The sequence below is a fragment of the Archaeoglobaceae archaeon genome (assembly GCA_038734275.1).
Taxonomy (GTDB): domain Archaea; phylum Halobacteriota; class Archaeoglobi; order Archaeoglobales; family Archaeoglobaceae; genus WYZ-LMO2.
Genome location: JAVYOO010000010.1, coordinates 1 through 56125, shown reverse-complemented (window position 1 = coordinate 56125; position 56125 = coordinate 1). Strand labels below are relative to the sequence as shown.

The following is a 56125-nucleotide window of genomic DNA, read 5'->3' as shown; positions in this document are numbered from 1 at the left end:
TTACGCACTCTTTAAAGGATGGCTGCTTCTAAGCCTACCTCCCCGCTGTCTTCGACCCGGGACTTCCTTTATCGTTCACACTTAGCCGACACTTGGGGGCCTTAACCTCGGTCTGGGTTGTCTCCCTCTCGGAGTAGGAGCTTAACCCCTACCCCTGACTCCACCCTTCTACGGCGGTAGCGGATTCGGAGTTTGACAGGAGGGCGAGGGTGTCACCCCCCGACTCCCCCAATCAGTGCTCTACCCCGCTACCAGCCTCCGGGCAGGTCATACTGCGGTATGTCTCGGAGGGAACCAGCTATCCCCGGTCTCGATTGGACTTTCACCCCTAGACGGGAGTCATGGGAGCGATTTGCACATCAACACCCCTGCGGGCCTCCACGAGCCTTTCGACTCGCTTCGCCCTGCCCCCGTCTAGATCGACCGGCTTCGGGTCGCATGCCAGTGACTCAGGCGAGCACACCCGACCCCTCGTTTCCTGCGGGTCTTCGGTTTCCCTTCGGCTTCGGGCTTAACACCCTTAGCCTCGCCACTGACATGCACTCCCTGGCCCGTTTTTCAAAACGTATGCAGTAACCCTGGCATGCTCCGGCTCGTACTCGTGCCTCGCGACACTTTCCTTCGCCGGAGTTACCTTTGGGGCTACTGCGCACTATCCCCGGCCGATTTCAGGCTCTTTTCACCCCCCTTCTCGGGGTTCTTTTCAGCTTTCGGTCACCCTACTATTGCGCTATCGGACTCGGGACGTATTTAGCCTTGGAGGTTGATGACCCCCAGCTTCCCGCGAGAATTCCAACCCGCGGTACTCAGGATACCCCACCTTGTAACCAGCAAGCTTACGCCTACGGGGCTTTCACCCTCTACGGCACCGCGTTCCAGCGGACTTCGGCTTCGCTTACTGGCATTAGGCAGGGTCCTGCAACCCCACATCCACCTTCTCTTGCGAGAAGGTGTTCGGTTTGGGCTATGCCGCTTTCGGTCGCCCCTACTAACGGCATCTCGTTTGATTTCTTTTCCTGCGGGTACTCAGATGCTTCCTTTCCCCGCGTTCCCGCTCCTTACGGAGCGTCCCCGAAGGGACAGGATTGCCCATTCGGGAATCCCGGGTTCTAAGGCTCCATGCGCCTCCCCCGGGCTTTTCGCAGCTTGGCACGCCCTTCTTCGGCGCCCGAGCCAAGCCATCCACCGGCCGGGATAACCGCCGGTAGTCAGTCCCAGTTTGCACCTACCCCTGCACGGTCTCACTTGCCCGAAGGCATTAACCCTTCCCCGACGACTTTCATCGCCGGGTGCATGAAAAGAGGCTTGTCAGCATTTAAGCCTGACAGGCAGGTGTTCGCTGGAGGTGATCCAGCCGCAGATTCCCCTACGGCTACCTTGTTACGACTTAGCCCCCCTCGCGGACCTTGGGCTCGAGGATGCCCTACGGACACCCCCTCGCCCCTAGCCCACTTGGGTGGCTTGACGGGCGGTGTGTGCAAGGAGCAGGGACGTATTCACCGCGTGATTTTGACACGCGATTACTACGGATTCCAGGTTCACGAGGGCGAGTTGCAGCCCTCGATCCCAGGTGAGACCGGGTTTAGGAGATTTCCTACCCCTTTCGGGGTCGGAACCCATTGTCCCGGCCATTGTAGCCCGCGTGTAGCCCGGGGGATTCGGGGCATACGGACCTGCCGTTGCCCGCACCTTCCTCCGGCTTAGCGCCGGCAGTCCCCCTAGTGTGCCCGGCTTCCCCGAGGGGAACCGCTGGCAACTAGGGGCGCGGGTCTCGCTCGTTGCCTGACTTAACAGGATGCTTCACAGTACGAACTGACGACGGCCATGCACCACCTCTCAGCTAGTCTGGTAGAGTCTTCAGCCCGACCTTCATCCCGCTGTCTCCCCCGGTAAGCTTCCCAGCGTTGAATCTAATTAAACCGCAGGCTCCACCCGTTGTGGTGCTCCCCCGCCAATTCCTTTAAGTTTCAGCCTTGCGGCCGTACTCCCCAGGCGGCGGACTTAACGGTTTCCCTCCGGCACCGGACAAGCTCATAGCTTGTCCGACACAAAGTCCGCATCGTTTACAGCCAGGACTACCCGGGTATCTAATCCGGTTTGCTCCCCTGGCCTTCGTCCCTCACCGTCGGACCCGTTCCAGCCGAGCGCCTTCGCCACAGGTGGTCCTCCCGGGATTATAGGATTTCACCCCTACTCCGGGAATACCCTCGGCCTCTCCCGGTCCCTAGACCAGCAGTATCCTCCGGAATTCTGACCGTTAAGCGGCCAGATTTCCCGGAGGACTTACTGGTCCGGCTACGGACGCTTTAAGCCCAATAAAAGTGGCCGCCACTCGGGCCGCCGGTATTACCGCGGCGGCTGCCACCGGCCTTGCCCGGCCCTTGCTATGGGGAGCTTTTTAGGCTCCCCGACAGCCGATGCAAGCATCGGCACTCCGGCTGACCCCGTCGCGGTTTCCCGCATTGCGGAGGTTTCGCGCCTGCTGCGCCCCGTAGGGCCTGGACCCTTGTCTCAGGGTCCATCTCCGGGCTCCCACTCCCATGGCCCGTACGGATCTTAGGCTTGGTGGGCCGTTACCCCACCAACTACCTAATCCGCCGCAGACCCATCCTCGGGCTCCTTGCGGACTTTCGGCGATGGAACATTCCAGTATCCATCACCTATGGGGGTTTAGCCCCAGTTTCCCGGGGTTATCCCCCTCCCGAGGGCAGGTTGTCCACGTGTTACTGAGCCGTCCGCCGGTGCTTACCTTGCGGTAAGCCCCTAGACTCGCATGGCTTAGTCCCAGCCGGATAGCAGCGGCCTCTGGCAGGATCAACCAGAATTGGCGGGGTTATAGTGAATACGTCCCCCTGCCTGCCAGTCTGCTCTGCTGACAAGCCCCACATCAGACCGCAACAATTTGCGGTCCTCCCTGCTATACCGCGGACGAGAACGCTACCCCTCACCCAGAGCTGTGCTCAGTCGGGGTCCTAGCTGGATCCGCGGTTATCTACTTTGAAGTTGTGGTGTAGTATACCATTACTCTTTTGGATTTATAAGACTTTTGCTTGAGAGTCTTCAAGCTTGCAACAGCTTCTATTTAAATATGAATGGCTGTCCATATTTCCGATAGAAAAAATAAAAATAACTCGCGATATAAACATTCTGCAATAGAATGACTAACCCAGATGCTTATTAAGAAACTCGAACTCTCTGTTCGAGCTCTCCTCAAAGAAGTCAATGTAAACACCAAAATGTCCACACTTCAAATTCATTACTTCAGCTTCCTTTGTTTTCTCGACTGCCTTAAATGCCGCACTCGCTGGTGTTACTGTGTCGTTCTCAGCGATTAAGTAAAATACTGGACAATTTATTTTACTAACTTTTTTTATCGGCCTATAGAAGGGAATCGAGAGGGCTATTCTGGCAAAAGTATAATTCTCCCAGGGTATGCTGGTTGAATAGCGTTTCTTATGCTCTTCAATTAGTCTTAGATAGTCCTCGGGTAGAAGACCTTTCTCTCCAGCTATTGCAACTTTGTAACCCCCAAAAGGTGAAAGAACCAAATCTATTATCCCAAGAATTGCAAATTTAACGCTTCTTAACCCCATTGCCCTGGCTACTGACAATCCATCCACAAAAGGAACCTGAGATACCACGGCGTCAACCTCATACTGTGAAGCAATTTCAAGGACGTGCCCACCGCTAAATGAGCTGCCCCAAATCGCCACTTTTTTGTATTTGCTTTTTGCATACTCCACCGCTTTTTTCCAGTCTTCAATCTGCTTTTTTATGCTTATTAGCTGTCTCGGCTCACCTTTGCTTCTTCCAAAATGTCGGTAATCAAAGATAACCAATGAAAAACGTTTTCCAAATTTCTCCGCATACGGCAAAAGCAAATCCTTAACTGCTCCGAAGCCATGAGCCATCACAATGCAATTCTCGCCATTTTCATGCTCCCAAGCATGGATGTTCCCAAGCCACACTTCTTTCATGCTACCCAAGAATCTTTCATCAACCATGATTGATAATTAGCTCATCAAATTTAATCTTTCTCCTCCGCAGAATTTTAAAATCTGCACGAAAGATTTTGTTATGGAAGTTGAGGCTAAGTTTAGACTTAAACCAGGAGTTGAAGAAAAAGTCAAGGAGATTGCGAACTTTTTAGAGGAGAAAGACGAATTCGACATCTACTTAAACCATCCCTGCAGAGATTTTGCCGAAACTGACGAAGCACTTCGTATACGGGTTGAGAAAAAAATCAAGTTAACCTATAAGGGTCCAAAGGTCGACTCTGAAACCAAAAGCAGGGAAGAGGTAAATCTTGAAGTCAATAGCTTTGATGATGCTTTAAAGCTTTTCGAGTTACTCGGATTTAAAAAATTTAGAACCGTCAGAAAGCGAAGAAAAATCTTCAAACTCGAAAAAGCAATAATCTGTATAGACTCCGTAGAGGGCCTGGGGGACTTTATTGAAATAGAAGTTGAGGGTGGATTGGAGAAAAAGGAAGAGATTTTTAAAATTGCCGAAACTCTCGGATATTCTCGAGCAGAAAGTATTCGGCTTTCTTATTTGGAAATGCTTGAAAAATTAGATCGGAAAGTATAGGGCCATAGTTGGACAAACTTTAATGCATGCCCCGCAGTGAATGCACTTCTCAGCTCGGATATCTATTTTTTTTTCTACATTTATATAAAAAACTTCGGTTGGACATATGCTTAAACATGCCCCGCAGTGAATGCATCTTTCGTTTCTGGCAATGCTTTTCGTTATTTCGTGAATTTCAACACCCATTTTCTTCAGCATTTCCAAGACTTCGACTGATTTTTCATCCGGAACCTCAACTATTACTTCTCCCTTTCTTGCACCAACATCTGCTTTAAGTATGTTTATCAACGCCCCGGTTTTTATCGCAGTTAATGAAATTATGGGCTCTCTGACCGTTCGGGCATCAAATCTCAAAAGAAATAGCATACCACTTCACCTCCCCAAAAGCTTGCTGAGAGTTTCGCTCGTGATAATCCCCAAAACCCTTTTCCTGCTATCTACTACTGGCAAAGCAGATATGTCGAATTTTTCGAGTTTACTCACTGCTATAGCTATTGGATCTTCTGGATATACAGTGATCACGTCTTTTGTCATTATCTCACTAACTTTTGAACTTCTCTTCACAACAGCTTTTGCAATATCCCATGATGTGACTATACCCTTCAAAGTGCCATCGCTGTCCACCACCGGTAGATGATTTACATTTTTCTCAATCAAAAGCTTTGCAGCGTCTTCTATGCTCCAATCTTCGCCAATCGTTATCGCTTTTGTCATTAGATCCTTTACAACTCTTATCTCCTTTTGCTTCATTGGTTTGAGGACTTCCTTTGGCTTTAACCTTTCCACAGGCATAGTCAGCAAAAACTCCCCTCTTTCAATCATTTTCTTAAGCTCCCTCATAACTTTCTCAGCCATGTAATAGCTTGAAAGTGGAGAAACACGTACTTCTTCGCCATTAATCTCAACCTTGCCACTCTTAAGCTCTTCATAGCTGACTTCTCTCACAACCGGCCTCTGTCGCCTCGCAACTCCGAAGTCGATGATTGTAGTTTTAATTTCACTGTCCCTGATGCTCAAGGCCTTTGCAATATTTTCGTCCAGCACCGGGATTGGAATTCCAATTCCAAGGTATATTGAGGGGGCGTATCCTGGAAAATAGCAAGCTTTAAGGAATTCGGGCTTCATCTCCTTCAGATTTCCCCTAACCATGAGCGTGCCAAATGGTGGAGAATGCTGTGTGCCTTCGCCAATGACGTAACCTTTAGCTCCGCACAAGAAAATCCTTGTCCCAACACCAATTGTCCGAAATTCTGGATCGTTATTCAGAGGTGAAATCTCTCCTGTGCCCGCAAACGTGACGTTTCCATAATTGGGAAGTAGAGTGCCCATGTACGTTCTCAAAATTTTGTCCGAGGAATTAGTTGCTGCTCTATACCGCTGGTATGCGTTTCTTGGATTTACCATTTCTGCCTGATTGACATCCTCAAGAGACATATTAGTTACAATTTCTCTGTTTGGATAACAGTCTGTTCCATAACCTATTGCCCTTAACTCAATATCCTTGCCAGAAACAAGTTCTTCGATCACATGAGCTCCGCCATATAGTTCTCTCGTTTCGGAAGGTTTAGTAGCACCAATGAATACATCAACCGCAGCCAAGCCAGCATAAGCTTCAACATCATTTAACCAAACCTTCTTAAATTTTATAGGCGGATCAGAGTGCCCAAAATTTATGAAGGCCCCTGTAGAGCACATCGCTCCAAAAGTCCCTGTTGTAACCACGTCTACTTCTTTTACAGCTTCTTCTGGAGTTAACTGGGACGTTATTTCCTTCATCTCAGTAGCAGTAACAACACAAACTTCACCACGGCGGATCTTCTCATTTATCTCCTCGATCGTTTTCATGGAATTCAAAACAAAGAACAGTATATAAACCTTTTGAAAATTTAGCTTAGGAATATTCCTATTGTTCATTTTCCGAAAAGAAAAAGCATAAATTTCCTTAGAGATATTGGATTTCATGTCAAAAATTTTGGATTTGGTAAAGGGGAGAGTGCTCTTCACTCTCGTGATAGGAAACACGAAAACTGCAGAGATCCCGGGAATTACGGTTGCAGGAGCAAATCCTGAGCTTATAAAATACACTCCACCCGCAGATGCTGAATTGCTCTATCACGGGAAGTGTTTAAGTATCGATTCAATCCCGGCAACACCCGATGGAAAACCGACACCCGCGCTAATCTCATACACTGCACTTAGGCTTACAAAAATACCTTTCTTGGTCGTAGATTCAGGCTTGATCGTTAAGCCAAAAATACCCCACATAACTTTAAATGCCCCTGTGGGGAAAAACATCGCAACTGAAAGGGCCATGAGCATCGAAGACACGAAAAAAGTTCTTGAAAACGGAAGAATACTTGGAGAACAACTTGCAAAGATTGTGGACTTATTAATCATAGGTGAAAGCATTCCTGCAGGCACCACCACAGCTGGAGCTGTGTTGAAAGCTCTCGGCTTCGAGCCTAAGGTTTCTTCGAGTATGCCTTCAAATCCACTCGAACTTAAGAGAAAAGTAATAGACGAGGCTGTTAAAAAAGTGAAAAGCAAGGACCCTGTCGAGATAATATCCGCAGTTGGCGATCCTGTGATTGCAGGCGTCGTTGGAATTCTAAGCGGTTGCAAGAGGGCGTTGCTTGCAGGTGGAACCCAGATGGTTGCGATTGCAAATGTGGCGAAGATGATCACGGACTGTGAAATTGCAATAGCAACAACAGAATTCGTTGCTAACGATAAAACCGCAGATCTATCCCTTGCACCATGTGAAGTTTTCGTTGCGAAGATTCCACTTGCAAATTCAAGGTATCCCGGACTAAGAGCATATGCCGAGGGTTTTGTTAAAGAGGGTGTGGGTGCCGGTGGGCTTGCATTCTTTGCCTATCGTCGTGGAATCACGGAAAGGGAACTGCTTGCAGAAATCGAAAAAGATTACGAAAAAATCGTCCTGAAGGGCTGAATTTTTTGAGTTGCGAAAAGCTCAAAATCTTTTTAAGCCCTATACTAAATTTTTATTATGTTGAGAATTGTTAATTTAAGCGTTGAGGTTGATGGAAAGAGGATACTCCACAACGTAAATCTCTACGTGAAAAAGGGGGAAACCTTTGCACTCTTCGGTCCAAACGGAAGTGGAAAGTCCACTCTTCTAAACGCAATAGTTGGAAATCCTGCATACAAGATCTCAGGTGGTAGAATAATTTTTAAGAAAGTTGACATAACGAATCTTCCGACCGATGAAAGAGTAAAGCTTGGACTTGGGATTTCCTTCCAAAATCCACCAAAAATAAGTGGTGTGAAACTGATCGATATTTTGAGACAATGTGCAAAGTTAGGCGGTAGAGAAGGTATGATCATGGAGCTTGCAGAAAAGCTCAGAATGAAAGATCATCTTTACAGATCGATAAACGTCGGATTTTCAGGTGGAGAAGTAAAGAGATCTGAAATTTTACAACTTTTATTGATGAATCCTGACTTTGTCTTGCTTGATGAGCCCGACAGTGGCGTAGACTTGGAGAACATAGCAATAGTGGGCTCTGCAATAAGTGAGCTTCTTGAAAGAGATAAAGCGGAAAGAGAGAAGGGCGGTATAATAATCACTCACCAAGGTCATATCCTTGACTACGTGTCTGCAGACTACGGAGTGATTTTATACAAGGGAAGAGTTGCATGCATCGGAGATCCCAAGGACATAATCACACAGATAAGGAAAAATGGCTACGAGGGGTGTGTTGCGCGATGCCTGAAGGATATGGAGTAGATACTGAAAAGTTAAAAGAAGTTGGGATTGAACTCGATCCCAAAAAACGCTCCGGAACGTTTTTACAGAAAGATCAGGAAGTCAAGACTTTTGCGTCTTTCTATGAAGGTGTGGAAGTCATGAGTATAAGATCAGCAATGGAAAAATACGATTGGGTCAAAGACTACTTCTGGAAGCTTCTTCGCAGGGATCAGGATGAATTTACAAAAGAAGCGGATAGCGAAGAAGCAAATGGGTATTTTATAAGAGCTTTGCCAAACGCCAAAGTAGAGATCCCAGTTGAAGCATGTCTTTATCTCCACAAAGCAGGGAAGCAAAAGGTTCATAACATAATTATAGCTGAAGAGAATTCCGAAATAAATATTATAACCGGATGCACATCCCATCCAACCGCAATCGGAATGCACATCGGCGTTTCAGAGTTTTTTATAAAAAAAGGAGCAAAGTTAACTTTCACAATGATTCACAGCTGGCAAAACAATATCGAAGTCCGTCCAAGAAGTGCAGCGGTAATCGAAGAAGGAGCAACTTTCATCAGCAATTACATTCTCTTAAATCCAGTAAAGCTCGTCCAAATGTATCCCACCGCATACGTTGGAAAAAATGCAAGGGCGGTTTTTAGCAATGTTATCGTTGCACTGGAAGGTTGCACCATCGATTCAGGTTCGAGAGCAATTTTAACTGGAAGTGGGGCGGTTGCAGAAATAGTTTCGAGAAGTATAAGCAGAGGAGGAAGGGTTTTCGCCCGGGGACAAATCGTTGGCGAGGCTGAGGGGGTTAGAGGTCATCTTGAGTGTAAAGGGTTGATTTTATCAGAAAAAGGGGAGATTGTCGCCATTCCCGAATTGATAGCAAGACATCCCAACGTTGAACTTAGTCATGAAGCTGCGATAGGAAAAATTGCTGAAGAAGAGATCTTCTACTTAATGTCGAGAGGATTAAGTAGAGACGAGGCCGTTTCTGCCATAGTCCGTGGCTTTATGGAGATCGAGATACGGGGACTTCCAGATGTTCTTAAGGCTACGATTGACAGAGCAATAGAAGACATGAAAAGAGCGTTATGAAAGCTTACATTGAGATTGACGCCAATGGAGATTTGATTAAAGCTCTAAAGCCAGAGGAGAGTAATGCTATAAGCGAGGCAAAGATTTATCAATCCGAAGAGAAGTTGAAAATCGAGATCTTTGCAGAATCGATCTCAGCTCTGAGAGCCTCAATCAATTCATGGTTGAGGCTTATAAATATGTGTTTGGAAATAGAGGTGTTGGTATGAGCGAATTACCCCCACAGGTTCAGAATTTAGTGGCGCAACTACAGCAAATCCAACAGCAATTGCAAATCGTTGTAACGCAGAAAGCACAGGTTGAAGCTATGCTTGAGGAGGCTAAGCAGGCCTTGGAAGAGTTGCAGAAGGTGGGCGAAGACGTAACAATCTATAAAGCTGTGGGAAGCATTCTCGTTAGAGAAGCAAAGACCAAAGTTGTCCAAGAACTAACAGAGAGAAAAGAGAGCCTGGAAATCAGAATTAAAACCCTCGAGAGGCAAGAAGAGAGATTGAGAGAGAGATTCGCCGAACTTCAAAAGAAGCTCCAAGGACTTTTAGGTCAACAAGCTGGTTAATTTTCCTCATTTTTCGATCTTAAACGCAGAATTAAGGCTTCAAAGACGGCTGCAAGATCTCTATCAATTCTAAAAAACTCAACAGCATTTATTATAACTTCTTTGCCTATTTCGGCCTCTTCTTTGAACGATTCCGGGAGCACAAGTTCCCCGTTGCTCGTCATCTCGTATGAATCCATCTGTTCTTCGATTCCAACAACCAGAAACCTTTTTCTGAAAAAGTACGGCTTGGCTTTCTTATCAAGAAATCTCAGTGTCACAAAAGTTTCATTCGGAATTAAAGATGTTTTCAACTCGATAGCTTTATGATTTATACCTACCTCTCTCTCACTTAGCTCATAGCTGAACCCACCAACCCTGCTAAGATATATGTCCGAGATAACCTCAATCGGATACCTATACATCAATATAGATGTTGGAATAGGGCTATAAATCTATTTTGCTCGAAAAGACCTCATCATGCTGAATATTGGCTAAATTTGAGATCGTTTCAGGGGCTTTATCTTTTAAAAAGCTCCGAGAGCTCTTTTGCTATTTTCAAACCCTCTTCCCTATCCTTGGCAGTAGTAATAATGTGAATTTCCTGATTTGAGGAGCCATACGAAAGGATTGCTCTAATATTGCCTCTTTCATCAACCCTTGTGATCTTGAACCTCAGCCCGTGTCCAGTTCTTGCCCCTTTGTTTTCTATTCTGCCGAAAATTACTCTCTTTACACCACTATGTGACAGTATTTCTCCAATTAGCTTTAATCCTTCCCTGTCTCCAATTACAGTCTTGTGTCTTCCACTGAATACCACAATAAAAGTTTTGAGCAAGATTTTAATTTTTAACTCAAATTTGAGTCCCCTTTTCTATTAAAGGGGGAAGATAGTTCGTCCAAAGTAAACCCTATTTCTATTAACGTGTTTCTAAGTTCTCTTTCGAGTTCCTCGAGCTTTTTCCAATCTCTTTCGACTTCGATAAGGTAATTAACTATTCTTTCTACCTGCACCTTTACCCTATCCCCAATCTTTCCAAGAGAGTCTTCGAGTTCTGCAAGACTATAAATTACTGCAAGAGGATTTCTGATTCGATCAACAAGAAAAGAAACATGATTTATCGACTCCTTCACCAGATCCAGCGTTGCAAATGTAGATCTCGACAGCAATTTAAAAGTAAAACTTTCACCGATTTCATAAGCAATCGTGTCAAAAAGTCCAAGAATTTCATCATCTAAGATGAACCATTCTGGAAGTTTGAAACATAAGGAGCCCAAAGGAGTTCCCGAAGAGTTGAGAGGAACTGAAAAGAAGTTAATACCAGGATCTCTCTTTGATACAACCTCTATTTTAACATCTTCAAAATAATTTTTCAAAACATCAACCACTTTTTCTATTTTTCCACTTGGAAGGAGTTTAAGAGTTTCTATGGTCGCTTTAAGTGCAATATTTAGGCTTTTTTCTTTCGAAATGTCTCTAAGTTGTAGAATGATTTGTTTATTGCACATATTTGCAAATAAATCTACCAAGATCGGTCTCTCTCGCGCATTAAAGAGGGACTCGAATCTTAACTCGCCAACTGTTCCACTTTGCAGTATTTTTAACTTCTCTTCAACGTCTACACTTCTGAAAAATGACAAAATGTTTTTACCAACAAGATCTGAATTAGGATATCCAAAAACATTATCGGGAATTGCAGATACTATCTCGAAGCCATCAAGAAATATTATTGCCTCTTTTCTGTATTTTAATGCCTGCAAAAGAAAGTCAGAATTGGGTCGCATAGATTAAAGAAGACTAAAGTATATATATCGCTTGGCCTTTTGACTTCGACATGATCTTAAAAGCCCTAAACCACCAATCTTAAATACTTAAGAACTGAAATTGCATAATACGTGTCCTCAAGAGTTGAAATTCCTCCGTAAACACTTCTCCTGAAACCGCCATTGTAATTTTGAAGATTTTCAACGAATTCTGCGGTTTCTTCCAAGTATAGAGGATAGCTTCCGGGAATTTTTGAGAAACCACCACCTTCGCATCTAAACTCAAGTATAAACCTCCTCGTCTTTTTATCAAGAGACTGCAGAACGTAAACGCAGTAGAAGGTATCCTGAAGGTTTGCGAACTTCTTTCCAAATCTTTTCCTTTTCTGTATCGCTCTAAAAAATCTTTTTGAACCTCAAATTCTCTTCCAATCGCTTTCAGGCAATTTATAGCCATTTAAAGCTCACGAAGCTCGTTTGGAGATTCAAAGGAATAAGTGGCGGTTATGCCTCGATCAGCTCTAAAAAACCCGCTATCGTCTCTTTCAGCAAAATTTTGAATTCTTATTAGGTAATCGCTGTAGTGTGGAACTTCAACTCCCAAATCATTAAGAGAGTTTAAAGCAAAGTATAGAGAATGCAAAGGGTAAAGGCTTGCAGATCGTAAAGCCCCCCATCTTCATTGTGTCTGCTTAGCACGAATTCAATTACCTTATCGAGATCCACAATTTCGGCCTGCGGTATTTATGATTGCTCAAGGCTCAGCAAAAAATTTAAGCTTAATGCCAATTAAAATCTGATGGAAACGATAAATTCCAAGGACATGCGAATTCTCGATCTGAATTGCGAATACTTCGGCTTGAGCAGGCTTCAGTTGATGGAAAATGCGGGAAAAGCGGTTGCTGAAGAGATCATGAAGAGAGTTAAAGGTGGAAAAGTTGCAATTTTTGCGGGCAGTGGCAACAACGGTGGAGATGGATTTGTAACAGCAAGGCATCTCAAGGGCTTTGAAGTCGAGATCTACTTAGCGGGAGAGCCAAAGACAGAGATTGCGATGAAGAACTTTGAAATTCTCCAGAAAGCAAACTACAAAATCCAAAGGATCTCTGAATGCGACGCTGAGATCGTTGTCGATGCATTGCTTGGCACAGGAATTGCGGGAAAGCCAAGAGGGGAGTATGCAAAGGCTATTGAGCTCATAAACAGCATGGAAGCTTTTAAAGTTGCTGTAGATGTTCCGAGCGGGCTAAATGCGGACACTGGCGAGTATGAACTTGCGGTAAAGGCTGATCTCACGGTGACTTTTCACAAAATGAAGCCGGGCATTTTAAAGGCGAAGGAGATCTGCGGAGAAGTCGTGGTTAAAGACATTGGAATCCCTGAGCAATTTGAAAAGCTATGCGGAGTCGGAGATCTTGTTGCAACTTACAAAAGATTTGAAGACGCGCATAAAGGAATGCATGGAAGGGTTGCAGTGATTGGTGGAGGCGATTACACTGGAGCAGTGGCATTTGCAAGTCTCTCCGCATATCATGCGGGAGCGGACATAGTGATAACCGCTGTTCCCGAGAGCATAAAAGGCGTGGTTGCAAGCTTCAGCCCTAATCTGATCGTCAGGGGATTAAGAGGAGATAAAATAACTCCGAAAAATCTGAAAGAAGCTGAGGAGATTGTTAAGAGATGTGATGTAGTGGTAATTGGAATGGGAGTCGGTGAGAATCCTGAATTCAAAGAATTCGTTGAAGAGCTATTAAAGAGCTGTAAAAAGGCGGTTCTTGATGCTGAAGGAATTACGGGGAATATTCCCGAAGGGGTTGAGTGCATATTAACTCCGCACAGAGGAGAGCTGAAAAAGAACTTCAACGCAGAGCCAAAGGATGTTCAGAAGGTTGCAAAAGAAATAGGAGCGGTTGTTCTGCTGAAAGGAAAGGAAGACGTTATCACGGATGGCTATCGCACAAAGGTGAACAGAACAGGAAATGCAGGGATGACCGTTGGTGGCACTGGAGACGTGCTTGCTGGAATTTGCGGTGCACTGCTTTGCCTTGACGACGCTTTTCATTCTGCATGTGCTGGAGCATTCATAAACGGCTTCGCTGGGGATCTATGCCTCGAGAAGTTCGGATACAATTACACTTCCATGCACCTGATTGAAATGCTCCCAGAAGCTTTCAGGAGGTGTCTCAGCTGGAAATAGACGAGGTTGAGCTCACAAAAGAGCTGATAAAGATCGACACAAGAAATCCGCCGGGAGATACTTCTCAGGCGGTTGATTTTCTTGAGAAGCTTTTTTCTTCATTTAAAACCAAAAGCTACACACATGAAGGAAAAGAGAGCCTATTAGTTGAGATTTCCAAAGGAGAAAAGACTCTAATGCTATCTTCCCATTTGGACACAGTTCCGTGTGGAGACGAGCTTTTGAATCCGATAACTGTGAATGGAAAGCTTTATGGGCGAGGTAGTTGCGACGCAAAGGGCTGTGTTGCGTCTATTTGCAGTGCGGTTCTCAAACTTGAGGATATCGGGGTTGGATTAAAGGTAGCTTTTACTGCAGATGAAGAAGTTGGTGGCAGGAATGGGCTCAAAAAGGTGTTTGAAGCTGAGAAATGCGATGCGGTTGTGATAGGGGAACCAACGGGATGTGGCTCGATTAACGTTCTTCAGGCATGCGTTCTCGCATTAGACATAGAATTCGAAGGAAAAGACGGGCACACAGCAACGAGGGATGCAAGAGATGGAGCTATTTTTAAAGCCTCGAAGTTCATTACCGAAATTCCAGAGCTTTTTAAGAACCTAAAAGGCAACTATGAACCCTATAAAAGTTTGTTTGAGGGGTTTGGAATCCCATTCGTTATAAAAACCTGGGAAGCGGTCTTTAATCCATCCATAATTAAGGGAGGCATTAAGAGGAATGTAGTCGCTCCAAAATGCGAGCTCTCTGCGGACATCAGATTTGCCCCCTGGATAAGTGTTGAAGAAGTCCTGCATATGCTCAGCAGAGAGGGTTTGAATTTTAAAGTTTCGGGATTTCTCCCCGCATACGGAATTCTTGTGGACAGCGTTCCGCTCGAAAATGATCTAAGGCTTCTAAGGATCATCTCAGATGCAATTAGGTCGGAAGGTTTGAATCCAAGAGCAGTTTTCAGCTTGGGAGTTGGCGATACAAGGCACGTGAGAAAATTCGGAATTCCAGCATTTTACTTCGGTCCTGGAGGCGAAAATCTGCACAGCGAAGACGAATTCGTCTACATTTCAGAGCTTAGACTTGCAACTAAAATATACAGGAAAATTATAGAAAATTTCAGAAAGTTTTGATCTCCCCTTTGACTATTTTGTCAGTAAGCTTCGTTATATTCCCGATCATCTCTTCCGCAATTTCTCTGACTTTGCGATCAAGCTTTTCAATCGTGTAACCTTTCTGCGGGATTATTTGAATGCTGAGAACCTTGGGATCGTTAATAGGCTTACCGATCTGGCTAAGAATTCTAACGTAAACCTCTCGAATTCCTTCTACTTCCTCATAACAACGGTTTGCAATCATATTGGAGAGCAGATTGTAAAGCTTCCCGACATGGTTTATCGGGTTCTTTCCGCTCGTCGCCTCCATGCTCATCGGTCTGCCAGGAGTTATTAGACCGTTGCATCTGTTTCCTCTTCCAACACTTCCATCATCGCCACTCTCTGCAGATGTTCCAGTTACAGTAAGATAAACGCTTTTTGTGGAGTAATCGTCCGCCGTGTTTACAAAAACTTCAACCTCTCGGGAAGTGTAATCCGGAGCGATGTCCTTTAAAAATTCCGCAACTTCTCTCTTAACCGCATCGTATTCTGTAATGTCTCTGATGTGCCTGTCAACCATCGCAACCGCAACAGTCAGCTTGATTTTATCCTTTTCTCTTAGCCCCATTACCTTTATGTCTTCTCCGATGGCAGGAACTTTTTTTCTTAGCTCTTCATAAATCCTTCTTTCAGCATTCAAAACCAATTTTTCGGTTTCTGAAAGGGGAGCAAAACCTATGCCAAATGAAGTGTCGTTTGCAAGTGGAATCTCTTTTTTTCTCTTAAAAACATCCTGCAAATCCGCACTGCCCTCGCCAAGGCGAACATCAAAAACAATATCAAGATCAGGATCAAGATAACGCATTGCACTTTTTACGTATCTTTTAGCAGCGTTTAGAGCTACTTTATCTGTTGGAATTGCTTCATCTCCTATCTTTTTTGTTGCCCTCCCCACAAGGATTATATAAATCGGCTCTATAACTTCGCCACCGCCAAACCTCGGACACGACTTTCCCGCAATAATTTGAGTCTCGTCGGTGTTGTGGTGCATAACAACGCCGAAACGCTTTATGTATTCCTTGCAAAGCTCTCTGCTCATGCTTTCCGCAATCCCGTCTGCAAGGCTATCAGGATGTCCAATTCCTTTTCTCTCGACTAATTCGACCTTTTGTTCTTCGATCGGAGTGTGAACGAGTTCCTCAACAACTATGTTGGGCATGTAACCACCAAGAAGCTTGAACGCAGAAGTGATATAAATCTTACATCGGCTCAACAGCGATTTTCGATCTTCAAGGTGCTAAGCTAAGTTAGATAAACTTTAAAGTTCCACTGTTTAAACGTGATTAACGCAACTTTCGATGTTGAGGATGGAAAAATCAGGAGAATATACGCATCTGCACGATATCCCTCAGAGCAAAAAGGAAATATTTTCTATGACTCTGATATCCCCCCAAATCTAAAATTTGCAGAAGATATGCCAAAAAACCTTGAATGCCTACATGCAGTAGTTGCATTCAGAGCTTCTTACATTTTACTATCAAGAGACATTTTGGGCGGAAAACCGCTGTATTACGATTCCAATGGAATTTCATCCTTCAGTTCTTTCCTTGAAGAACCAAAAGAAGTCCTCCCAGGGGAGATTGTTAAAATAGACTACGAGGGTAGATTGCTGGAGAGGAGACAATATAAATTTGAAGATGTGATCAAAAAAGAGGACAGGAATCTGGAGGAAATAGAAGAGGAAATAATAAAGGAATTAATCGGTTTGAAATTTGGAAATAGCTGTATAGCATTTTCGGGTGGATTGGATTCAGCTTTTCTCGCTTCATTATACGATCTCCCGCTTTTATCGGTAACCGCAAGTAAAAAAGAGGAGGAATGGATCAAAAAAGTAGCAAGAGAATTGTCCAGAGATTTGGAGCTTTTTGAGATATCTGAAGACGAGTTAAAGCACATAATCCCGGAAATTTCAAATGTAATAGGATCCTCAAACTTTTTACAGCTTTCGATTGCAATTCCAGTGCATCTAACCATGAAATTTGCAAAAAAGTGCGGTTTTGATGGAGTCATATTTGGGCAGGGTGCGGATGAGCTCTTTGGTGGCTACAAGAGGTATGAAAACTATCAAAGCATTGAACTCGAAAAAATTTTGATTGAAGATTTGAAAAACATAGGCACCAAAAACTTGGTAAGAGACACAAAGCTCTCGTATCACAACGAAATAAAGCTTATTTTGCCCTATCTCAGATGGGGGGTGATAAAAAATTCTCTGAGCATACCGCCTGAATTAAAAGTCGCGAGAATAGAAGGTAAAATCGTAAGGAAATACTTTTTAAGGAGGATTGCTCAAAAATATCTTCCAGAGGAGGTAGTATGGAGGGAAAAGAAGGCAATACAGTATTCGACAGGAGTGGCAAAAATACTGAGAAAGCTTGGTTATTCACAGACTGGGAAGGGCCCTGGGTTTTAAACGATTTTGCATACGAACTTTGCCTTGCAATTTTTAACAACGAGCGATTTTTCAGAAATCTCAGCGAATTCGATGACTACTTGTTCTACGTGGAAAAAAGAGAAGGATATGAGGCGGGGTATACTTTAAAGCTCTTAGTTCCATTCATTTCCGCTTTCGGGATTAAAGAAGGCGTTATCGATAGTCTGATAAACTCTGCAAGGTTTGTTCCCGACGCAAAGAGAGCGGGCAGCGAAATTCTAAACTTTTTCGAGCCTGTGGTAATCTCTACGGCTTACAGCAAATTTGTATCTGCAACTGCGCAGAGAATAGGATTCAAGATAGTTCACGGAAGCGAGGTCGACTTTTCTCTGGAGCTTGATGAAACTTTAAAGGAAGAATTGCTGAGCAGTATTGATTTAATTGCCTCTTTGAAAGGTGAAAGCCTTTTTGAATTTCTTAACAACCTTATGTCGAAATTATGGGGTCGATTAACCAATTTAAGAGTTATTGGAGCAAAAGAAAAGGCCGAAATTCTTGAAAGATACGAGCCAAAAACTCCTATCACAATTGGAGACAGTATAACAGATTGCAAAATGTTTAAGAAGGCTAAAGAGCTTGGAGGAGTTGCTATAGCCTTTAACGGGAATAAATACGCTCTCGAGGAGGCAGATGTTGCTATTGTAAGCCAATCTGCGATGAGCACGGCGATAGTTGTGAAAACACTGCTAAATGGTGGAATAAACCTGAAGCTACTGAAATCTCAGAAGTATCCAACTGGAACGAAAGTATATATTATGAGCGATTCAGACTTTGAAGAGGTGCTTGAAAAGTCTATGAGAACAAGAGTAAGGTTGAGGAGATCTGCTGGAACTCTGGGGTGATAAGTTGAAAGCCATCGGAATTCTTGGCTCTCCGAGAAAAGAGGGTAATTCATCTAAAATGCTTCGTGCATGCCTGGATGAACTTTCAGCTTCTGGCTTTGAAACGGAATTCGTTTATCTTCAGGAAAAGGATATTGGGTATTGCATTGGATGTGGAACCTGTCTGAGAGAGGGGGATTGTCTTATAAATGACGATATGGCAGAGCTAAAGGATAAAATAAAGAATGTGAAAGTTCTCGTCCTTGCCTCCCCGGTTTATTTTCTAAACGTTAGTGCTCAGATGAAGTGCTTTATCGATAGAATGCTTGCCTTCGGACACAGACCCTCGTTAAGAGGGTATGGGGGTGCTATTGTGACCTATGCTGGTGTTGGAGAGCCGAAAGTGGTTGCGGAATATCTTAACAGAGTCCTGAAATCCTGGGGGGTTTATCCTGTGGGTTATGCAATAGGCTTTGGTGTTTTTCCGGGCGATGTAAGTGAGAGCGACATTGAAAAAGCAAGAAATCTTGGAAAAGAGATAGCAAAAGCCTACAAGACAGGCATTAAACCAGAAGCCAAAACAGAAGATCTTATATTGCAAAAACAGCTGATGAACCTCATTAAAAACTACAAAGAGATAATGAAAGCAGATTATGAGTTCTGGAAGAATAAAATGCTTTAAAATTCAGATACAACCTGTCGGCTTCGGTAAACCGGCAATCCTACACGCATCCCTTGCAGGGCCTTGAGGGAACAGCTTGTAGATATACTGCAAGTCCACATGTGGGCCAATGTCTTTCTTTGCCTGTTTTATAAGCATTCTTACCGGAGGAGCTACACCATATTTTATATAATAGCTTCTAAGATACCTTATGATTTTCCAGTGTTCTTCCGTTAACTCTATTGGCTGTGTTGTAAAACGAGGATCCTTGGCCAGCATTATTGCGATCTCTTCATCCCATTCTTCCCAATCCTGAAGAAAGCCATCATCATCAATCCTAAGCTTCTTTCCCTTTATCAACAGCTCCATCATAACTTCACCATTTTTCGTATAAACCCTTCTAAATATATATCTTGCGATTTTCGATACTAAAAGATTTAAATAGGCACAAGTTCTTGTGAACATCTTTCTGTGCGCTTACTAACCATTAAATTTATTTCTACCAGCGACTAAAATAAAGGCAAGTCCAGTTCCGGCCATCAATACCAGATCTGCAACTTCTATGCTAATTTCTTTCGGCTTTGGGATTTTAGTCTTGTTTTCAGAACTGCTGTAATCTAAATAAGGCAAAATCGTTGAGTTTAGAAATTCCATACTTATTCGCTCGTGTGACTCTTCCAATTCCTGAATTTCTAAAATTTCACTTTCAAATTCCCCAATCGAGTTAATTAGATCTTCTGTTTCGTTTATTTCCTCTACAGGCATGGGATTAACAATTAGGTATGCACCATAAGAATACGAATTCATGGAGTCGCCATTGTCGGAGTTGAGCCTATTAGCTCTAACGCTTATCTCCGTCAAACCCTCACTCACAGCTTTGAGTCTGACAGTTGCTAATTCAACTCTGCCTGCTCCTTTGCCCACACCACCCTTTATGTCTAACGCTTTAAGCACTATATAGTCCTCATTAACAATCCTGCGCATCTCCTGTGCCCATTCCGGAGTGTAGATATTGAGGAATTTCGCAACAGATTGATTAGAAATGCTAAGAACTATTTCATAAGCGCTCAGCCCATTTTCTGCACCGCTAAGCAGAACTTTATAATCTACAAAATCCCCCTGAATAACATTTTGATCTGAAGGTTCGAGGAAAATGATTTGCTCTGGCTTAGACTTGTCTACATTTTTGATTTTTAAATACTTCACCACAAGCACATCATCTTGGGCATGATATTCTCTCGCAACAGGGTCTTTCGGATCAAGATCATAATATAAAAAACCGAATATTTTTGGATCTAGTCCTCTCAGTGTTAGTGAAGTGTCCCGAACATAAAGCCTGTAATCTCCCTCGCTAAGTCCAGCAGTTTCTAACGTAATGTTTGCACATCCCCAATCGTCTAATTCCACCAACCTCACAATCCTATAATTCTCGCCAACGAGTGTCAATATGATCCCATTGTAAGCACCAGAGGTTTCATTTACTCTATTTGTAGATATAGATACTCGAAGAGGAGTTCCCGAAACGATTTCTTCGGCAACACTTACTGCTATTCTCGGTTTTACGACTTCAAAAGTCAAAATCCTGCTGTCATAAATTTTTCCTCCGTATTTCAGTATAAGCTCCATTGCGTATATTCCTGGTTTTAAAGCATAATCCATACTTCTGCTTTTTTCATATAATTCCCGAAGATTCAATCTTAGCTTTGTTGAGTTTTTGTATGGTTTAAATTCCTCATTTGAGTTAAATTTTACATTTGCTCCTATAACTCTGAAAGATAAACTCGTTTTATCCTCTTCAGGTGTCTCCACAATAACGTTTATCCAGACACTTCCTTGGTACGGAATTTCAGGGACTCCTACTCCAATAATTTTTGGTTTTAGAACCCTAAATTCTTCAAAAAATTCTCTTGTTGTGGAATTTTCCAAAATATTGACCTTTACAAAGTATTTTCCCTCCTGCCAATCTTCGGGTATTTGAAACTCCCAAGTTTCGTTTAATTTTTCAATTTTTTCGCTATTAGAATCATAAAGCCATTCTCCACCGCTCGCACCAGCGACCAGAATTTCAACTGGGCTGGGGGGATCGCATAAAACATTGACATTTATACGAATTAATTCTCCATTAGCAACCAGATCTTTATCCAATTTTATATATACTTCTGTTTTTCCAGAAACAGGAGCGAGGATTACCAGGAGCAAGGGAAGTATCAATACTGCTTTCATGCTTACTAATTTTAGCACGCATTTTTAAGTCATTCTTCCCAAATTGAAATTTCTCGATTGAATTCACTTCGAATGAAAGTGCTACATAGATTGCCAAAAAAATTTGTAAAGATTGGCAAAAATAAGTATCAAAAATTGTAAGAGTTTCAACTTTTTTGTCAAACTCAAAAAATTTTTTAAACCTATGCTCTGCCTGATGAACATGTTGATTGAGGTAAGATTCCATGGAAGAGGAGGACAAGGAGTTGTCACCGCGGCAGACTTTCTCGCGGTAGCGGGTTTCAAAGAGGGTTATTATACTCTCTCATTCCCAACATTTGGAGCCGAAAAAAGGGGGACACCAGTGGCATCGTTTCTAAGAATCTCTGACGAACCAATAGCTGTCCGTGATGAAGTTTATAATCCCGATTATGTTGTCGTTCTTGATCCAAGCGTATTTGAATCGGTAAATGTAGTTTCAGGATTAAAATCAAACGGTATGCTTATAGCAAATTATCCAAAAGGTCCAGAAGAGCTTAGAATGAATTTAAAGATCGAAAATAAGATCTTTACGATAAACGCAACAAAAATGGCGATGAGAATACTGGGTAGACCAATAACAAACACCGCCATGGTTGGAGCTTTTGCAGGAGCGACGGGCATATTTAAGCTTGAAACTCTGATAAAGACTGCTGAAGAATTGTTTGATGGTGATCTATTGAGAAAAAACAAAACTCTGATTGAAGAGGCTTATAACTACATGCGAGGTGTCTGCAGATGAAGATAAAGATTAACTTAGGAGCCATTTCTGAACCTTTGCAATCTGAAAAGCTAAAAACAGGTGATTGGGGAGCCGAATGGGCTTTTGTTGACAAGGAAAAGTGCACAGCTTGCAGAATTTGTGAGCAGTTCTGTCCAGATGGATGCATTGAAGTAAAAGAGTTCGAAAAAGAAAAATTTGCGGTTGTGGATTACAATTACTGCAAGGGATGCGGAGTTTGCGCTTCTGTTTGTCCCAAGAATGCCATAAGAATGGAAATGAAGGAACTTTTCAAACTCGAACTTTGAGGAGGTGTAAGCATATGATGAGGGTCGTAAGGGGATTTTATTCCGTTGCTCATGCTGTAAAATTATGCAAACCAAACGTGATATGTGCTTATCCAATTACCCCCCAAACTGAAATCGTTGTAAATCTTGCAGAAATGTATGCAAATGGAGAACTGCAAAATTGTAGATATATAACTGCAGAATCCGAATTTGCTGCAGCAAGTATTCTATTAGGAGCATCTGCAACAGGAGCAAGGACTTTTACAGCAACCTGCAGTCAGGGACTAATATTGATGAGTGAAGTTCTCTACAATGCTGCTGGTTTGAGATTGCCAATCGTTATCGTAAATACGAACAGAGCGGTTTCAGCTCCTCTAAGCATCTGGAACGATCTTCAGGATAGCATGGCTTTAAGAGATGCCGGGATAATTCAGCTTTATGTTGAGAATAATCAGGAGGCGCATGACGTGATTCCACAGGCTTACAAAATTGCCGAAGATGAAAGAATTCTTCTACCTTTCATGGTCTGTATGGATGGCTTCAAACTAACACACGCTTATGAACCCGTAGACCTGCTTGATCAAGAGTTGGTTGACAGCTTTCTGCCCCCATATAAACCAAAGGCCTACATGACAACAAAAAGATCTCTTGCATTCGGTTGCTACGCTCCACCACACATTTACATGGAGTTCAGGGTTGCAATGCAGAATGCAATGGAGAGGGCAAAGACAATAATGGAAAATGTATTCAGAGAATGGGCAGAGATCTCGGGCAGAGACTGGGGCGGGCATCTGGAAGTTGTAAATCCAGATGCAAAGGCATTTGTTGTTGCAGTGGGCTCGGTTGTTGGTCTACTCAGAAAAGTTGTGGAGGACTTGCAGAAAGAAGGATTAAAGGTTGGGCTAATAAAGCTAAGAACGTTCAGACCGTTCCCTACAGAAGAATTAAGGAAAGCCCTAAGCGAAGCGGAGAAGATAATTGTTATTGACCGTTCTGTAAGCCTTGGATATGAAGGAAATCTGTCGATAGAGCTTAAATCCGCTCTCTACGGAATGTCCGCAGAAATAGTTTCGATGATTATTGGACTCGGTGGGAGAGATATCCCAAAGGACTTTCTGGAAAAATTGGTAAGAGACGCATTGGCAGGAAAAGAAAAGAGCGGTTTTAAGGGTGTCAAGGAATTTGAAGAGGTGATCCCATGAGATTCTTTGGTAGAGGCCATGGAGCCTGTCCGGGATGCGGATTAACTATCGCAGTTCGAAATGTGCTCGAAGCTTTAGATGGAAAATGCTTTGTAGCAAACTCTACTGGCTGTCTCGAGATCATAAGCTCGCAATACGGTAAAAATGCTTGGGGGGTGCCATATATCCATTCACTTTTCGACAATACTGCAGCAGTAGCATGTGGAATTTCTGAGGCACTCAAAGCATTGGGAAGAGAAGACGAGGGCAAAGTTGTTGTTTTGGCAGGCGATGGAGCAACTGCTGACATCGGACTGACCCTACACGGAATGTTCGACAGAAATCATGATGTGATATACATTTGCCTCGACAACGAAGCTTATCAGAACACTGGACATCAGCAAAGCGGTCTAACACCGCTCGGTGAGGAGACGACCACAACACCCGCGGGGAAAAAAATGCTTGGAAAAACTGGTAGAAAAAAGGACATGATTGCGATAGCTTTGGCCCATGGATCACCCTATGTTGCCACTTCCAGTGCAGTTTTGCCTGCGGATATCAGGAGAAAAGTCAAGAGAGCTGCAGATCTCTATGGAGCGAAGTACATACAAATCCACTGCCCCTGCGTTACGGGATGGGGCATTGATGGCAAAGATGTTGTAAAAGTTGGAAATCTTGCGATTGAGACCGCACTCTATCCAATTGTGGAGTTCGAAAATGGACAACTCAGGACGGTAAGAAAAATAAAAGATCGCAAGCCAGTTGAGGAATATCTCAAGCTCCAGCGCAGATTCAGACACCTATTTGCAGATCCAAGAGGTAAAGAGGTAATCGCAGAAATACAGAAAATTGCTGACTACAATGCAGAAAAATACGGTTTGGACATAAAGAAAGAGTGATTTTTTACAACCATTTCCTTGCTAACTCATGAAAAAGAATTAATACCTCAATAAATTTTAATGATTGATGAGTGGATACGAAAAGTTCCTTACAAGGGGTAATGTTCCACTACCGGAAACGCATCTTAAAATAATCAACGAAGGCAAAGATATCCCGTCTGAAGGAGTCTTAATGTTTTCCGAAAAAGATAAACTGCTGGAAGAAGGTTATCATCTCTTCGAAAATGGTTTCCATCACTTCAAAGATGGGAGTGCCTATGTTGCCTGCCTGACGAAGATGCCCAAAGTCAGCATTGAGATGCTATACTGGTGGTTCTGGTGGCACTCAAAGGAAGGAATCAGATACAGGATCTGGTATCCGGAGAAACACTTCGACGTTCACACCGATTCGACGGGCTTCACTCATTATGTCACTGAAGATATTGGCACAGGAAAGCAAAAGCTCATTATACAATTTCTGACTCCCTTGGAGTTTGGCTTCGACACGAAAAAACTTGAAAATGTCGATTTTGACAAAGTGGCCATAATCTGTGCAAGGGTTGGAATCAAAAGAGCTTGGTTTACCGTCTGGCATACAAAAATGTGTCATTTTGTTCGAAAGGCTCAAGAAGGAGTCGAACTCAGGAGTAGATTCTGGATCGGTGAAAGATTGGAAGTTGAAGGATTTGGAGGAAAAATTCTTTCTTGGCTTTTAAACAGACCCATTATTAAAAGAAGGGTAATTCCAAGAGACGTTGGAAAACACATGTTCCATCACTGTGCCCAAGAATACCACAATCTAAGCGAAATCTTGCCAGAAATTTATAATGAAGAAAGTCAAAAGCGTTTAAATTAAAAGAAAGAATTCAAGTATTTTTTGATACTCCTAATTACCTTTAAAAACAGATCCGAGATTTGCAAGCGATGCATGTAGAATTTCACGATCCTGAGAGAAGCCTGAAAAATTTCCTTAGAGAAGGTATTTTCTCACAGATAACAGCTTCATTGCTCACCGCAACCATCATAAGTTCTTATCTTGCTTTAGCAGGAGCAGATCCTTTTGTTATCGGGATTTTAGTTGCAATACCCAACATGACAACGATTACGCAGATAATCTCGGCAAAATTCGTTGAAAAAAAGAGTAGGAAAAAAGTGGCAGTATTTGCCAGTTTTGTGGCTAAAAATTCGATTTTAGCAATCGCCATTACTTCACTTTTAGATGGGCCATATGAGATTCTTTTATTTGGAATCTTCTACCTAATTTTTAACATTTGTGAAGACCTTCTAACCGTAAGCTGGAGCTCCTGGATGAGAGATCTGCTCTTCGGAGCAAAAATGGGTGAAATGCTATCAAAAAGATTGGCTTACGGAAAATTGGCTGCAATTCCTATTTTTATATTTGAGATCTGGCTCTTTGAAAAGCTCGACAAACAGGCTTTTCCGATTCTCTTCTTTTTAACTTTTCTTGCGGGTGTCATAAGCGTATATTTTCTTAGAAACATTGAAGAAGTAAAATCAAGTAGAATAAGTGAACCAAGTCTCATAACTCCACTTAAAAATAGTAATTTCCTGAAATGGACGTTTTTAAACTCTGCATTCTGCTTTTCCTTAAGTGCCTCGCGTTCATTTTTTGCTGTGTATGTTTTACAGGTTCTTGGATATCCTATCTGGTTTATTTTTCTATTTGCATTTATTGCTCATACCTCCTCCATATTTTCACTAAGATTTGCGGGCACTATATCGGATCAATTTGGCAATAAACCTTTACTCGGTATCTCCATAGCCTCATTTGTCTTCTCAGCTGCTCTCTTTATACTTTCAGAATTCTATATTTCTCTATACTTGCTAATCCTAGCCTACATCCTACATGGCTTCTACACTTCCGCACCCACCATAGCATTTATGAATGCGGTTGCAGACATGACTCGTAGAAAACACTCTGCTCCATTTTATGCTATAGGTAACTGGATGCAAGATTTATTTTCAGCCTTAGGAAGTATTTTTGGTGGTCTATTGCTAATAAAACTTGCATTTTTGGGGGAAAACGCTTTTCTTGTCCTATTTGCCTTTTCTCTCGTATCTTCTTTGCTCCTTCTCCCCCTACTTAAGTTCTATGATGAATTCGGACAGCCAATAACGTCTGCACTCGTAAACTTGCCATTTCTATTTTTTAAAGATCTCGAGAAAGTTTACCACGACATTAAAAAACTCGTGATTTCAAAGTTAAAGAGAGGAAACCTTGAACTTTAAACCTATAGAATTCTCAAGTTTTTAATAATTGATTTATCGAGCAAAAAATTTATAACACTTGCGAGAAGCATCTCGAAATTGATATGATTGAAACCCTGAAAATCTTGGCACTAATGAATGCTACAAGGGAAGTTATTAAGGTTAGTTGCAAAGAGCTTGCAGATAAAATAGGCCAAAGCTCACAGACAGCCTCAAGAAGATTAAAGGAGCTTGAAGCCAAGGGTCTTATTGAGAGAAACATAACAAAAGACGGTCAGTTCATAGCAATAACTGAAAAAGGTATAGACGCCCTTTATGCCGAATATTCAGATTATAAAAAGATATTTGAGACTCCAAACGTCATAAAAATCCACTGCATAGTTTTTAGCGGTCTTGGCGAGGGTAGATACTATGTATCGCTTGAAGGCTACAGAAAACAGTTCATCGAAAAGCTTGGCATAGATCCATTTCCAGGCACGCTGAACTTGAGAGTTTTGAAAGAGCACATGATAATCAAAAAAAGACTTGATTTCGAAGATGGAATAAAAATCGAGGGTTTTACAGCAGAGAACAGAACCTTCGGTTCTGTCAAAGCATTTAAATGTAGGGTAAATGATCTGAATGCCTTCATTGTGATACCTCAGAGAACTCACTACCCGGGAGATGTTCTCGAAATAATTTCGGACAAAAAGCTTAGAGATGTTTTAAACCTTAAAGATGGAGATTCAGTCGAAGTGGAGGTGATTCTATGATCGAAGAAGCTCTAAAAGCCTTTAGAAGGGGGAAACCCGTTCTGATTTTCGACTTTGAAGACCGTGAAGGTGAAACGGACATTGCAATTCCTGCACAATTTGTAAAGCCGAAAGACGTTGCGATGATGCGAATTGATGGTGGTGGGCTCATTTGTGTAGCGATTCATCCTTTAGCTGCTAAAAAGCTCGGATTGCCTTTCATGCATGATGTATTGCGAGTTGCAAGTGAAAAGATCCCGTCTCTTTCTTCAATTTCAAACTTTGACATAAAATATGACTCAAGAAGCTCTTTCTCGATCTGGGTAAACCATAGGGATACTTTTACAGGCATAACAGACGTGGATAGAGCAAAGACCATAAAAAGAATTGGGGAAGTTGTGGACATTGTGATGCTAAACGGTAATTTCGATTTTGGCAAAGAATTCAGAAGCCCCGGACACGTTGCAATTCTTCGAGCCTCTGAGAATTTAACATACAACAGAGTTGGGCAGACAGAATTAAGCGTAGCACTGGCAGAAATGGCAGGTATAGCCCCTGCAGTTGCCATATGCGAAATGCTTGACAGCGAAACTGGAAAGGCCCTAAGCAAAGAAAAAGCGATGGAGTTCGCTGAAGAGAGGAATATTCCTTTTGTCGAAGGCAAGGATGTTGTGAAACACTACAAAGAGTTTAGGGAAATCAAAGCAAAAATTTTCATTTAATCTACCATTTTTAGCGTCTCTCTGACTGATTTGTTCAGTGCAATCTCTCCTATGGACTTCATATGTCTGCAGGCGCTTAAAAGAGATTCCAACCCTAAACGATACTGCGATGTGCCTTCAATGCTCTCCACCATCTTCTTTTCGATTTCCTCGAGCAATTGTATAGAATCCTCTGAAAGTTCGAGATCTGAGTTGAAATAAGCCCTTGAAGTCATTTCAAAGGCGTTGCTGAGATCTTTCAGGAATTTGACCAATATCTCTTTTTCTTTTGTATCTTTCAGCTCTGCAACGTAATTCGAGAAATTTTCAAAATTGTCGAGGATCTCTTCAATTAGTTTTGCAACTGTTCTAATTCCAAGAATCAGCCTCAACTCATTCCATCTCGCTGGGCTCGAGAATTCTCTTACTAGTCTGTGTTCCTGCCTTACCGCCAAAAGATACAGCCTGTCAGAATCTATCTCCAGATTTCTAATCTCTCTAAGAGCAGAAGAATCGTTTTTTGCCATTGCATCTAAGATCGTATGAATCATCGTGAGAACTATCTGGGTCATCCGCCTAACAACGCCATACACATCAAAGTCCGTCACCGTAAGGCATCTCAGCACAACTTTGTCGCTTGCATCGATTATTTCTATGCCTATAAGGGATTTTACTATCTCGCTAATTTTCGCAATGAGTCTCGGGTTCAGATTCCTGTCAGTTATCAGAATTTCGTCAATACCCTGTATATACAAAGCATATATAAATCTACGTAAAAACTTTTCATCATATCTTTTTAGATTGTCAATGACAACCCTTGAAACCTTCAGATCATCCTTAAATCCCTTTGGATAAAGCGTTATAACTTTGTCTTCAACTTCAAGAATTATTTCGTCTCCTTGGCCCAACTTATTTGCTTTTACCCACTCCTTTGGTAGGCTGACCATGTAGCTCGATCCTCCAATCAACTGGAGCTTTCTGGTCTCCATCATACATAGGTCTATTAAGATGTTAAAATATCTTTCGATTTTAGTTTATTGTTCCTATATCGATACAAAGAGCGCTGTCACAAATTTTTTGAGAAGTTCGAATACTTTATAGTGTGATCGTCACGTATTCAAGAAATGTTTTCATCCCTCTTACCAGAAACTGCCGGAATAAGTGCTGGTATTGTGGATTCAGGAGTGAAAAAATAAATTTGATGAGTAAAAAAAGCGTTGAAGAGCTTTTATACAAAGCAAGAGGTGCAAAGGAGGCTCTTTTCACTTTTGGAGAAAAGCCAGATCAAGTTTATCCTGAAATAAAGGAAGTTCTAAGGAGTTGGGGCTATTCAGATTTTTTAGACTATGTTGTGGACATGAATAAGCTTGCAATAAAGTTCGGTTTTCTTCCACACACAAATGCAGGCCTGCTTGATAAAGAGGAACTTTTGAAACTCAAACCATTCAATGCAAGCCTCGGCCTTATGCTCGAACAGGCAGTTGAGCTGGAATGTCATTCAGACAGCATCGGAAAAAAGCCTGAGCTCAGAATTAAAACAATTAGAGAGGCGGGAAAACTCAAAATTCCATTTACAACTGGAATCCTTGTAGGGATAGGTGAGAGAAAATACGATCGAGAATACTCGCTTGAAGTTATATCCAATATTCACGAGGAGTTCGGGCATATCCAGGAAGTTATAATTCAAAATTTCAAGCCAAAAAAAGGAACCAAAATGGAAAATAATCCAGAACCATCAGTTGAAGAGATGCTCGAGACGGTGAAAATTGCAAGAGATATTTTGCCGGAAGATGTAGCCATTCAGATTCCACCAAATCTCGTCAATGATGTTTATCCATTTTTGAAGGCAGGAGCGAATGATCTTGGAGGGATATCGGAAGTGACGCCAGATTATATAAATCCAGAAGCGAATTGGCCCTCCATCGAAAAATTAAGAGAGGCTTTGAGAAACGAATTTATTCTAAAGGAAAGGCTTCCTGTTTATCCAAAATTCGTAAAGCTTAAATTGTTTGGGAGTGCTGTGAGTGAGCTAATAGAGGTGTATTCAGATGATGACGGATACTCCCGCTCTTGAGCTTTTACAAGATCCATACGAAACTTTTAAACTGGCTAATGAGTTGCGAAAGAAGGCTGTTGGGGACATCGTAACTTTTGTAGTCAACAGAAACATAAATTTCACCGATATTTGTGTAAATAACTGTAAGTTTTGCTCTTTCAGGAATAGACGCAATTATATTCTTTCCCTCGAAGAATTAAAGAAGAAGGTCGAAGAAGCGGTTGATTTTGGATGCACGGAAGTTTGTATTCAGGGAGGCCTTTTGCCAAATGCAGGAGTGGATTTCTACGTCTCGATACTCGAAGCAGTAAGAGATGTTTCCAAGAAGATCCATATCCATGCTTTTTCTCCAATGGAGATTATGCACATGGCCAAAAACAGTGGATTGCCCACAGTTGAGGTTCTGAAACTTCTAAAAAAAGAGGGTTTGGGTTCAATGCCGGGAACTGCAGCAGAGATTCTCGACGACTGTGTTCGACAAAAAATTTGCCCTCAGAAGCTTAAAACTCACGAATGGGTAAAAATAATAAAAGAAGCCCATAATACAGGAATTCCAACAACCGCAACGATGATGTATGGGCACATAGAAACATGGGAGGAAAGAATAAAACACATTCTTCTGATAAAGCAGATTCAGCGAGAGACACATGGTTTTACTGAATTTATTCCACTGTCATTTATGTGGAAAAATAACGAGCTCGGAGCTAAAGCTAAAGGGGTTTCTGGATTCGATGATCTTCTTGTAATCGCAATTGCAAGAATTTTGCTCTATCCAGAGATAAAGAATATTCAGGCTTCATGGGTTAAACTTGGTGTGAAGCTGGCTCAGGCATCGCTGAATTTTGGAGCGAACGATCTTGGTGGAACTCTAATCGAGGAAAACATATCGAAGTCTGCAGGAGCTACGAGTGGAGAATTTATCAGCCCAGAAGAGCTAAAAGAGCTCATAATCAGAGCGGGGAGAATTCCAAAGCAGAGAGATACGCTTTACAATATATTGGATTAGGAAAAGTTTATCTTTCCCTCTGCGTTCTGCCCTTCATGAAGCTACTCCTAATCCACGCTGATTACATTGAATACGAAGTGAAGGAAAGAACAAAACTTGCAGAAGATTTTGAGGGAAAAGGAGACAGAGTTGAAGAAGTTCTCGTTGTCTTTACGTCTGTTGAAAAGGGAGATAATGAAGAGACTGCAAAAAGAGCAGTCGAAGAGATCTCGGATGTTGCAAACAAGGTTGGAGCGAATAGGATTTTGATTTATCCCTATGCTCATCTCTCCTCAAATCTTGCAGATTCTGAGACTGCGATAAAGATTTTAAAAATGCTTGAATCCGAACTCAAGGGTTTTGAAGTGAAAAGAGCACCATTTGGCTGGTATAAGGCTTTCAAAATCTCCTGTAAAGGTCATCCATTAAGCGAGCTCTCAAGGGAGATTGGTGGCGAAGAAGCGGAGATCACAAAGGCTTTGCGTGACGAAAAAAAGGTTGTAAGCTACTGGTTTATCCTTAAACCGAATGGAGAGCTTACAAAAGTTGAAGAATTCGACTTCAAGGGCTTTGAGAACCTGAGAAAATTTGCAAGTTATGAAATGGAGAAGAGAAGGGCGGTCGATGCAATTCCGGCTCATGTTGAATTCATGCAAAAGCTTGAAATTGCAGATTACGAGAATGCAAGCGATTCTGGGCATATAAGGTTCTATCCTAAGGGAAGACTGATAAAAAGCTTGATAGAACGCTTTGTTACCCAGAAATGCATTGAATACGGAGCAATGGAAGTCGAAACTCCGCTAATGTATGATCGCAACCATCCGACATTGCGTAAATACCTTGAGAGATTCCCCGCAAGGCAATATATACTTCAGGGCGACAAAAGAGAGTTTTTCATGCGATTTGCAGCATGTTTTGGGCAATTCTTGATGCTCTCAGATGCAACAATAACTTACAAGAACCTTCCATTGAAAATTTACGAGCTCACAAGGTATTCTTTCAGAAAGGAGCAAAGAGGGGAGCTTGTTGGCTTACGAAGGCTCAGAGCATTTACAATGCCGGACATGCACACAATTGTAAAAGACATGAATCAGGCAATGGAAGAATTTCTCAGGCAGTATAAGCTTGCGGTCGAAGTTCTGAGCGAGATAGGGATTAAGCCAGATGATTACGAGGTTGCAATAAGAATTACGAGAGATTTCTACGAAGAGAATAAAGACTTTGTTAAGAAAATTGCAGAAGTCCTTCAGAAACCAATACTGCTTGAAATGTGGGACCATCGCTTTTTCTACTTCGTTTTAAAGTTTGAATTTAATTTTATTGATTCGCTTGACAAAGCTTCGGCGTTATCGACCGTGCAGATCGATGTCGAGAATGCGGAGAGATACGGAATAACTTTTGTAGACTCTGACGGAAACAGAAAAACCCCGCTGATCTTGCACTGTTCTGCAAGCGGTGCTATAGAAAGAGTTATGTATGCTCTGCTTGAAAAAGCAAAATTCATGCTCGATGCAAAGAGGTTGCCAATGCTTCCAGTTTGGCTTTCGCCCACGCAAGTTAGAATAGTTCCCGTCAGCGAAAAATATCTTGAAGAAGCTAAGAAGATTGCAGAAATGCTACCCGCAAGAGTTGACGTCGATGACCGCAACGAGACTCTGAACAAAAAGATAAGAGACGCAAACACCGAATGGATACCCTACATAGTTGTTCTTGGAGAGAAAGAAATTCAAGAAGGAAAGTTGACCGTAACGGTAAGAAGCGAGTCCACGCTTGAGAAGCAAAAGAGGATTCAGGTTACAGTTGAGGAATTTAAGAAAATTTTGCAGAAAGATATTGAAGGTAAACCATTCCTACCTCTTCCACTTCCGAAGTTGTTATCAATGAGGCCTTCATTCAGGTGATAAAATGGATGCAGAATTAAAGAAGGTTTTCGTTCCAGTCTTGCTTGGAATTCTTGCCGGAATCGCTTCTTTTATGATTACTCAAGACCTTAGACAAAGAGATGCGTTTGGTATAATAATATTGGTCTTCTTTATATATATTCAGAAATTTTTATTTCGGAAATTTGGAATCGAACTCAAAGCGCGGGATTGGATTGGGCTGTCTTTTATGACTCTTTCCTCCTGGTATATCATTTGGACATTTTTATTGAACCTTTAAAGCATCCATTGCGACTTTTTTCATTAGGCTAACTGGCGGTTTAACTCCTGTCCAGATCTCAAAAGCCTTTTCCGCCTGATGTATTAGCATATCCAAACCGCCTATAGCTAAACAACCCTTTTCCTTTGCCTTGGAGATCAGCTGGGTTTCAGGAGGATTGTAAACTGCGTCAAAAACGATCATCTCAGGTTTCAAGATTTCTTCAGGAATTGGTAGACCTTTAGAGAAGCCCTTCATCCCAATTGGAGTCGCATTTGCAACTATGTCCACTTTAAGCTCCTTAATTTTATCCCATGGACAAAATATGCAGTGTCCAAACCCCCGTAAGGCTTTGACTGCCTCAATCCCCCTCGTTTCGGTTCTGTTTGTCAAAACAACTCTTGCACCCAATTTCATCAAAGCCAAGGCAATCGCCTTTCCCGCCCCGCCAGCACCAACCACAAGAGCAATTTTATCTTTTACATCGATCCCAGAATTTTTAAAGGACATTTCGACCCCATAAACATCGGTGTTATATCCTTCCATCTTTCTCAAATCGATTGTATTCACAGCAAGCCTTGCCTCGCCAATCGGTTTTACGAACTTCAGCACTTCTTCTTTATAAGGGATCGTAACGTTAAGCCCCGTAAATCCGAGTGCCTTAGCACCAAAAATGGCTTCCTTCAACTCAGAGGGCTTAACTTCAAATGCCAGATATCTTCCTTCGATTTTCAGCTCTTCCATTACCGCATTGTGAATCCTTGGTGAAATCGAATGAGAGATCGGATACCCTATTATGCCCAAGTATAGCATAATAAAACTTAGGGAGTAAGTTAATAATTCTAATCGTTCACAACCTGAAGAGATTTATTAAGCAGTTAGATTCATACTGACAAGCGATGAGAAATTCGATTTCAAAAATTAGCTCAGAAAACACAGCACTTGAACCGAGATACATCTCGAAAGCAAAATATGATATAAAGAGTTACGCCTTTATGGGTCTCGTATTCTTTCTGATAATGCTAATTTTGCTTGCCCTAAGATTTTCTACGGAGTTCTTATCTCTCATTTCTTTTCTTGCAGGCATGATTGTCACGATCTCAAGCCTTTCTGCCTATAACTTCAACGAGACTAAAAAATTAGCTCGTAAGGTAGTTCAACAGCTTCCCGCAGAAGAGTGGGCTTTGGTTAAGCCATATGCGGTTATAAAACTAAAAGGGGACATTTACTTAATTGTTGCTTTAAAGCAATTCTTTGGAAATTATCTCAGGATTTACGCCATAAAGCCTCTGTTTGCTTTTGCAAGCTCTGGAAAACTGGAATTCAGGCTTGAGAGCGAAAGAGAAGTTTCAAAATCTAAAGCAGTGGAACCGCTACAAATTCTTGAAATCAAAAATGCGAGGTTCAAGATCCCATCGACAAGTTCAAAAGAACTCATAATTCAAGGAGGAGGATTGATTGCGTTTGGATCTGCGTTTCTTGGTAAAGAAGGTTTTGATTTAGCTAAAAGCTGTATAGAAGCGGTCATAAAAGCTCTAAAAGAAGCTAAGCTTAATTAAAATCACAAAAGTTTTTATGTTAACGAATTATTTTGGCTATGGAGATAACTGAAGCTGAAGACCGTCTTAGGTTGCGGAAACTTGATACTGAAAAAAATACTTGATCTGCTTTTCTTCCAAGTTAGAAATCTCTGGCGTGTCGATGGGCTCTACTTCCTTGGAATTGAGGAGAAATTCGGTGTAAAACCTGCGACCGAGATAGATGCAAATTGCTGGAGTTCCTTGGCTAAGATCGAAGCCAAAGATTTGAAGAAAATTTTTGGAATTGAAAAAGTTGAAAGCATAGAAACTTTGCTCGAACTCTTAAGCAACACGAGTTGGGCTCTTTACCAGACAAAAAAGGATTTCGAGATCTCTGATAACTCGGGGATTTTCAGGGTTGTAAGCTGTAAAATTCAGGAAGCGAGACTGAAAAAAGGATTGGAAATTTTTTCATGCAAAAAAGTAAGATTTGGATATCTGAAGAGTTTTGTTGAAGAACTGAACAGCAATTTTGAAGTGATCTGCAAAGCTTGTCCACCCGACAAGAAGCCAGAAAACTGCTGGTGCGAATGGGAGTTCAGAAAAAAGTAAAATTTTATTGTTTTAGGAAGCTTTCTGCTAAGTTCCCAAAAATTGGGAACTTATACCTCTGCCCACGATAAGCCATATACATGCCCAAAATCCAGAAAATTATTGCCACGATCGTTATCAAAATCGAAATTACACCCAAGATTGCTACTAAGCCCCAAGTGTATGGTGTAAATATCATTGACCACGTAATAGCACCAATGATCCAGTTCAATATTACAAGAGACAGGAAAGTAATCGTAGACTGCATTGCATGAAATCTGACAAAACTGCTCTCTTTTTCAATAATTAGAAATATTATTCCAGTTATAAACCCGGCAAGGTAGCACAAAAGCCCTGCAACGTTCTCTTCAAGACCAGTAGAAGTCTTTGCTTTCTTTGCTTCTGCTGGTTTCGCTTCCTCACCATTCATTTACAACACCCCCACAATTTTTTAATACTATTCCAAAGATATTTATATACTTTTCTCGAGCAAATCCCGATAAGCTTCGACGTTTCTCTCGATCAGAGAGTAATTTATCAACCTATAGTTCCTTATTCTGCTCAGATCAACGTCTGCTATAACAGCCTCCTCACTTTCTTCGCCCTTACTTTTGGCAAGAACTCCATCAAAGCTCGCAATCAAGCTTCTCCCAACCGCATCACTTCCAGCGAAAGTTCTGCCAAAGCCACCTGCTTTAACAATTGCATAGCAGTTATCGAAAGATCTGGCAAAGTAAAGGCAATATCTCAAATTTTCTCCGGGAAGCTCCGAATACTTGAAAGAAACTACGGGATTCAGAGCGATTTCAGCTCCTTTTAAACCAGCTATTCTGCAAAGCTCAGGATAAAGGATGTCTGCACAAACAAGAACGCATATTTTTGCCCTTCGAACATTAAAAACATTAAGTCTCTCGCCGGAAGCAATTCCAAGAGCTCTTTCATTCCTCGTGGGATGAACTTTGTCCTGATAGCCTACAACTTCACCAGAATCAAATATAAAGGCCCTATTTGTAATCTTATCTTCCTTAAAAACGATGTTGCCTGATGTGACAACACTATACTCCTTGCTTATCCTTCGCAGGAATTCAAGGGTTTTCTCTCCGATTTCTATAGATAACACTAGATATGAAAAATATTCGGGGTAAAGAAGCAACTCCGCCCCCATCTCTATTGCTTCCCTTGATAACCTCTCAGCACTGTTCAAATCGCCGATTCTGCACTGAATTGCCGAAACTTTCAACTTTTCTCACCCCAATACACTCAATTTTAGCTTTGAATGGCTTTCCAAATTCTTTCAATGCTTCAAAGCCATTATAAGCAAAAACAGTTTTTCCAAGCATCGCCATGCTTGCCATTCCCCCCGAACTCTCAACAGCCTCAATTATGTCCTTTACGGGCTCAATAAGTCCAGTTTCCACAGCGAATGCCTTTGAGCATCTGAACAAATTCTCCAGAGTTACTTTTTTCATGAACTCCTTAAGCCATTTCATTCCAATTTCGCTTATATTTTTCCTCGTTGTCAACACTTCCCTTGTTGAAATGCTCCCCAAAGAGAGGAAATCCAGCTCATAATTCCAAGCATATCTTTCAACAACAATTCTTGAAGGACATGAAGCGGACTTTCTTATAACCAATCCCGAGAAAACCTGAGTTGCCACCGTTCCGAGACCCGTAAGATTGACAACTTCTGCTACGTGTGCCAAGTCGTAAAGTTCAACTGCGGGTTTTTCGCTAAGAAATGCTGTCGCAAGCGCTGAAGCTCCGCTCAACCCAAATCCACAGCCAAGTGGTAAATCGCTGATTAGTTCCACACCTTCCATTTTGTTCTCTTTAAGCACAAACTCGACGGTCGGAAAATCTATTTTTTTTCCGTTAAAAGTGATTTCAGAAGAGGGTTTTGCAACCACTCCCCTGTTGATTGTGAACCCCACTCCGATGCTACCTGTTCTCAGCGGATCCTGATCGATCTTCGGGCTGAAGATACAGCTTATCGCCGCTGGGCAGAAGATCATAGGCAATCTTCGATGTAGATCTCCACAATCCTCTTCGCAACTTCTCCCTTCTTTCCTTCAAGCCATTGGGTTCTCTTGCGGTTGATCACCGCAACTCGTGTTTCTTCGGTTCCCATGCCTTTTTCAAGAACATCGTTCGCAACGATCATGACTAAGTCGTCAGTATTCAGCTTCTCCATCGCAATTCCCACAAGTTCTTCATCTCTAACCCCAGTTTCAGCTTTGAAACCTATTATATCTCCACTGTAAACTTTTCTAACCTCTCTTATTATTTTTGGAGCTTCTTTAAGCCTGAGAACAAGCTCTGGAGTAGTTTTGATCTTTTTATCCTGCATTTCAACAACGAAGTCCGCGGGAGCTGCCGAAGACACAAATAAAGAGCAATCTTTAATCTCCTTCAGCACGGCATTCAGCATATCCCTGACTGACCACACATGCACTTCCCTGAAATTGGGCAGATCGATTCCAAAGTTTCTCGAAGTTATTAGCACGACCTCCGCTCCTCTGCGCCAAAGCTCAAGAGCGATTTCCTTACCCATTAGCCCAGAACTTCTGTTGCTTATAAACCTCACTGGATCGATCTGCTCGTAAGTTGGTCCCGCGGTCACGAGAACCTTTTTTCCTGCGAATTCTTTTGGATAAAGCTTCCTTTCTACATGCAAGCAGATCTTTTCAATTTCAGGAAACTTTGCCTTTCCTTCAGCAAATCTTGGCTCTATGAACTCGACTCCCATTTTTTTAAGCTTTTCAATGTTCTCCCGCACAGCGGGATTCTCAATCATCGCCGCATGCATCGCTGGGGCTATTAATACTGGCTTCTTTGCCCCCAAGGCAGTTGTTGCAAAAGTCGTCACGGGTGTGTCGTCGATCCCGTTGGCGATCTTCGAGATTGTGTTTGCAGTGGCGGGGGCTATTAAGTATAGATCCGCAAATCCTTCTGAGCCCAGATAGTTAACATGCTCAATCATTCCCGTGATTTCCGTAACAACCTTATTCCCAGTGGCAAATTCAAGAGCATACGGATGAATAATTTTCTGTGCAGATTCGCTCATTACGGCGAATACCTCCGCTCCTCTTCTCGCAAGCTCTCTTGCAAGCTTTACACATTCAACAGCGGAAATGCTACCAGTAACTCCAAGCACGATCTTCTTTCCTTCAAGTCTTCTGCTCTCCGTTCCTCGGATTCTCTCCAAGTGCACGTTCAACACCCCTCATAAACACCTCAAGATCCCCAGTTTCGAGAGCCTTTCTATACCTGACTTTTCTTAGCAGTTCTTCAATTTTTTCAAGTTTGTCCAAACCTTTAAGCGGAGCCTTTTCACCGATCTCCAAGCCTTCTTCAATTGCTATCTGCTCCGCTTCTGAAACCGAGATCTTTTCAAGCTGTTTAACTCTCTCCTTTTTAACTATTCTACCAACCGCATCCTCCCAAGCGTTTCTCCATGGAGCGTCAAAAACCATCTCCTTTGTGAAGTAATTCTTTCTTTCAACCAAAATCAAATCGTAAGGACAAGCATTTTCGCATGCTCCGCAGTATATGCAGAACTTTTCATTAAAATAAACTCTTTTTCTGTCCTCTGACACGAACCAGACTCTGTTAAACTTGCAGATCCTAAGGCAGGCTCCACAACCAACGGGATCGCATCTTGTCATTCTCGCTTCAAACAAGCTTAGCTTTCCTTCAATTGGCTTTATAGTCTTTGCAGCGTCATAAGGGCAAATTTCTTCGCAGTAGCCACAGTTTGAGCAAATATTCTGCTCTATCGTAATCTTTGCGATCTTTTGCGGAAGCCTGTAGGAGATTCTTTTTCCCTCGACCGCTATTGCTTTCTCTGGGCAAATTTCCTCGCAAAGCTTGCAGTAATCGCATTTGCTCTCATCGATCAAAATGTCGCTGTAAGGCATTATGTCCGTCGGAGAGATCTCCTTATCCACCATTTTAAATACTTCGCAAAATTCCGCACATATTCCGCATAGATTGCACTTCTGCCTGTCGATCTTAACAGATCCCTTTAAGTTCTCATTCTTTTCTGGGATCTGGCTTCTTGTAATTATTCTCTCTCTGCTTATCGCCTTCGTTGGGCAGACCTTGTAGCAGAGAGTGCACTCTTTGCAGTTCTCGTATTTGTAAGTGTAGCGAACTGGAGAGAGAGGTAAAGAGGATTTTTCAATCGGTTCTTTGTTTATATAAAATTCAAAGGCATTAAAGGGGCAAAATGAGAAACATATTCCGCAATATGCACATTTCAGGTGGTCTATGATCACTGGTGGCATCTCCATTCCTTTGGCAATCTCGTGCACCGGCCCGAGTTCGATTGCATTCACAGGGCATGCATAAACGCAGATTCCACAGCCATTGCATCTTTTATAATCGTAAATAAGCTCTCTAATCTCATCTTCAGCCTTCTGAACAAGTTTTAGTTTTTCGTCTGCTTCTATCTCTCTTTCGATCATGTTCTCCCCATAAAACTCCTTGGAATCAAACCCTGAAGGAGCATGCAATCCACAAGCACAAGCGAAACCATCGCTTCCGCCACAGGAACTATTCTTGGAACTATGCAAGGGTCATGTCGCCCCTTCACGCTGATCTCGACTTCTTCCATTTTCTCGTAGTCAACACTTTTTTGCTTTTTCGCTATAGAAGGAGTTGGCTTAACTGCGATTCTCATAACAATGTCTTCTCCATTCGTAATCCCTCCAAGAATTCCGCCAGCGTTATTTGTTGCAAACCGTATTCTACCATCTCTCAGCACGATTGGATCGTTGTTTTCGCTCCCTCTGAGCTTTGAAACTTCAAAACCCTTTCCAATCTCAAAGCCCTTCACTGAGGGTATGCTCATGAGAGCATAGGCAAGATAGGCGCTGATCTTACCAAAGACTGGTTCTCCTAAGCCTGCTGGCACATTCTTCGCAACGATTTCCACAATCCCGCCAACACTATCACCTTCACTCATCACCTTTTTTATCAAATCCTCAGCTTCTTTCTCTTTTTTTATATCTGGGCACCTTATTGGGCTTTTCTCTGCAATTTCAAAGGCTTTCTCAGCATCCTCAACTTCAAACTTTATTCCTCCGATTTCTTTTGCGTATCCAAAAACCTTTATTCCATATTTTTTCAGAATAAGTTTTGCTATTGCTCCAGCAGAAACTCTTGCGACCGTTTCTCTTGCCGAAGCTCTCCCACCACCACGCCAGTCCCGAATTCCAAATTTTGCATAGTAACTCCAGTCCGCATGCCCGGGACGTGGAATTGTTCTTAGCTCGTCATAAGGACTTGAATCCACATCAACATTCCACACGAGCATCGAAATAGGTGTTCCAATCGTGATTCCATTTAGAACGCCAGAAAGAATCTCAACTTTATCGATTTCCCTCCTCTTTGAGCTAAATTCACCACCTGGCCTTCTTCTACTCATTTCTTTCTGAATGAATTCCTCGTCAATTTCAAGTCCCGCAGGACAGCCGTCGATAACACAGCCGACAGCCTTACCGTGGCTTTCCCCCCAGGTTGTGACTCTGAAAGCGTAGCCGAAGATGTTCATCAAGATCAGTTCCTTCCAACCTTTTTAATTCTTCGCATTCTGAATTCATTCCTTTCGGGTTGTGATGTAAAAAGTTGAAGTTGCTACAGCAATCGTTTCTCCATTTTCGTCTTTGAGCTCTCCATAGCCAACAGCGACTTTTGAGCCTATAAACAAGGGCTTGGCTTTTGCAGTAATTTTTCCTCTCGATACTGGCTTGAGATAGTGAACGTTCAGCTGAGAAGTTATAGCAAGCTTGCCCTTTTCAATCAGTTCCTTATTTATGTTTAAACCGATTGCAGAATCGAGAATACTCGCTATAGCCCCGCCATGAACCATTCCAAGTGCCTGCAGGTGTTTCTCTTCAATCTGGATCTCAACAAGGATTTCATTTTCTCCTCTTTTAATCTCCATACCAATAAGTCTATACCACGGCGCGCTGCCTACAAGCTTTACGAATTCCCCAACAAGATCCATGACTTGCATTATCAATCCTAATTTAAAAATTTGTTGAATGGTCCACAAAATTTCAGTAAAGATATATACTTTTCTTCGAAGCTTGGACAATGGAGGTGGAAAAATGAGCTATGATGGCTATAAAGAAGTTAAAGTTGAAATAGTTGACGGCACAATTGCCAAAGTCTATCTGAACCGACCAGAAAAAATGAATGCGGTAAACTCAACCCTCAGATTGGAGCTTGAGGATGCTATGAAGAAACTGGCAGAAGACAACGCAATCAGGGTTGTAATTTTAACTGGTGCTGAGATCCAAGGAAAAAGAAAAGCCTTTTGCTCTGGCGACGATCTTGTTGATCCGGGTTTCTTTATAGGCAGTCCCACAGTTTATTCTGATTACTCTAAAACCGTAGCTCAGATCTTCAGGCTATTCAATCTGATCGATGATTTTCCGAAGCCGGTTATAGCAATGGTCAATGGGCTTGCAATTGGTGGTGGCGTTGAAATGGCTCTTTGCTGTGATTTCATCTTCGCATCCAAAGATGCAACGTTTAGCTTTCCGCAGTTGAATCTCGGAATGACTCCCGCATGGGGGGCTACGCAAAGGCTCACGAGAAAGATTGGCGAATCAAAAGCAAAGAGGTTGATTTTTACCTGCGAAACGATCGATGCGGAAACTGCCAAAAACTTGGGAATAGTGGATGAAGTCATTCCAGCAGATAAGCTTGAAGAATATACGATCAACTTTGCAAAGAAGATCGCTGAAAAGAATCCGATGCTCGTTCAGATTGCAAAGTTCGAGATCGAAAAAGGTAAAGAATGCTCTCTACAGTCTGGGCTATACTACGAAGTTCTTTCGATCATGCTCTCAATAGCCACTGGTGAGCTCAGGGAAGCGGTTTTGGCATTCTTCGAAAAAAGAAAGCCTGAGTTTCAGATGAAATAATCTTAAAATCTTTTTATTTTTCGTAACTATACAGTCGAATAAACCCGAAATTAGGCAAAAATATTAGACTAACGGCTTTTTACCTTAGAAATCAAATAGGCAAAAACCGATGCTCCAAAGCCGTTGTCGATGTTAACGACCGCAACTCCAGAGGGACAGCTTTGTAGCATTGCAAAAAGTGTCGAAATTCCTTTTAAATGAACTCCATAACCGATCGAAGTAGGAACAGCTATAACTGGCACATCAACTAGCCCTGCTATAACCGAAGGCAAGGCTCCTTCCATCCCAGCGATTACAATAACACTATCAACTTTCTTTTCCCTTATTGCCTTTACGGGTTCTATGATCCTGTGCAACCCCGCAACACCGACGTCGTAGAATTTTAAAACTTCCAAGCCAAGAAACTCGGCCGTCACTCTCGCTTCCTCAGCAACGGCCACATCAGCTGTGCCGGCTGTTAGTATGGCAACACTTCCAATAGTCTCTTTAGCTTTTCCAAAAGTTGCAGTTCTTGCAAGCTCGTTTATTTCTGCTCCAATGGCTTTCAAAGCTTCCATCTGCTCTTTGTTAAGTCTTGTGAAAAGCACTGGCTGGCCCAATTTTTTGTATTCCTCTGCTATCCTTACTACTACTTCAACAGGCTTTCCCTCACCGAAAATCGCCTCTGGCTTTCCTGCCCTTTTTTCTCGTTCGAAATCGAGTTTTGCAAGATTCTCAAGATAGTCTTCTAATCTCGTCATGATACTCCTGCAGAGATTTAACTACCAGATTTCCACTCCTAATGGCTTCAATTGCCTTCACAACCGCCAAAGCGCCGGGAATTGTTGTCACGTATGGGACTCCATACTCGATTGCAGCCCTTCTTATCTCATAGCCCTCGGTCTTACCTCTTCCTCCACTGGGGGTGTTGATTATCAGATCAATTTGACCATTAATTATCATGTCTACAATGTTCGGCCTACCCTGGCTAACTTTTAAAGCGATCTCCGCATTGATACCATGCTCTTTCAAATACTTCGCAGTGTTTTCGGTTGCGAAGATTTTGAATCCAAATTCTGAGAGCTTTTTCGCTATTGGCACTATCTTCGGCTTGTCTTTATCTTTAACACTGATTAGCACGTTTCCTTTTGTTGGCAACTTCATTCCTGCAGCGAGTTCCGCTTTGTAGTAAGCCAAACCAAAGTTGTAATCTATTCCCATTACCTCTCCCGTGGACCTCATCTCAGGCCCGAGCACAGGATCGACACCGGGTAATTTTATGAAAGGAAATACTGCTTCTTTAACTGAAATATGCTTCATTTTTGGCTCTTTTAGCTTGAGATCTTTTAGCTTAACCCCCATCATGAGCTTGGCTGCAATTTTAGCAAGTGGAACTCCCGTAGCTTTGCTTACGAAAGGAACAGTTCTGCTTGCCCTTGGATTTGCCTCAAGAACGTATAGAACATCGTCCTTAAGTGCATACTGAATGTTCACAAGCCCTACAACTTTAAGGGCTAAGGATATCTTCCTTGTGTATTCAACCACTTTCGCGATCATCTCCTCTGATAGAGATACGGGTGGCAGAACGCATGCAGAATCACCGCTGTGAACTCCCGCCTCTTCGATGTGCTCCATTATTCCGCCTATGAAGACATCTTCACCATCGCAAAGTGCGTCAACTTCGAGCTCGATCGCATCTTCAAGGAATTTGTCGATCAGTATTGGCTTCTCAGGGCTCACATCAAGAGCTTCATTGATGTATCTCTCCAGCTCACTCTCCTCGTAGACAATCTCCATGGCTCTACCACCAAGCACATAGCTGGGTCGAACAAGAACTGGATAACCAATCTTCTTTGCCACTTCTTTCGCTTCTTCGACACTAAAAGCTATGCCATTCGGTGGCCTTGGAATTCCAAGCTCTTTCATTAGCACTTCAAATCTCTCTCTGTCTTCAGCTATATCTATGGAGTCAACAGAAGTTCCCAATATTTTTGCACCGCTTTTTTCAAGCTCTTCTGCTATGTTCAATGGCGTTTGTCCGCCAAATTGAACCATCACTCCAATAGGATTTTCGTTTTCGTAGATGTTCATTACATCTTCATGAGTTATTGGCTCAAAGTAAAGCCTGTCAGAGGTATCGTAGTCCGTTGAGACTGTCTCTGGATTGCAGTTAACCATTATAGTCTCGTAGCCATCTTCCTTAAGACTTTTAACCGCATGAACACAGCAATAGTCGAACTCAATACCCTGTCCAATTCTGTTTGGACCACTACCAAGAATCATAACCTTTTTTCTCTGCGTTGGGATTGCATCGTTCTCATCTTCGTAAGTGGAGTAGTAATAAGGCGTTTTGGCTTCAAATTCAGCTGCGCATGTGTCAACCATCTTGTAAACGGGCCTTATACCCATCCTCTTTCTATGGCTTCTGATATCTCTTTCTGTGCATTTGAAGATGTGGGCGAGCTGTTTGTCGCTGAAGCCCAGCTTCTTAGCTTCAACCAGCACTTCTCTTGGCACTTCATCGAGTTTACACTTTTTGGCTATATCCTTGAGTTTTTCTTCGAAATCAACGATATTTTTGATCTTCTCCAAGAACCAAGGATCTATCTTTGTGAGTTCGTAAATTTCCTTCACACTAAAACCGTGCTGGAATGCATATCGAATGTAGAAAATCCGATCATGGCTTGGAAACTTCAGCTTTCTGATTATTTCTTCTCTGGTTGTTTCTTTATCTTTTCCGTCTGCTCCAAGCCCATAGCGACCTATTTCAAGACTTCTCAAAGCCTTTTGCAAAGCCTCTTCAAAAGTCCTGCCTATTGCCATCACTTCTCCAACACTTTTCATCTGGGTTCCCAAAATCTGATTTGCAGTTGGAAACTTGTCGAAGGCAAATCGCGGAACTTTAACAACCACGTAGTCGATCGTTGGCTCAAAGCTTGCTGGTGTTTCTTTCGTAATATCGTTTGGAATTTCATCAAGGGTGTAGCCAACTGCAAGCTTTGCTGCAATCTTCGCAATGGGGAATCCAGTTGCTTTTGAAGCCAACGCTGAAGATCTGCTTACACGTGGATTCATCTCTATGGCAACGATTCTACCGTTATCAGGATGGACTGCAAACTGTATGTTACTACCTCCAGTCTCGACACCAATTTCCCGGATAATTTTAATTGCAGCATCTCTTAGCTGTTGATACTCCACATCTGTGAGTGTTTGGGCTGGCGCAACGGTGATGCTGTCCCCTGTGTGTATGCCCATGGGATCGAAGTTCTCTATTGGACAGATTATGACCACGTTATCTGCCAGATCTCGCATAACTTCAAGCTCGAACTCCTTCCAGCCTATGACGCTCTCTTCAACAAGCACCTGCCTTATCATTGAAAGCTTAAGCCCCTTGGCAACGATCTCCTTTAACTCCTCCTTATTATACGCTATCCCTCCGCCGGTTCCGCCAAGCGTAAAGGCGGGGCGGATAACGAGCGGAAAGCCGACTTCCTCTGCAAATTCAAGTGCTTGGCTTACATCATTTACAGATACACTTCTTGGAACTTCAAGACCAATTTTGAGCATGCATTGCTTAAAAAGTTCTCTATCCTCAGCTTTTCTGATCGCATCGACCTTTGCACCAATCAGCTCAACCCCATATTTGTCAAGAACACCCATTTCATGAAGCTGAACAGCCAGATTCAATCCAACTTGCCCACCAAGTGTTGGTAGGATAGCATCAGGTGTTTCTTTTTCAATTATCTTTGCAACGATCTCAGCGTCGAGGGGTTCAATGTATATCGAGTCGGCCATTTCTGGATCTGTCATGATCGTCGCGGGATTTGAGTTCACGAGGACAACTTTATAGCCTTCTTCACGCAAAGCCTTGCATGCCTGACTTCCAGAGTAGTCAAACTCTGCAGCCTGTCCAATGACAATTGGTCCGCTTCCTATGACCATGATCTTGTGCAAATCCTCTCTTTTTGGCATTTCAACCCCTCAAAAGCTCAAGAAATCGATCGAAGAAGAAATACGTGTCATGTGGCCCAGGACCAGCTTCTGGGTGATATTGCACGGTTATTATGGGCAGATCATTGTGCTTGAGTCCTTCGACAGTTCTGTCGTTAAGATTAATCTGCGTCACTTCGAAACCCTTCGGCAGGGTTTTTTCGTCAACCGAGAAGTTGTGATTCTGGCTTGAAATGAAAACTCTGCCTGTCTCAAGATCTTTTGTGGGCTGATTGCTCCCGTGGTGTCCAAATTTAAGCTTAAAGGTCTTGGCTTTAAAAGCTAAAGCCATCAACTGGTGTCCAAGGCAAATTCCAGCCATTGGAAACTTGCCAACGAGCTTCCTGATCGTCTCTATTGTTTCCTTAACCCTCGCAGGATCGCCAGGGCCATTAGATATGAAGACACCATCAGGGTTCATTTCGATGATCTTCTCAGCTGGAAAGTTGTAAGGCACAAGTGTGAGATTAATTCCACGCTTCAGAAGCTGTCTAACTATGCTCATCTTTACACCGCAGTCGATGAGCACAACTTCGTATTTTCCTTTGGCTTCAATCCTTTTTGGCTCCCTAACGCAGACTTTATCGACAAGATCAATATCGCCTATGAAAGGCTGTTCCCTTGCGATCTTGATCAGCTTTTCCTTTTCAACCCCTACGCCGATTGCAGCCTTCATTGAGCCGTAAATTCGGATCTTCTTCGTAAGCATTCTGGTGTCAACACCTTCAATGCCCACGACATCGTATTGCTTTAGCAGTTCATCAACACTCATCTCGCTCCGCCAGTTGCTTGGCTTCTTGCAGAGCTCACGGACCACGAAGCCCTCAACTTTAACGCCGTCGCTCTCAAAGTCCTCTTTGCATACCCCGTAGTTGCCAATAAGCGGATAGGTCATCATTAGAATTTGTCCTTTGTAGCTTGGATCCGTCAAAGCCTCAACATAACCAGTCATCGATGTGCAGAAAACAAGCTCCCCTATGCCGATTTTTTCCGCTCCAAAAGCCTTACCTTCGAGATAAGTTCCATCTTCCAAAGCCAAGCCCGCTTTCATAGCATTCCCCTCAATTCCCTTACAACAGCGCGAAGCTTTGGAACATCAAAGAATTTTCTTTTAGTTATTTCGTTGCATAGAGCCATGTATAGCTCCGAAACTGATTTCTTTACTTCTGGGTTAAGCTTTGGCGGAACCCCCACAATCTCCCGCCAGTTTTCTTTGCCCTTGTGGATTTTAATCCTTTCATACCACTCTGTCCTCTTGTAATAGCCCCTGAGGATTTCCTTACTTACCTCAAAGCCTTCAAAGCTGAACCTACACTCATCTGGAGTTCCAACTGCATCCACAACCATGAATTCGCGTTTATCATCAAAAGCAAGCTCGATCTTTCCGTCTTCGTTCTCCAAACCCGCCTTTGAAACTTCTGCAGTAATTAGATCATCAACTTTAAGCACGATCTCTTTAAGCTTTTCAAATTCCTCATCGCTCAATCCCGAAATTTTCTTTGCCTCCTCATAGCTAAGATATCTGTCAACGTCTTCAAGTTTCGTGCTGAAATCAACAATTGGTTTTTCAAGCTTCATATTTGGCTTTACTTCTTTAAGTCCGAAGTCCTCTGGCTTTACTTCCCCGCTCGCAATTCTTCTTAACAAAGAAGAGCCTTCTGGGATTTTGTTGCGGTAGATTATCTCAAGCGGAATCAGGAAGTTTGCCTTCTCTCTGCTGAATATCGAGTAATCTCTGCCCTTTGGTCTTAAAACCCTGACAAGCTTAATTTTCATTTTATTTGTAGCTGAGCTCAATTCATCGAGCCTTTTTACTCTGCTGTCTTCAATTAGTCCATCGTAGTGAGTTTTTATTCCGATTTTTTCAAGTTTTTCAAAGAAATAAGCCGAAATTAGGCAAAGCGAAGCTCCTTTTCCTTCGATCTTGTCTGGCATTTCCCCGTAGTCGAAGACGCTGTAGCGATTCGAGAACTCAAATATGCCCTCGCCAAGTCCTCCATTTGGACTCCTGAGCACAATTAAATCCTTAACACTACCCATAGCCCACCTCTTTGTCTGCTTTGATGATTTCCTCCTTTTTCTTCCTCTGGTATTCCTCGACCAATCTCTTCACCGCTTCGTTTTTAATCGCAAAGATCTTTGCAACAGCCAAAGCGGTGTTCTCCGCTTCGAGCACGAGCATTGGAGCAACTCCCGAGGGCATTCTGATACTCGAAAATATGTCCGCTCCAGCAAATCTATCGCTGTATGGTGGCGAGGCTATTACGGGCTTTGTTGTGTTTGCATCCACAAACCCGCTCAAAGCATTGCTTCTACCCGCTACCGTAACGAACACAACGTCTTCTTTTTCGTATTTTTCCAGAATTTCAAGCACATGCTCAGGAGTTTTGTGCGCTGAAGCTACTCTAAGCTCGCTCTCAATTCCAAAAAGCTTAAGCTTTTGTGCTATCTCCTTTGAGTAATCCAAATCCGCTTTAGAACCCATCAACACAACTGCTTTCATAAAACCTCACCAAGACTTCGAAATTCAAAAATTCGACCGTAGAGTAAGTTCCTATTGTAGATAAGTCCGAAAAAGCTAAAATTTCTAAATTACCCGAATCTGCAATTCCTGCTCTTGTCCTTTTATCGGTTAGAGATCCCGTTGTAGACATCAATACCGCCAATATCTCCAGTTAATAAGATTTTCCGTAAAAGCTCCCAGAGACCAGTAGCAAACAACAAGAATTAGTTATACTAAAATATAATTCATAACATAAAATAAACTACTCAAGAATCTCCACGTCAAAATCCTTAAATGAGTCCTTCACATGCCTAAAGTTTCTATCAAGTGTTATCAATTTCTCCTTACTCCTTATGCAAATTGCAGAGATCATCACAACTGAATCGCTTATTTCCAATCCTTTTTCTTTTAATTTTGCCCATATATTTGCCGAAATTTTCAACTCATCTCTCGTAAATGGGATTACGTCTGTTTCATGTAAAAGAGCTTCTAAAACCTCCAATTCTCTACTACTGCCTTTCAACTTCAGATAAGTCGCTACTCTTAAAAGCTCGTAGGCAGTTATTGAAGTAATCTTAAATTCTGCAATCTTTGGCTTGATTTTCTCAAAGAATTCCCTGTCTTTCAAAATTCTCAGCAAAACAGAAGTATCAACTATCAAATTCCCTCACCCTTGACTTCTTTCTCTCTTCATCCACCAAATCCGAAATCTGGCTGTCAGCCAGCTTACCGGCATACTTATCGAGAACGTCCACGTCAGTTCTCCCCTCTATCAACCTCATGATGACATCCGAAAAAGACTCTTTACCTCTTTTGAGTTTCTGCAACTTTTCATAAACTTCATCTCTTATGAATATGTTCTTCATGTTTTGGTGTATCTATACATTCCGATTTAAGACTTTCGATAAATACACAACAAAAAGGGATAAACAAAAATTCTTAAATTCAAGTCATCACTCTCACTAAAGGGCTCGTGGTCTAGGGGTTATGACACCGCCCTTACACGGCGGAGATCGCCGGTTCGAATCCGGCCGAGCCCATTCCTTGCGGGAATTTGAGCAATTTAAGAGGCTATCGTTAAATTCTCGATTTTTTGAATGGCTTGATTCTCGTTTTGGAGGCTGTGGAGTTTTATTTTCGCTGGATATCCCATATGAGTTGCCAACCGAGTTGCCAACTATGTGTATGAAAAACCACTCTTTATCACGGTAGATCTCCGCTTCGCAACCAATAAGCTCGGAAAAATCCACGGGCAACCGCAAGTAAGGGTATTCGAAGCCCTCTTTGGCTTTCTTTTTTCGAATAACGAATTTTCCCATAAGTTCCATAAAGTCATAGTTGGCAACCAAGACAAAAGCTTTTCTAAAAAATCGATATTTGGTGGAAACCCGAGCAACCACATTTAAGTATTCGTCTTTTTTTATCAAAGTATTTTCGATAATTCTGGACGAGAAAGAGCAGATTGGTAAACCGAGAATAAAAATTTCAGTGATCTATTCTTGAAAAACGGGTTTTTGTTGGATTTCAAAATCTCTAAAATGGTTTGAATCTGATTAAGGCGTTCTAATTCTGTTTTAACCTTATGAAGCAAAACTTCGCTGAAGATGTCTTCAGAATCCACAGAATCGACAACTCTTTTTAACCCCTTCTTTGTCAACTCGTAAAAATCAATTAATTTCATTTTTTCGGTGAGACAGTAACCGCAATCTGCTAAAGAGTTTACGAGATAACCGACATTATGAGAATTGGAGAAAAGATTCTTTTGAACTTTCAAAGGCTCTTCAATTCGATTAACATTAACTCCGAAATATTGCGAATATGCATCAGAAATCCTTCTGAAATACTTCACGCTCGAAAGAGTTCCTAATCCATACAACTCTTCAAGAGAAGACTTATTAATACGGTGGTTCTTAATGAGATGTTTGTTAATGAAAAAATCTTCGATATAGTTATCGAGAGTTTGGGGTAGAAAAGCATCCACAGTTATGCCGAGAAGACGTAGCTTCGGATCGGGATTAGATAAAAGCTTATCCAAAACTTCTTTTTCAATTCTCGTTTTTGCTTCCATGCTGAAATACTCCGCTAATTTAAAGCCCGGGATAGAGAGAACCCACCAAGGCGAGACAAATTTTTTATTTAGATGTTCGACTTCATGCTGGAGAACAAACTTCTTTTGATTGTCCGGAAGGTTTTTGTTTATCACTATCCGCTTATTCTCAAAATCCACATGTGATTGTAAGTCGTCGAAGACAACAGTAATTATATGCTGTTTTCTCTCTCTATTATCGAGAACAAGAACTTCATCCTCTTTTTTCGAAAAGTCGGGAGATTTTTCAATCCTCATTCCTTCAGAATTTCTTCAAGCATCTTCTCGATCCGCTTCCTCTTTTCCTCATCCACGGTTATGAAGTAAGAAGCGAGTCTTATCTTTTCTTTCTCGGGAATGACTGTCTTCGCAATCTCTATTTTTTCTTTGAACTCTTTTGCTTCGCTTTCGAGATATGCGTTGATCAGTTTGTTGATCTCATCTATCCGGGATTCGTTTAATTTGTAGCGAGGTTTACGGGTAAATCTATCTAATTCGACAATAATTAATCCTTCTCGCTCCAATTCCCGAAGATATTTGCTCACGGTCGGAGATCCGAGACCACTTTTTTCTTCTATTTCGGTAAAAGCATGATTTCCTGTTTTGATTGTATGTAGAACCTTGCCTTTAGTCACCCACACTTTCATAAAAGGAATTAGCCGAAAAGTATATAAACCCATCGGACAACTTAACTTATAAGTTAAATTAAGTGTTAAGATGTGGTGGAGAAATATGATAAATCCGATCTGGGTGTATAAGGTAAGGAAGTCAAAAGGGATTTACAACAGTGAAAAAGTCGTCAGAATCCCACCAGAAATAGCCGATCAGCTTGGAGAATACGTCAAAATAACTCTTATCGATGGAAAACTCGTTATCGAGCCTTATAACGAGGATTCCACACTCACGAGAGCCGAATCCGATAACGTTTCTCAAGAGGTGAATTAAAAATGACGTCCACCACGACGCTACAAACCAAAAGACGCTCGATTTCTGGTAAAACCTACGACCGAAGAGCTGAAAAAGCTTTCGATTCTGAGCTGAGACTCTACAAATTCGATAAGCGTGGGAAGATCTACGTTCCATCCTTTATCAGGAAGTTATTCCACAGCCATCGCTTTGCGGTCTATGTTGAAAGTGGCAAGATCGTTCTCGATCCTGTAGAGATTGAAGAGGAGGAGGATGAGCCCGATAACGCTCCTTCTCAAGAGGTGATCCGAAAATGATGGAAGAAGATGCTCCTCTTCCAAGAAGGGACGTCCAAAAAAGTGAAGTCCACGAATTCGAGGACTTCATAATAGACTTCGATGAGATTAAGTTTACATGTAAGCTTTGCAATAAGACAAATTCGTCATGTGAGCATTTCAAAGTTAAATTCTGTAGCGATCAAGATCCTGAAGATTGCGAAGACTGTTTAGATGATCCGAAACTTCTCTGCGGGATACGTGATTATGGCGACTGCCTTGCGGTGTGGAGAAAGAAAGAAAAAAGATGCATAAAATTGAGACTTGAGTCTTGGGAGAGCGATTATACACGGAAAATTTTGGCGATTGAATTAGATCCAGTGAAGATCGAAGGTGATAAGCCATGAATCCCACGGAGATCAGAGAGGAGAACATTCCCGAGGAGCTAAAGAAAATCCCACACTGGATCTGCTGGGCTCCTTACATGGCAAACGGAAAGCTCGATAAGACCCCAGTCGCTCCATGGCTAAGCAATGGAGAGCTGAAAACCACGCAGGAAGGGAGACCGATAGGATGCAGTTATACCGATCCAAAAACTCACGTGAGCTTTCTCGAAGCGTTGGGCTATGCAAGGAAGCTAAACATCGGAATTGGCTTCGTTCTCGCTCCAGAGCTTAACCTTGTGGCGATAGATATTGACGACTGCATCGAGGATGGAAAGCTGAATCCATGGGTTGAAAGAATACTACAAGAGGCAAATAGCTATGCAGAGATAACTCCTTCTGGAAAGGGAGTTAGAATTTGGCTTAAAGGCTCGATTCCACGGAACATCAGGAACGATGATCTTAAAGTGGAGATTTACAAGGAAAAGAGGTTTCTGACTATCACAGGCTGGTGGATTGAGTCCACACCAAAGGAGATAAGGCAGAACGATGAGTTTCTCAATCGTTTCTATGCGGAGCTTTTGGGAGTAAATAAAACACTTGTTGAAACGGCAGAAAGAAGCGGGGAAAGCTCGGAGATCTCATGCATTGAAGTTTTGAAGGCTCTTAAACCCGAGGCTTTAGGAAAACTCCACAAAGGAGTGGGAGATAATAGTCTCCAAGGAGAGCATCCCACACATGGGAGTGAGCACACTGGAAGAAACTTTGCAATCTCAGAGGATGGCTCCTCATGGTATTGCTTCCGCCACAACGTTGGTGGTAGATGGCTATCACTTGCGGGAATGCTTCTCGGGATTGTCACTTGCGAGGAATTGGCAAGAAGATTAAGAGATAAAAACCAGAGGAGAAAGGTTCTTTACTAAAATCCACGGAGATAAAAGCTGTTATCGAGAAATTGAAGTCCACAAATCCTGATCTCGCAAAATGTATAACATGTTCAACATGTTCAACTTGTTCAACTGTTCAAGATTGTTCTGGAACTCACAAACCCCACAAAGACCTTGAACATGTTGAACATCTTGAACAAGTTAAACATCTTGAACACCTTGAACATCTTGAACATTTTGAAAATAGAGCATGTATAAGGAATTCTGTGGAATTAGAACCCACCATGAGTTTGCGTTTGTGGATTTTACACGCAAAACAAGCTGGAAAGGATCCGAACTCGGCATCTCTGGAATTTCCAAAGATAAAGGAGATTCCGTCCAATGCGGTTCTTGAGATCCTCTCCTGGGCTGAAAAAACTAATTTTTCGGCTTGTGATTTTGCCCAGGCTCTTGGACTCTGTGATCCAAGCTGTCCATTCAATATCGACCCGGCAATGCGGATACTGAACGACACCAGATCTGTTGTGGAATTATCATCTGTCGGAAAACTGCTTCTGAATGTAAAAGGGAGATTGATCGAAGTAAATAAATCAGATTTGTTCTTTTATGACAGAGAGAATGAGGTATATAAGATCAATGTGGAATTCTTTGGTTCTCTATACATCGATCTCTATGATTTCCCACCTAAGGAGCTCACTCCTACCCACTGCTATAAGATCTATGAAGGATGGGTTAAGAGAGTTGAAAGAATAAGGGAACCCCTTACTCCTGAGTTCGATATTCTCCGTGGAGTTATCGAGTCGATCGTAGATTTACCGCTATACTCCTTTGAAGATGCCCAGTCTGGACAGGTCTCGGTTTACTTCTCAGCATTCATGGACGGAAACCAGCTTCTGATAAACAACAATTTGCTGAGAAGGGTTCTCGATCAAGTTGGAATCAATTATAGCTTTAGAAAGCTGAGAGTTGCGTTAAAAGATATTCTTCTCGGTGTGGATTCAAGGAGGGTTGCAGATCCATCTGGAAATTCACGAATTCATCGCTTCTGGATTTTTGATATTAAAGCAATCAAGAAGCTCGCAAAAATTCTTCTTAACTTCGATTGGGAACCGGTCATTCAGAAGAAGGAAATTGCCGAGCCAGATTCTGTGGAATCCAAATCTGAGGAAGAAAAACAGAGCATTGAAATCGATTGGGACAGGATCAACGTCGAGTGAGAAACATGATCACAAGGATCTTTGGCGGACCAGGAACCGGGAAAACGTCTTATTTGCTGAGGGAAATCGAGAATCTTTCGAAGTCAACTCCTGTGGAAAACATCGCCTTCATCACTTGGTCAACTTCTGCGATTGAAGAGGTCAGGCAAAGGCTTCAGGTTTCAAAGAACAAACTTAAGTGGTTCAACACTCTTCATGGTGTCTGTCTTTCTCTTGCGATGACCGAGGGAAATGGATTCAAGCAAAGGGCTAAGAAAACTTTTGAAAAACCGAATTTTGTTATTTCATGGCAGATAAAGTTTTGCAAAGACTTCAAAATTCCGTTCGATCCTTTTGCCGTTGGGAATTCGGAATTACTCGGAAATCAGGCTTTCTCCCTACACTCAAAAGCGATCGGAACGTGGTATCCTGTGAAGAAGGATATAATGGCTTGCGTGGAGTTAGTTTACAAGGAATCCCTCCTCTGTGGTGATATAATCAAGAAATGGATTGCTTTCAAAGAGCATAACGGAATAATAGACTTCAACGACATTCTGATCGAGGCTTATGAAAGGGAGCTTTTCCCACCAACAGATTACGTCCTCGTGGATGAAGCTCAAGATCTCAGCTTGCTCGAGTATCTCATCATCGAGAGATTCATCGATGCAAGCAAAGATGCCTTTGTCGCTGGAGATGATGATCAGGCAATCCACGGATGGAAAGGGGCAAAATCGAGATACTTTCTTAACCTAAAGGCAGATGAAGACGTGGTTTTACCGAAATCCCACAGAGTTCCGAGCAAGATCTTTGAATTCGCCAATCAAATAATAGGGCTTGTTTTGGAGAGAAAGGAAAAAGACATTCAGCCGGCAAAGGAAGGTGGATCTGTAAAGTTCTTTTCCGGAGCGTATGATATCGAAGGAGTTGCAAACATGGCGAAGAATCTTGCAATGCTGTATCCACAGAAGACTGTCTTCTTGCTGTTTAGAACGAATCAGATGGTAAAGGTTGCTGAATCCTCGCTTATCAGGGCAAGGTTTCCATTCAAAAGTCTGAAAAGTCAATCAATTTGGGAGAGGGAGCTATTAACTGCGTGGAATGCTGTTGCGAAGACGAGAAACAAACTTCCTTTAACTTCCGTGGAACTCACGTGGATTTTCGAACACATGAAACCGTTCTTCACCGATAAAGAGAAGGAAATTCTGATACAGTCCGCGGAAAAGGGAAACATCCCGATTCAGTTCTACCAGATAGCGGACAAGATCCCGTTCGTCCTCGATGAAAATAAGGTTGATCCCATGATCTTTGAGGCAATAAAGTTTGCAAATAAACCCATAGATCCGGCAAAGGTGAATCTATACGTTGATACGATCCACGCAAGCAAGGGAAGGGAAGCCGATGTTGCCCTTCTCGTTGATGCGATAACGAAGTCGATCGAATGGAATATCAGGGAAAGAGAGGGCTATGAAGACGAATTGAGGGTTTTCTACGTCGGAGCGACAAGAGCGAGGGAAGCTTTGGGGATTGTGCAACTTGTGGATTTTACTCCGTTTATAGGTGGTCAAAAATGAGAACGATAAAGGAGAAAGCCGAGGAACTTTTCAGAGAAGAATACAACAAAGCGATGGCTCAGCTCAGGAACAGGAACATTCATCCCAAGGAGAAGATCAAGATCGCTCGAAAGATTGCGATGGCAAAGTATCGTGGTTTTCTTGAAAAGCATGGACTCACTCCTGCCGATCTTGTGGAAAGACCTGATTGCAAACTGG

At 42.3% G+C, this 56125-nt stretch carries 62 protein-coding genes, 1 tRNA gene and 2 rRNA genes (1 of these 65 cut by a window edge); 34 read left to right on the top strand and 31 right to left on the bottom strand.

The window, feature by feature from the left end:
• The 3 genes from QXI54_09195 to QXI54_09185 form a co-directional block, all read right to left on the bottom strand.
• Positions 1-1210 (bottom strand): 23S ribosomal RNA (locus QXI54_09195); it reaches 1724 nt to the left of the window's first position.
• A 130-nt stretch (positions 1211-1340) separates the two neighbouring features.
• Positions 1341-2825, bottom strand: a 16S ribosomal RNA gene (locus tag QXI54_09190).
• Together the 16S and 23S rRNA genes form the textbook arrangement of a ribosomal RNA operon.
• A 336-nt stretch (positions 2826-3161) precedes the next feature.
• On the bottom strand, positions 3162-4004 hold the full coding sequence (locus tag QXI54_09185) for an alpha/beta hydrolase (protein ID MEM0303325.1): 843 nt from the start codon (positions 4002-4004) through the stop codon (positions 3162-3164).
• A 73-nt stretch (positions 4005-4077) separates the two neighbouring features.
• Here QXI54_09185 and cyaB point away from each other — a divergent pair, with 73 nt between their 5' ends.
• Positions 4078-4590 carry a class IV adenylate cyclase gene (gene cyaB / locus QXI54_09180; protein MEM0303324.1) on the top strand — a complete coding sequence of 171 codons (513 nt, stop codon included), beginning with the start codon at positions 4078-4080 and terminating at the stop codon, positions 4588-4590.
• On the opposite strand, the gene QXI54_09175 is transcribed toward cyaB, so the two are convergent.
• Together QXI54_09175 and QXI54_09170 are read right to left on the bottom strand one after the other, a co-directional pair.
• On the bottom strand, positions 4573-4956 hold the full coding sequence (locus QXI54_09175; protein ID MEM0303323.1) for a 4Fe-4S binding protein: 384 nt from the start codon (positions 4954-4956) through the stop codon (positions 4573-4575). The two genes, cyaB and QXI54_09175, sit on opposite strands and share 18 nt — an antisense overlap.
• Before the next feature lie 6 nt (positions 4957-4962).
• Positions 4963-6435, bottom strand: coding sequence for a homocysteine biosynthesis protein (locus QXI54_09170; GenBank protein ID MEM0303322.1), 1473 nt, complete (start codon positions 6433-6435; stop codon positions 4963-4965).
• A 115-nt stretch (positions 6436-6550) separates the two neighbouring features.
• On the opposite strand from QXI54_09170, the gene QXI54_09165 reads away from it, so the two are divergent.
• The 5 genes from QXI54_09165 to QXI54_09145 are packed head-to-tail and all read left to right on the top strand — an operon-like array spanning position 6551 to position 9961.
• On the top strand, positions 6551-7543 hold the full coding sequence (locus QXI54_09165) for a TIGR00303 family protein (GenBank protein ID MEM0303321.1): 993 nt from the start codon (positions 6551-6553) through the stop codon (positions 7541-7543).
• Between the two features lie 57 nt (positions 7544-7600).
• Positions 7601-8341 (top strand): ABC transporter ATP-binding protein, encoded by a 741-nt coding sequence (locus QXI54_09160; GenBank protein MEM0303320.1) that lies wholly within the window; start codon positions 7601-7603, stop codon positions 8339-8341.
• The gene (locus QXI54_09155) at positions 8320-9405 is read left to right on the top strand and encodes a SufD family Fe-S cluster assembly protein (protein ID MEM0303319.1); all 1086 of its coding nucleotides are present in this window, start codon (positions 8320-8322) and stop codon (positions 9403-9405) included. Before QXI54_09160 ends, QXI54_09155 begins: the two co-directional genes overlap by 22 nt.
• The gene (locus QXI54_09150) at positions 9402-9614 is read left to right on the top strand and encodes a KEOPS complex subunit Pcc1 (protein MEM0303318.1); all 213 of its coding nucleotides are present in this window, start codon (positions 9402-9404) and stop codon (positions 9612-9614) included. Before QXI54_09155 ends, QXI54_09150 begins: the two co-directional genes overlap by 4 nt.
• On the top strand, positions 9611-9961 hold the full coding sequence (locus QXI54_09145; GenBank protein MEM0303317.1) for a prefoldin subunit beta: 351 nt from the start codon (positions 9611-9613) through the stop codon (positions 9959-9961). The genes QXI54_09150 and QXI54_09145 overlap by 4 nt, the downstream gene beginning before the upstream one ends.
• Here the strand turns inward: QXI54_09145 and QXI54_09140 are convergent.
• The 4 genes from QXI54_09140 to QXI54_09125 form a co-directional block, all read right to left on the bottom strand.
• Complete coding sequence (locus QXI54_09140; protein ID MEM0303316.1) at positions 9958-10365, bottom strand: hypothetical protein; 408 nt, start codon at positions 10363-10365, stop codon at positions 9958-9960. The genes QXI54_09145 and QXI54_09140 overlap by 4 nt on opposite strands.
• 95 nt (positions 10366-10460) lie before the next feature.
• Positions 10461-10760, bottom strand: coding sequence for a DUF2103 domain-containing protein (locus QXI54_09135; GenBank protein MEM0303315.1), 300 nt, complete (start codon positions 10758-10760; stop codon positions 10461-10463).
• A gap of 29 nt (positions 10761-10789) precedes the next feature.
• Positions 10790-11725, bottom strand: coding sequence for a hypothetical protein (locus QXI54_09130; GenBank protein ID MEM0303314.1), 936 nt, complete (start codon positions 11723-11725; stop codon positions 10790-10792).
• Positions 11726-11790: 65 nt separating this feature from the next.
• Complete coding sequence (locus QXI54_09125; protein ID MEM0303313.1) at positions 11791-11931, bottom strand: hypothetical protein; 141 nt, start codon at positions 11929-11931, stop codon at positions 11791-11793.
• A 572-nt stretch (positions 11932-12503) separates the two neighbouring features.
• Between QXI54_09125 and QXI54_09120 the strand changes: the two genes are divergently transcribed.
• Together QXI54_09120 and QXI54_09115 are read left to right on the top strand one after the other, a co-directional pair.
• Positions 12504-13901 (top strand): NAD(P)H-hydrate dehydratase, encoded by a 1398-nt coding sequence (locus QXI54_09120; protein ID MEM0303312.1) that lies wholly within the window; start codon positions 12504-12506, stop codon positions 13899-13901.
• The gene (locus tag QXI54_09115) at positions 13883-15019 is read left to right on the top strand and encodes a M20/M25/M40 family metallo-hydrolase (GenBank protein ID MEM0303311.1); all 1137 of its coding nucleotides are present in this window, start codon (positions 13883-13885) and stop codon (positions 15017-15019) included. Before QXI54_09120 ends, QXI54_09115 begins: the two co-directional genes overlap by 19 nt.
• On the opposite strand, the gene QXI54_09110 is transcribed toward QXI54_09115, so the two are convergent.
• Complete coding sequence (locus QXI54_09110; protein MEM0303310.1) at positions 15006-16202, bottom strand: methionine adenosyltransferase; 1197 nt, start codon at positions 16200-16202, stop codon at positions 15006-15008. The genes QXI54_09115 and QXI54_09110 overlap by 14 nt on opposite strands.
• A 120-nt stretch (positions 16203-16322) precedes the next feature.
• Here QXI54_09110 and QXI54_09105 point away from each other — a divergent pair, with 120 nt between their 5' ends.
• Genes QXI54_09105 through QXI54_09095 form a run of 3 tightly spaced genes read left to right on the top strand, consistent with a single transcriptional unit; the run spans position 16323 to position 18977 of the window.
• Entirely contained in the window at positions 16323-17453 is a 1131-nt protein-coding gene (locus tag QXI54_09105) for an asparagine synthase-related protein (GenBank protein MEM0303309.1), read from the top strand.
• On the top strand, positions 17357-18316 hold the full coding sequence (locus tag QXI54_09100) for a hypothetical protein (protein MEM0303308.1): 960 nt from the start codon (positions 17357-17359) through the stop codon (positions 18314-18316). The genes QXI54_09105 and QXI54_09100 overlap by 97 nt, the downstream gene beginning before the upstream one ends.
• Positions 18317-18320: 4 nt before the next feature.
• A complete protein-coding gene (locus tag QXI54_09095; GenBank protein MEM0303307.1) occupies positions 18321-18977 on the top strand; it encodes a flavodoxin family protein in 657 nt (218 codons plus the stop codon).
• 3 nt (positions 18978-18980) lie between these two features.
• Here the strand turns inward: QXI54_09095 and QXI54_09090 are convergent, their stop codons facing one another.
• Positions 18981-19328 (bottom strand): TusE/DsrC/DsvC family sulfur relay protein, encoded by a 348-nt coding sequence (locus QXI54_09090; GenBank protein MEM0303306.1) that lies wholly within the window; start codon positions 19326-19328, stop codon positions 18981-18983.
• A gap of 108 nt (positions 19329-19436) precedes the next feature.
• Positions 19437-21179, bottom strand: a complete 1743-nt coding sequence (locus tag QXI54_09085) for a hypothetical protein (protein MEM0303305.1) — start codon at positions 21177-21179, stop codon at positions 19437-19439.
• Between the two features lie 202 nt (positions 21180-21381).
• On the opposite strand from QXI54_09085, the gene QXI54_09080 reads away from it, so the two are divergent.
• From QXI54_09080 to ribB, 8 genes are all read left to right on the top strand, one after another.
• Positions 21382-21939 carry a pyruvate ferredoxin oxidoreductase subunit gamma gene (locus QXI54_09080; protein MEM0303304.1) on the top strand — a complete coding sequence of 186 codons (558 nt, stop codon included), beginning with the start codon at positions 21382-21384 and terminating at the stop codon, positions 21937-21939.
• Entirely contained in the window at positions 21936-22226 is a 291-nt protein-coding gene (locus QXI54_09075; GenBank protein ID MEM0303303.1) for a 4Fe-4S binding protein, read from the top strand. Before QXI54_09080 ends, QXI54_09075 begins: the two co-directional genes overlap by 4 nt.
• A gap of 14 nt (positions 22227-22240) precedes the next feature.
• Complete coding sequence (locus QXI54_09070; GenBank protein ID MEM0303302.1) at positions 22241-23407, top strand: transketolase C-terminal domain-containing protein; 1167 nt, start codon at positions 22241-22243, stop codon at positions 23405-23407.
• The gene (locus tag QXI54_09065; protein ID MEM0303301.1) at positions 23404-24285 is read left to right on the top strand and encodes a thiamine pyrophosphate-dependent enzyme; all 882 of its coding nucleotides are present in this window, start codon (positions 23404-23406) and stop codon (positions 24283-24285) included. Before QXI54_09070 ends, QXI54_09065 begins: the two co-directional genes overlap by 4 nt.
• A gap of 67 nt (positions 24286-24352) precedes the next feature.
• Positions 24353-25120, top strand: coding sequence for a hypothetical protein (locus QXI54_09060; protein MEM0303300.1), 768 nt, complete (start codon positions 24353-24355; stop codon positions 25118-25120).
• 68 nt (positions 25121-25188) lie between these two features.
• Positions 25189-26514, top strand: a complete 1326-nt coding sequence (locus QXI54_09055; GenBank protein MEM0303299.1) for an MFS transporter — start codon at positions 25189-25191, stop codon at positions 26512-26514.
• Between the two features lie 83 nt (positions 26515-26597).
• Entirely contained in the window at positions 26598-27245 is a 648-nt protein-coding gene (locus QXI54_09050; GenBank protein MEM0303298.1) for a winged helix-turn-helix domain-containing protein/riboflavin kinase, read from the top strand.
• Positions 27242-27946: a 3,4-dihydroxy-2-butanone-4-phosphate synthase gene (gene ribB / locus QXI54_09045; GenBank protein MEM0303297.1), complete on the top strand. Its 705-nt coding sequence runs from the start codon at positions 27242-27244 to the stop codon at positions 27944-27946. Before QXI54_09050 ends, ribB begins: the two co-directional genes overlap by 4 nt.
• Here the strand turns inward: ribB and QXI54_09040 are convergent.
• Positions 27943-28917: a phosphate uptake regulator PhoU gene (locus QXI54_09040; protein ID MEM0303296.1), complete on the bottom strand. Its 975-nt coding sequence runs from the start codon at positions 28915-28917 to the stop codon at positions 27943-27945. The two genes, ribB and QXI54_09040, sit on opposite strands and share 4 nt — an antisense overlap.
• A gap of 110 nt (positions 28918-29027) precedes the next feature.
• On the opposite strand from QXI54_09040, the gene cofG reads away from it, so the two are divergent.
• The 4 genes from cofG to QXI54_09020 are packed head-to-tail and all read left to right on the top strand — an operon-like array spanning position 29028 to position 33126.
• Positions 29028-29999 carry a 7,8-didemethyl-8-hydroxy-5-deazariboflavin synthase subunit CofG gene (gene cofG, locus QXI54_09035; protein MEM0303295.1) on the top strand — a complete coding sequence of 324 codons (972 nt, stop codon included), beginning with the start codon at positions 29028-29030 and terminating at the stop codon, positions 29997-29999.
• Positions 29974-30987: a 5-amino-6-(D-ribitylamino)uracil--L-tyrosine 4-hydroxyphenyl transferase CofH gene (cofH, locus tag QXI54_09030; protein MEM0303294.1), complete on the top strand. Its 1014-nt coding sequence runs from the start codon at positions 29974-29976 to the stop codon at positions 30985-30987. Before cofG ends, cofH begins: the two co-directional genes overlap by 26 nt.
• Before the next feature lie 35 nt (positions 30988-31022).
• Positions 31023-32867, top strand: coding sequence for a threonine--tRNA ligase (locus QXI54_09025; protein MEM0303293.1), 1845 nt, complete (start codon positions 31023-31025; stop codon positions 32865-32867).
• Between the two features lie 4 nt (positions 32868-32871).
• Positions 32872-33126, top strand: coding sequence for a hypothetical protein (locus tag QXI54_09020; protein ID MEM0303292.1), 255 nt, complete (start codon positions 32872-32874; stop codon positions 33124-33126).
• Here the strand turns inward: QXI54_09020 and aroE are convergent.
• The gene (gene aroE / locus QXI54_09015; GenBank protein MEM0303291.1) at positions 33112-33918 is read right to left on the bottom strand and encodes a shikimate dehydrogenase; all 807 of its coding nucleotides are present in this window, start codon (positions 33916-33918) and stop codon (positions 33112-33114) included. The genes QXI54_09020 and aroE overlap by 15 nt on opposite strands.
• 86 nt (positions 33919-34004) lie before the next feature.
• On the opposite strand from aroE, the gene QXI54_09010 reads away from it, so the two are divergent.
• Positions 34005-34664 carry a hypothetical protein gene (locus tag QXI54_09010; protein MEM0303290.1) on the top strand — a complete coding sequence of 220 codons (660 nt, stop codon included), beginning with the start codon at positions 34005-34007 and terminating at the stop codon, positions 34662-34664.
• A gap of 81 nt (positions 34665-34745) precedes the next feature.
• The gene (locus tag QXI54_09005; protein MEM0303289.1) at positions 34746-35237 is read left to right on the top strand and encodes a DUF6125 family protein; all 492 of its coding nucleotides are present in this window, start codon (positions 34746-34748) and stop codon (positions 35235-35237) included.
• 4 nt (positions 35238-35241) lie between these two features.
• Here QXI54_09005 and QXI54_09000 read toward each other — a convergent pair whose 3' ends face one another.
• From QXI54_09000 to QXI54_08970, 7 genes are read right to left on the bottom strand one after another with little or no spacing between them, the layout of a single operon-like run.
• Entirely contained in the window at positions 35242-35646 is a 405-nt protein-coding gene (locus QXI54_09000) for a DUF4870 domain-containing protein (protein MEM0303288.1), read from the bottom strand.
• Between the two features lie 42 nt (positions 35647-35688).
• Entirely contained in the window at positions 35689-36456 is a 768-nt protein-coding gene (locus QXI54_08995; protein ID MEM0303287.1) for a carbon-nitrogen hydrolase family protein, read from the bottom strand.
• Positions 36407-37228, bottom strand: a complete 822-nt coding sequence (locus QXI54_08990) for a pantoate kinase (protein ID MEM0303286.1) — start codon at positions 37226-37228, stop codon at positions 36407-36409. Before QXI54_08990 ends, QXI54_08995 begins: the two co-directional genes overlap by 50 nt.
• Positions 37225-38427 carry a bifunctional phosphopantothenoylcysteine decarboxylase/phosphopantothenate--cysteine ligase CoaBC gene (coaBC, locus tag QXI54_08985; GenBank protein ID MEM0303285.1) on the bottom strand — a complete coding sequence of 401 codons (1203 nt, stop codon included), beginning with the start codon at positions 38425-38427 and terminating at the stop codon, positions 37225-37227. The genes QXI54_08990 and coaBC overlap by 4 nt, the downstream gene beginning before the upstream one ends.
• Positions 38384-39682 (bottom strand): 4Fe-4S binding protein, encoded by a 1299-nt coding sequence (locus QXI54_08980; protein ID MEM0303284.1) that lies wholly within the window; start codon positions 39680-39682, stop codon positions 38384-38386. Before QXI54_08980 ends, coaBC begins: the two co-directional genes overlap by 44 nt.
• The gene (gene aroC / locus QXI54_08975; GenBank protein ID MEM0303283.1) at positions 39679-40770 is read right to left on the bottom strand and encodes a chorismate synthase; all 1092 of its coding nucleotides are present in this window, start codon (positions 40768-40770) and stop codon (positions 39679-39681) included. The genes QXI54_08980 and aroC overlap by 4 nt, the downstream gene beginning before the upstream one ends.
• Before the next feature lie 45 nt (positions 40771-40815).
• Positions 40816-41226, bottom strand: coding sequence for a PaaI family thioesterase (locus QXI54_08970; protein ID MEM0303282.1), 411 nt, complete (start codon positions 41224-41226; stop codon positions 40816-40818).
• Between the two features lie 103 nt (positions 41227-41329).
• Here QXI54_08970 and QXI54_08965 point away from each other — a divergent pair, with 103 nt between their 5' ends.
• Positions 41330-42151 (top strand): enoyl-CoA hydratase/isomerase family protein, encoded by an 822-nt coding sequence (locus QXI54_08965; protein MEM0303281.1) that lies wholly within the window; start codon positions 41330-41332, stop codon positions 42149-42151.
• Between the two features lie 68 nt (positions 42152-42219).
• Here QXI54_08965 and larB read toward each other — a convergent pair whose 3' ends face one another.
• The 8 genes from larB to QXI54_08925 all read right to left on the bottom strand — a co-directional run bounded on the left by larB (position 42220) and on the right by QXI54_08925 (position 49489).
• The gene (gene larB, locus QXI54_08960; GenBank protein ID MEM0303280.1) at positions 42220-42891 is read right to left on the bottom strand and encodes a nickel pincer cofactor biosynthesis protein LarB; all 672 of its coding nucleotides are present in this window, start codon (positions 42889-42891) and stop codon (positions 42220-42222) included.
• Positions 42866-46102 (bottom strand): carbamoyl-phosphate synthase large subunit, encoded by a 3237-nt coding sequence (gene carB / locus QXI54_08955; GenBank protein MEM0303279.1) that lies wholly within the window; start codon positions 46100-46102, stop codon positions 42866-42868. The genes larB and carB overlap by 26 nt, the downstream gene beginning before the upstream one ends.
• A gap of 1 nt (position 46103) precedes the next feature.
• Positions 46104-47171 carry a glutamine-hydrolyzing carbamoyl-phosphate synthase small subunit gene (gene carA / locus QXI54_08950; protein MEM0303278.1) on the bottom strand — a complete coding sequence of 356 codons (1068 nt, stop codon included), beginning with the start codon at positions 47169-47171 and terminating at the stop codon, positions 46104-46106.
• Positions 47168-48160, bottom strand: a complete 993-nt coding sequence (gene purC, locus QXI54_08945) for a phosphoribosylaminoimidazolesuccinocarboxamide synthase (protein MEM0303277.1) — start codon at positions 48158-48160, stop codon at positions 47168-47170. Before purC ends, carA begins: the two co-directional genes overlap by 4 nt.
• On the bottom strand, positions 48153-48623 hold the full coding sequence (gene purE / locus QXI54_08940; protein MEM0303276.1) for a 5-(carboxyamino)imidazole ribonucleotide mutase: 471 nt from the start codon (positions 48621-48623) through the stop codon (positions 48153-48155). The genes purC and purE overlap by 8 nt, the downstream gene beginning before the upstream one ends.
• The gene (locus QXI54_08935) at positions 48595-48774 is read right to left on the bottom strand and encodes a hypothetical protein (protein MEM0303275.1); all 180 of its coding nucleotides are present in this window, start codon (positions 48772-48774) and stop codon (positions 48595-48597) included. Before QXI54_08935 ends, purE begins: the two co-directional genes overlap by 29 nt.
• Before the next feature lie 111 nt (positions 48775-48885).
• Positions 48886-49284 (bottom strand): type II toxin-antitoxin system VapC family toxin, encoded by a 399-nt coding sequence (locus QXI54_08930; protein ID MEM0303274.1) that lies wholly within the window; start codon positions 49282-49284, stop codon positions 48886-48888.
• Positions 49274-49489 carry an antitoxin VapB family protein gene (locus QXI54_08925; protein ID MEM0303273.1) on the bottom strand — a complete coding sequence of 72 codons (216 nt, stop codon included), beginning with the start codon at positions 49487-49489 and terminating at the stop codon, positions 49274-49276. The genes QXI54_08930 and QXI54_08925 overlap by 11 nt, the downstream gene beginning before the upstream one ends.
• Positions 49490-49590: 101 nt before the next feature.
• Between QXI54_08925 and QXI54_08920 the strand changes: the two genes are divergently transcribed.
• Positions 49591-49663, top strand: a tRNA-Val gene (locus QXI54_08920).
• Between the two features lie 383 nt (positions 49664-50046).
• Here QXI54_08920 and QXI54_08915 read toward each other — a convergent pair.
• Both QXI54_08915 and QXI54_08910 read right to left on the bottom strand, forming a co-directional pair.
• Entirely contained in the window at positions 50047-50967 is a 921-nt protein-coding gene (locus QXI54_08915; GenBank protein MEM0303272.1) for a hypothetical protein, read from the bottom strand.
• Entirely contained in the window at positions 50964-51356 is a 393-nt protein-coding gene (locus QXI54_08910; GenBank protein ID MEM0303271.1) for a winged helix-turn-helix domain-containing protein, read from the bottom strand. Before QXI54_08910 ends, QXI54_08915 begins: the two co-directional genes overlap by 4 nt.
• Positions 51357-51441: 85 nt before the next feature.
• Here QXI54_08910 and QXI54_08905 point away from each other — a divergent pair, with 85 nt between their 5' ends.
• The 7 genes from QXI54_08905 to QXI54_08875 all read left to right on the top strand — a co-directional run.
• Complete coding sequence (locus QXI54_08905; protein ID MEM0303270.1) at positions 51442-51654, top strand: hypothetical protein; 213 nt, start codon at positions 51442-51444, stop codon at positions 51652-51654.
• A gap of 2 nt (positions 51655-51656) precedes the next feature.
• Complete coding sequence (locus QXI54_08900) at positions 51657-51932, top strand: hypothetical protein (protein MEM0303269.1); 276 nt, start codon at positions 51657-51659, stop codon at positions 51930-51932.
• Positions 51929-52297: a hypothetical protein gene (locus QXI54_08895; protein MEM0303268.1), complete on the top strand. Its 369-nt coding sequence runs from the start codon at positions 51929-51931 to the stop codon at positions 52295-52297. The genes QXI54_08900 and QXI54_08895 overlap by 4 nt, the downstream gene beginning before the upstream one ends.
• Positions 52294-53196: a hypothetical protein gene (locus QXI54_08890; GenBank protein MEM0303267.1), complete on the top strand. Its 903-nt coding sequence runs from the start codon at positions 52294-52296 to the stop codon at positions 53194-53196. Before QXI54_08895 ends, QXI54_08890 begins: the two co-directional genes overlap by 4 nt.
• A gap of 32 nt (positions 53197-53228) precedes the next feature.
• On the top strand, positions 53229-54377 hold the full coding sequence (locus QXI54_08885; GenBank protein ID MEM0303266.1) for a hypothetical protein: 1149 nt from the start codon (positions 53229-53231) through the stop codon (positions 54375-54377).
• A gap of 5 nt (positions 54378-54382) precedes the next feature.
• Positions 54383-55927, top strand: coding sequence for an ATP-dependent helicase (locus QXI54_08880; protein ID MEM0303265.1), 1545 nt, complete (start codon positions 54383-54385; stop codon positions 55925-55927).
• Positions 55924-56125 (top strand): hypothetical protein (locus QXI54_08875; protein ID MEM0303264.1); only part of this gene is annotated, 202 nt, incomplete at its 3' end. The genes QXI54_08880 and QXI54_08875, both read left to right, overlap by 4 nt.

What these genes read in the sequence shown, in the direction of transcription:
- QXI54_09185 (MEM0303325.1), bottom strand. Translation starts at nt 4,004, where the DNA reads ATGGTTGATGAAAGATTCTTGGGTAGCATGAAAGAAGTGTGGCTTGGG.
- cyaB (MEM0303324.1), top strand. Translation starts at nt 4,078, where the DNA reads ATGGAAGTTGAGGCTAAGTTTAGACTTAAACCAGGAGTTGAAGAAAAA.
- QXI54_09175 (MEM0303323.1), bottom strand. Translation starts at nt 4,956, where the DNA reads ATGCTATTTCTTTTGAGATTTGATGCCCGAACGGTCAGAGAGCCCATA.
- QXI54_09170 (MEM0303322.1), bottom strand. Translation starts at nt 6,435, where the DNA reads ATGAAAACGATCGAGGAGATAAATGAGAAGATCCGCCGTGGTGAAGTT.
- QXI54_09165 (MEM0303321.1), top strand. Translation starts at nt 6,551, where the DNA reads ATGTCAAAAATTTTGGATTTGGTAAAGGGGAGAGTGCTCTTCACTCTC.
- QXI54_09160 (MEM0303320.1), top strand. Translation starts at nt 7,601, where the DNA reads ATGTTGAGAATTGTTAATTTAAGCGTTGAGGTTGATGGAAAGAGGATA.
- QXI54_09155 (MEM0303319.1), top strand. Translation starts at nt 8,320, where the DNA reads ATGCCTGAAGGATATGGAGTAGATACTGAAAAGTTAAAAGAAGTTGGG.
- QXI54_09150 (MEM0303318.1), top strand. Translation starts at nt 9,402, where the DNA reads ATGAAAGCTTACATTGAGATTGACGCCAATGGAGATTTGATTAAAGCT.
- QXI54_09145 (MEM0303317.1), top strand. Translation starts at nt 9,611, where the DNA reads ATGAGCGAATTACCCCCACAGGTTCAGAATTTAGTGGCGCAACTACAG.
- QXI54_09140 (MEM0303316.1), bottom strand. Translation starts at nt 10,365, where the DNA reads ATGTATAGGTATCCGATTGAGGTTATCTCGGACATATATCTTAGCAGG.
- QXI54_09130 (MEM0303314.1), bottom strand. Translation starts at nt 11,725, where the DNA reads ATGCGACCCAATTCTGACTTTCTTTTGCAGGCATTAAAATACAGAAAA.
- QXI54_09120 (MEM0303312.1), top strand. Translation starts at nt 12,504, where the DNA reads ATGGAAACGATAAATTCCAAGGACATGCGAATTCTCGATCTGAATTGC.
- QXI54_09110 (MEM0303310.1), bottom strand. Translation starts at nt 16,202, where the DNA reads ATGCCCAACATAGTTGTTGAGGAACTCGTTCACACTCCGATCGAAGAA.
- QXI54_09100 (MEM0303308.1), top strand. Translation starts at nt 17,357, where the DNA reads ATGGAGGGAAAAGAAGGCAATACAGTATTCGACAGGAGTGGCAAAAAT.
- QXI54_09090 (MEM0303306.1), bottom strand. Translation starts at nt 19,328, where the DNA reads ATGATGGAGCTGTTGATAAAGGGAAAGAAGCTTAGGATTGATGATGAT.
- QXI54_09085 (MEM0303305.1), bottom strand. Translation starts at nt 21,179, where the DNA reads ATGAAAGCAGTATTGATACTTCCCTTGCTCCTGGTAATCCTCGCTCCT.
- QXI54_09080 (MEM0303304.1), top strand. Translation starts at nt 21,382, where the DNA reads ATGTTGATTGAGGTAAGATTCCATGGAAGAGGAGGACAAGGAGTTGTC.
- QXI54_09075 (MEM0303303.1), top strand. Translation starts at nt 21,936, where the DNA reads ATGAAGATAAAGATTAACTTAGGAGCCATTTCTGAACCTTTGCAATCT.
- QXI54_09070 (MEM0303302.1), top strand. Translation starts at nt 22,241, where the DNA reads ATGATGAGGGTCGTAAGGGGATTTTATTCCGTTGCTCATGCTGTAAAA.
- QXI54_09065 (MEM0303301.1), top strand. Translation starts at nt 23,404, where the DNA reads ATGAGATTCTTTGGTAGAGGCCATGGAGCCTGTCCGGGATGCGGATTA.
- QXI54_09060 (MEM0303300.1), top strand. Translation starts at nt 24,353, where the DNA reads ATGAGTGGATACGAAAAGTTCCTTACAAGGGGTAATGTTCCACTACCG.
- QXI54_09055 (MEM0303299.1), top strand. Translation starts at nt 25,189, where the DNA reads ATGCATGTAGAATTTCACGATCCTGAGAGAAGCCTGAAAAATTTCCTT.
- QXI54_09050 (MEM0303298.1), top strand. Translation starts at nt 26,598, where the DNA reads ATGATTGAAACCCTGAAAATCTTGGCACTAATGAATGCTACAAGGGAA.
- ribB (MEM0303297.1), top strand. Translation starts at nt 27,242, where the DNA reads ATGATCGAAGAAGCTCTAAAAGCCTTTAGAAGGGGGAAACCCGTTCTG.
- QXI54_09040 (MEM0303296.1), bottom strand. Translation starts at nt 28,917, where the DNA reads ATGATGGAGACCAGAAAGCTCCAGTTGATTGGAGGATCGAGCTACATG.
- cofH (MEM0303294.1), top strand. Translation starts at nt 29,974, where the DNA reads ATGATGACGGATACTCCCGCTCTTGAGCTTTTACAAGATCCATACGAA.
- QXI54_09025 (MEM0303293.1), top strand. Translation starts at nt 31,023, where the DNA reads ATGAAGCTACTCCTAATCCACGCTGATTACATTGAATACGAAGTGAAG.
- QXI54_09020 (MEM0303292.1), top strand. Translation starts at nt 32,872, where the DNA reads ATGGATGCAGAATTAAAGAAGGTTTTCGTTCCAGTCTTGCTTGGAATT.
- aroE (MEM0303291.1), bottom strand. Translation starts at nt 33,918, where the DNA reads ATGCTATACTTGGGCATAATAGGGTATCCGATCTCTCATTCGATTTCA.
- QXI54_09010 (MEM0303290.1), top strand. Translation starts at nt 34,005, where the DNA reads ATGAGAAATTCGATTTCAAAAATTAGCTCAGAAAACACAGCACTTGAA.
- QXI54_09000 (MEM0303288.1), bottom strand. Translation starts at nt 35,646, where the DNA reads ATGAATGGTGAGGAAGCGAAACCAGCAGAAGCAAAGAAAGCAAAGACT.
- QXI54_08990 (MEM0303286.1), bottom strand. Translation starts at nt 37,228, where the DNA reads ATGATCTTCTGCCCAGCGGCGATAAGCTGTATCTTCAGCCCGAAGATC.
- QXI54_08980 (MEM0303284.1), bottom strand. Translation starts at nt 39,682, where the DNA reads ATGATCGAAAGAGAGATAGAAGCAGACGAAAAACTAAAACTTGTTCAG.
- aroC (MEM0303283.1), bottom strand. Translation starts at nt 40,770, where the DNA reads ATGAACATCTTCGGCTACGCTTTCAGAGTCACAACCTGGGGGGAAAGC.
- QXI54_08970 (MEM0303282.1), bottom strand. Translation starts at nt 41,226, where the DNA reads ATGGATCTTGTTGGGGAATTCGTAAAGCTTGTAGGCAGCGCGCCGTGG.
- QXI54_08965 (MEM0303281.1), top strand. Translation starts at nt 41,330, where the DNA reads ATGAGCTATGATGGCTATAAAGAAGTTAAAGTTGAAATAGTTGACGGC.
- larB (MEM0303280.1), bottom strand. Translation starts at nt 42,891, where the DNA reads ATGACGAGATTAGAAGACTATCTTGAGAATCTTGCAAAACTCGATTTC.
- carB (MEM0303279.1), bottom strand. Translation starts at nt 46,102, where the DNA reads ATGCCAAAAAGAGAGGATTTGCACAAGATCATGGTCATAGGAAGCGGA.
- carA (MEM0303278.1), bottom strand. Translation starts at nt 47,171, where the DNA reads ATGAAAGCGGGCTTGGCTTTGGAAGATGGAACTTATCTCGAAGGTAAG.
- purC (MEM0303277.1), bottom strand. Translation starts at nt 48,160, where the DNA reads ATGGGTAGTGTTAAGGATTTAATTGTGCTCAGGAGTCCAAATGGAGGA.
- purE (MEM0303276.1), bottom strand. Translation starts at nt 48,623, where the DNA reads ATGAAAGCAGTTGTGTTGATGGGTTCTAAAGCGGATTTGGATTACTCA.
- QXI54_08935 (MEM0303275.1), bottom strand. Translation starts at nt 48,774, where the DNA reads ATGTCTACAACGGGATCTCTAACCGATAAAAGGACAAGAGCAGGAATT.
- QXI54_08925 (MEM0303273.1), bottom strand. Translation starts at nt 49,489, where the DNA reads ATGAAGAACATATTCATAAGAGATGAAGTTTATGAAAAGTTGCAGAAA.
- QXI54_08915 (MEM0303272.1), bottom strand. Translation starts at nt 50,967, where the DNA reads ATGAGGATTGAAAAATCTCCCGACTTTTCGAAAAAAGAGGATGAAGTT.
- QXI54_08910 (MEM0303271.1), bottom strand. Translation starts at nt 51,356, where the DNA reads ATGAAAGTGTGGGTGACTAAAGGCAAGGTTCTACATACAATCAAAACA.
- QXI54_08905 (MEM0303270.1), top strand. Translation starts at nt 51,442, where the DNA reads ATGATAAATCCGATCTGGGTGTATAAGGTAAGGAAGTCAAAAGGGATT.
- QXI54_08900 (MEM0303269.1), top strand. Translation starts at nt 51,657, where the DNA reads ATGACGTCCACCACGACGCTACAAACCAAAAGACGCTCGATTTCTGGT.
- QXI54_08895 (MEM0303268.1), top strand. Translation starts at nt 51,929, where the DNA reads ATGATGGAAGAAGATGCTCCTCTTCCAAGAAGGGACGTCCAAAAAAGT.
- QXI54_08890 (MEM0303267.1), top strand. Translation starts at nt 52,294, where the DNA reads ATGAATCCCACGGAGATCAGAGAGGAGAACATTCCCGAGGAGCTAAAG.
- QXI54_08880 (MEM0303265.1), top strand. Translation starts at nt 54,383, where the DNA reads ATGATCACAAGGATCTTTGGCGGACCAGGAACCGGGAAAACGTCTTAT.